This window comes from Rhizobium sp. N324 (assembly GCF_001664485.1).
Classification (GTDB): domain Bacteria; phylum Pseudomonadota; class Alphaproteobacteria; order Rhizobiales; family Rhizobiaceae; genus Rhizobium.
The window spans coordinates 114,480-171,318 of sequence record NZ_CP013634.1 but is presented as its reverse complement, the minus strand read 5'-3'; the positions used below and the strand labels follow the sequence as shown (position 1 = coordinate 171,318).

The window sequence follows — 56,839 nt, the reverse complement described above, 5'->3', positions numbered from 1 at the left end:
GCTACGCGACGTGGTCTCCTTCTACGCCACCCGCGACAGCGATCCCGGCCGCTGGTATCCGAAAAATGCCGACGGCTCGGTGCACAAATATGACGACCTGCAGCAAGCCTATTGGGACAACCTCAACCAGGACCCGCCCTTCGGCCGGAAGCCCGGCGATGCGCCTGTCCTGACCGATCCGGAGATCGACGACATCGTCGCCTTTCTGGGGACGCTGACGGATGCAGATATGATACCCGAGATAGGTGGGCGTTGAAGCATCCCCAGACATAATTCCGATATTATGCACGGACCATCGCCGCAATTGGCTCCAACCTACGCAAGATGAAGGCGACGCGTTCCGCCTGTTGGTCCCACAACACCAAGTGGCGGTTCAAAAGCCGGAAAACTCTAGCATCCGGTGGTCCAACGTTTGGGAGCGGTTCACAAAACCGCCGAGACTCTAATCGCAGTCGGTGAAAATTCAGTGGCAGGTCAATTCCACCGAAAGAGCCAGGCGAGACGTCTCGATATTTATCCTTTCAAGGATCGGACTTCGGTGATCGATCGGCGGGAGAAATGCAGCATTTTCGTAAATCGGCAGGTCAAGCTCACTCGTAGGGATATTTTTTCGCATCCGCTGCAACCCTATACATGAATTGAAGCATGACCATACAGTCGGAGTATTTTCCGTCTCTGCCGGAGACAGGAATCCGCAACTCCTTGCCCCTGTCAGTCAAGATGATTATTTCAACGCTCTCTATTCCCTCTAGAACGGACACCAACTTTACCTCGGAGTAGAGGAATGACTTGTCCTCTCCACCGTCGCCCCAAAATATGCCCTTATCCAATATATATATCTTAGCGTTACTTGGGCCTGGATTAGAGTATATCCCAATCAGGAAGCCAAATTCTTCTCTTTGGTGCCAGATCGGCGATGGCATCGCTTCATAACGCCTCAGATCTGTTAATATTCTTTTTGCCCGAATTCTCGCGTTCATTGGCGTATCACCTTAGAGGTATCGTAAACCGCAGTCCGAAATGTGCCGAAGTCGGCATATGAGCCAACTTCCACACCATCCAGCTCGTCGTCGCCGTCAAAGATGCCGCAGAATCACGTTCTGGGCCTTCTTGTTAAAATCTACAAGCGAAGGATGAAACTTGCATGCCTTAGGCACCCTGAGGACGAGTCTAAGCCCCTCGGACATAGCGCGGAACTTGATTTGATAGGTTGCACGAAGAGTGCGCACGTTCTTCACGAGATATAGCCTATTAAACCTCTCGGCGTCAGCTCTCGCGCCCGCGAGGCGTTTGGTGTTTTGTTTGCATGGGCATCTATCGCTTTCCAACCACGCAACATCACCAATAGCGACATCAACAGCTGATCATTCTTCTTCAAGGAAGTTGACATGTTGGTCTCAACAACGCTTGCGAGTAGGCCATCACTCGCCAGGAGATATCGCTCAACGTGCTGCGGCGCAGATTCTATTTCAGCATCAACCATTATTAAAACCCATACCAATTACGCAACGAAGCAGCGTCCAGCGGTTATCTTCATCAACTCCGTGCAAGATGGAAGCTTCGAATTTCCGCCGGTTGCTTACACCTCGCCATCTGGCGTAATCACACGGCCGAGGCGCTGATCGCCACGGATGAAAATTCGGTCGCAGGTCACCTTCCCTGAACCGCAGACCATGTTGAATGAAACCAATGAACCTTATTCCTGAGCGTCAAATTCGAGCCGTCTACGACGAACAGACAATTCGCGTATACCAGGCCTATAGCGACCCAATCGCCGATGCTGCCCTGCGCCACGGCACATTCGTTTCGCCGCCCTTCAAGATGGAGCGCATGACCTGGATCAAGCCGTCATTCCTATGGATGATGTATCGCGCGGGATGGGGCCTGAAGGACGCCGGACAGGCCCGCATTCTGGCGATCGTATTTCGCGGGAGGGCTTTGAATGGGCCTTGAGGCATAGCTGCCCGAGCGACCCCGATGAATCGATGAGCAAGGACGAATGGCTGCGCTTCAAAGAGGCGACACCTGTGCGCGTCCAATGGGATCCCGAGAGGGACTTGCAGCTTCAGCCACAAACGCATCGCGCCGTTCAAATTGGCTTGGGTGAGCAGGCAGTGGCGCTCTATGTTGGGCAATGGATCAAACACATTACCGACATCACCTCGGAGGCCCGCGACATTCATGCGCTTGTTCTCCAAGGGAAGTTGGACGTGGCGCAAAGCAAGCTACCCCTGGAGCGGCCCTATTGTCTCGAAGACATCTCGCTCAAGTAAATCAAGGATAGCCGCGTCAAGGTCAATGGGAGTGACGTCCGTCAAGCTCATGCAGGCATTCCTAGACCGAATTCGTTTGCCACTTTATCCCCCTGCAGATCAGGTCCCGCACCTCCGCGATCGACCGAAGCATCCCGTGATCGTTGTCGATCAGCGTCTCGGCTGTCGCCGGCATTAGCTTGATCGCCAAATCCGCTGCCGCCGAGTTGCTGTATTCAAGCTGCGCATAGACCGGCTCAGCGACGAGCCGCGCTATTCTTGCTCGTTCAAGGTCGGAGAACTCACCTTGAAGGTCGCGGTCTATGCCGACCGCAAACCATCCCCAATCACCTTCCACGACAAGGCGTCCGGGTGATTGCAGATCCGTTGATCCTATGTCTCCATAGGCTTCAGCAATGCGGCTGAGATCGGGCTCGGCCGTGAACATCATAACTACGGATTTCATGGTTTCACCACCTCGATGAGAAGTCCTGCTCCGCCCCATCGCCAAACCACGCGTTTAAGTCATCAATCTCGCGACGCTGGGTTGGGATCATCGCCGATGGCAAGCCGGCCGAGGTAAGGCTGCGTGGCACGCGGGTTATTTTACTTCCAGTCGACATCGACTCATGATCCCAACAATCGCCTCCGCGACGAGTATGAGTTGATCAGGTCCGCGGTATCGTCCTCACCTTTCTCGCGCGCAATATCGGCGGCCGTTGCACCAGTGCGATCGGTCTTTGTCAGATCCGCATGGTTCTCCAACAATAGCTTTGCAACTTCGGTGTTTCCCCAGGCCGCCGCGCACATCAGCGGGGTCACCCCATCGACAGTCTCGGCGTTCACGTCCGCGCCAAGGGATAGTAGATAGTTTGCAACGGCTGCTTCGCCATTGGCAGATGCTTCGTGCAGTGCCGTCATTTCAACACGACCGGTCGCGTGTACCGATGCACCGTTCCGCACCAGCGTCTCAACCGCTGCAAGCAAACCTTCAGCTGCCGAGACCATGAGCGGTGTTCGACCATGTAGGCCGACTTCGTTCAAGTCGAGTTCCCGGGACTCGATTTCCAGCTGAGCTTGTGAAGCGCCGGCCACGATTCGTTCAATGAAACGCTCAATCTTCGACTGGTCGTTCATGGGAGTATGTTGAAGTTGCTGAGTTGAATTTGGTTCGGTAGCCCTTGATAGGATCGGTGTTGCAGGTGCGACATCGGGTAATCTCCCCGCCTTCAAAATAGAGTTTTCTCGGCAATGTGATCGAGCAGATCGTGACAACGAGCAGATTTAGCGAACCCAAATCCTTGCGATCTTTCATTAGGCGGAAGGTGTTGGACGCCGCCAAAATTTTTGGAAAGAGGACAAGGTCATCTTTTTTGCCATCTGGCAAGGCGCTCGCGCCGCGTCTGCGAAAATTCAAGGATATCGAATATAAAGCTGTCCTCTCCGGGAAAGTCTGTCCTGATCTGGGGGATCTGCTTACCTTCGCGGAGACGACGAATGATATCGAGGCCTCGAACGGTACGTCTTAGGCTAGATTCGTTCCAAAAATCATTGCTAAGAGGATTGCGGAATCTAGGCTCGCGGCGACCGGCTCCAGTCTCGACCATCCGGGAAAAGTCCTCAAACGTCTCATCGGATGTACGGTTGGCCCACCATGCGGTATTTGCGGATTTCATCCCGACTACCGAGTGCTCGGTTGTGTCAAGCGTTACATGGAGTCGCCACCATAACCGTAGCGGAATTGCATTTCTTCGCTCTTCACTCGCTTTTCGATCAGTATCAGAAATCCCTCCGCGCTGGGTGTAGGCAAATGCCTGAGCCTGAGCACGAGCCGAATGTTGTCCGGGGTCGTGCCCGGATGCCTGAGCCGGAACGCCTCGCTTCCCGCAACACCTATGCAGGCGTCTATCTTTTGCCCTAGGAAATCCATATGAAAAGTTATGATCTCTTCGTCTGACCATCCATGGAACGAGAGAGCCTGATCGGCCGTCCATGGCAATGTATCGTTGACGATCATCCGAACGTGATTGTTCGAATAGGGCACTTCCAAAACTAGATCGGCAATGCCCTCAAAGGTAGCGTGGTCGACGTCTGACATGATGGGATCGCGTTGCTACGCGTCAAATGCCGCTGATCAGCAAATAAGGATGGTGTTGGATCACTGACCATACGCGTTCCTCGAACCGGTCAAGGAATGTCAGCAGGGCTTTCCGATGGAATTTATGTTTGCGCGGCATCAGACCGGCGTACAGAACGTACTTGCCGACTATTGCACTCCAGGGCACATTCCCCCTCACGTCACGACGGAGTTCGTCAAGGCGCGCGAGAATATCTAGCCAAGTATCTCGCCCTATCCATGTGGTGCCCCAGTGACGATAGGCGTTCGACCAATCAGGGAAGGAACGGGCTACCAATCCCTCAATGAACAAGAAAGCTTCTTCTCGTATGTTGAATACGGCCGGGTTTAAGCGATCATAGCTGAATTGACCGAGAAAGTCGTGATCGCAAGGAATGAAATCAAAGGTGAGCCCGCCTCGCGGCCCATCTACAAAGCTATAGTCGATTGACATAAGAAAAGCGGGCACCGCGTGCCGCATCTGTGACGATCACCCGCAATAACAGCATGACGGTCCGATATCAACTCTTGCATCAAGCCCGCAGTAAGGGCCCGACACCTATCTTTATCCCTTCGGACGCTTGGATCATATTCCACGGTAATAGTTCCTCGATCTGGCTCTGCCTATGGCCTCTGGCGATGGCGGTGAGCGTTACGGTCAGATAAGCAAGGGGATCGATAGCGTTGAGCTTACAGGTCTCGACGAGCGAAGCGATGGTCGCCCAATTCTCCGCTCCGGCATCGCAACCGGCAAGGCATCGGCCATGGCAAATAGCGAGTGCTGGTCTTTGCCGAAACTGCGGTCTTTGGCGGAACGCACGATAAGGTCGACATTGGCGGGCCTTCGGGTGAAGGCTTCGTAGATATGGCTTTCGTCCCAGCCAGCGATAACTCTCCTTCTCCTCGATCGGACGCGCGCGCTGGGTGCCGCGCTTGCCCTGGTCGCGGCTTAGAAACTGTTCATGGATCGAAGGCCGCCACCGCCGCTGGCGCGGACCACCGTCGTATCCTGAATGGCCAGGATATGCCGATCCGCGCAGCGGCCGGCCGTGCGCAAGGCCGCTTCATCGATCATCGCTTGCGGATCGATTGCTCCAAAATGTGTGAATGCCATAGCCCAGTCTTGGTGGAAGTACCCGCCGAAGAATGACCTCAGGTCAGCATTATCACTTGTCGTCATGGTGCAGATATCCTGTGATGATCCGCCACCACCCGTACCTTCCAGTACAGCTCTTACGCCAGCACCAGGTACGGCAGCCGCGGCGCCACAAGCAAAGCCAGATTGAGCGTCTCCTGCCGTGGATTTACGCGCAGCGAACACACGGCTGAGGTCTGCTGTCGGCCCATGGCAGGTACCGCTTCCTACCTGCCCAGCAGAACTCGCGCGTTCTTTAACGTCTCATCGAGACGTTTGCGGTGTTTGCCTTGACCGATCTTGTTGCGATATTCCGCGATGGGAACTTTAACAATGTCCACGGCGTAAAGCGGCATCTTTCCGCGAGGAACTTCGAACGACATAACAAGTTGGTCGTCGCATAGCAGAGTGAAGAGGTCTTCGCCCTGTTCGGGTATCTCGTTTAGGACATGAAAGACGGAGCCACCTACACCGAGCGATTGAACAAGCTCTAAAAGAGCTGCGTCGCGTTCGAATTTCGCGGGCTGAAGCCTTCTATATTCTTCAAAACGATTTGTGAGGCGGGAGGGCATGAGGACGTCCGGTCCGGTGGGCAGTCTTTCAGTAAACCGTGGCAAGCAGTCCTGCAATCACCCCAGTTGGCGCATTCTTGCAATCTCTATCACAGCGATAGTCTCGAAACGAGCCAACGCTCTTGGTCAATGTACGAGCGAGACAGCGCTTATAGCGTTGCGACAGGTCGATAAGCTCATTCGTGGTCAAAGGCGGTCGTGACGCTCATTTGCTGCTTTGAATGTCTCCAACCTCCGCCTCGTCGACGTTGCCGCTGTAGACATCTAGGTCAAGTTCAAGTCCACGGACGCCGATGGCGCTCAATGCCTGGGGAGAGATACCCAAACCCTCGTTAGAAGTTGATAGAAAAAGTCCAACAAAGATTCTTCCTCGGTAGCGGCCAGCAAAATCTTTCCAGATATCAATGTTTTCGCTGAGGGGAGAGAATAGTGCGAGTATCTGGTGGTCAAGATTCCCCGGCTGTGCGTCCTCCGTCTGGAGAAGCCAAATGCCGGTGTGCGAGACGCGCTCCGTACCTCCGGGCGTAAGCAAGATGCCTCCCTTTCTTGCTCCTTTTGTGGGTTCACCAAGCCCGCGCGAAATTTCGTCTGGATCAAGATCATCACCGACAAAGCTTAGGGAGGCGACAGTTCTGTAAATATCGGCCATGCTTGACCTCCCCCAAATGGTCTCTTTATCTCCATAGCACTTTTTTTCCAGGAGTTCGTTAACCGCGCGTCGTTGTGACCTTGGCCGCAACTAACCCTTCACTGAGAAGGTCGACTATATGTTTAAGCCAGTTGCGCGCGCTCATATCGTCCGCAGTTGGCAAGCAGTAGCCACCTAATTCTTCGAGCAAACCACGCTCGATAACCGCATCGTCCTTTCGCCCAAGTAGCGACAGATCCGAGCAATGATTCGATCGATCTCGTCCCGGCCAGGCCTGCGTCTCAAAAACTGGACAATGACTTCATCAGGCGAGGACGCATCCATCTCCCAGTCTTGGTCGAAGTATCCGGTCAGCAATATCACTTGTCGTCATGGTGTAGGATAACCCATGATGGTTCGTAAGCGCTGTTTTTCTCGCACATTGACCAAGCGCGTCAGGCCGTTCCGAATACCTTCCGCTGTGACCGACATGGTAAGAATGTGCCAATTGCGGACATGTCACAGCTGCGTTAGTCCATAAGCCCGTACGAAGCCCATCCAGGACAGCGCATCATGGCTGATACCGAGTTTGTTCTTTCTCAAGACCGAATGCGCAGCTTTATTGAGGAAGAATTATCAGAGTGCATCATTACGAAAGATGACAATCTGCCTACCTCACGAAGGCCGGACCGCGATTTACTCGAACAACTGAACCTTCAACTGCAACAGCTTTTTATCAAACACCCTTCCTTTGCGACCGATGACTTCAGTTTCAAACCACATGAATACTCCGACGGCTCACGGATTTTCATAGTCGATCAGTTTGCCGGTTCTGGTCACCTGAAAATGCTGACGCTCCCGCTGTCCGGTTCGGGCAACACGGTGTTTCGTGTCATGCTTTCCTACCAAAGCTTCTTTGTGTGTGGTGACGCCCACATTTCTCCTTCAACCGCACTCAAGAAATTCTACTCGTCGGCGGTCGCCTCGGCGAAGAAGGGAACTAAGCGGCTTGAGTTGTGGCCGGGTCGAAGCATGTGGTTTGAGCAAGTTTTGTTGAAATCCCGCGCCGATGTTTTTAAAACTGTAAGAGCGTCATTTCGTCGTTCGTAAGAGCTTAGCTCTTTGTCCGCTTCGGGCCGATACTGTTGAAAAACTCTCCATTGCAGGCGCTTGGGACGCGTGATTCAATCCTGTGAGTGATTTGCAGGGGATCAGGCGAATGATGGGATGTCAGGCGGCTCCGGCGCAGCTCTTCTACGACTTCTGCCTCGATGATCACATCCTTAAGGATAGCCGCGTCAAGGTCGATGGGAGGGACGTCCGTCAAGCTCATGCCGACATTCCTAGAGTCTGTCAGCGCTAAACGGAATCGTGTGGAGATTCCCTTGTCTTCAATTTTGTGATTCAAGATCGTTGCTGGTGTGGAGGCCAGCAATGATGGTGCGACCTCTTTCTCTGGATTTGCGAACGCGCATTGCGACAGCGTTGAATGATGGCATGACGGTTCGCGCCGCAGCGGAGCGGTTCGGCATATCGGCTGCGACAGCGGTACGGATCGGACAGCTCGATCGTTCAGGTAAAGGCCTGATGCCGGCGAAGATCGGCGGCTATGTCAAACCGACACTGAGGGGTGCGGCCGCCGATGCCGTGCGTCAGCGGCTACAAGTCAAGTCCGACTGGACGGTGCGTGCACTGTCGGCGGACCTGAAGGCTGCGGGGATCAACGTGTCTCACGACACCGTCTGGCGCTTCCTGCGCAGCGAGGGCAAGACCTTCAAAAAAAACGCTGGTGGCAAGCGAGCAGGACCGCCCGAAGGTGGCCCGGTTCCGGATGCGATGGAAGACCCATCAGCATCGGCTTGATCCGGACCGTCTTGTCTTCATCGACGAGACCTGGGTCAAGACCAACATGACACGCACCTGCGGATGGTGTCAGCGGGGAGAGCCCCTCATTGCAAAAGTCCCTCATGGTCATTGGAAGACGCTGACCTTCCTGGCCGGCTTACGCCGCGATAGCATCGTTGCCCCCTTCGTCCTCGATGGTCCCATCAATGGCATCGCTTTTACCGCATGGGTTCGGCAATGTCTGGTCCCGACACTCAAAGCCGGTGACATCGTCATCCTCGATAATCTGGGGAGCCACAAGGGAAAGCCGGCCCGCGACTCGATCCGAGACGTCGGTGCACATCTCTTCTTCCTGCCGCCCTACAGCCCCGACCTCAATCCCATCGAGATGATGTTCGCAAAGCTCAAGACACTCGTCAGAAAGGCAGACGAACGAGCCGTCGAAACAACATGGAGACGCATTGGAGAGCTCTTGAAGGCGTTCAGTCCCCAGGAGTGCTCCAACTACCTCAGACATGCAGGGTATGGTTCATAATAAACCTGACAGACTCTAGACCGAACCGACCGCGCCATCAGCGATCACTGGCAAGCTGTAGTTCCAGCTGCCTCCTGGGGACCGGTGATCGTTTTGATGCCCCTAAGCAGGTCGCCGATAGCGCCCTGTCTACTGCCTCTACGTCGGATCTGCTTCCGGCGTCCAACCAGCTTCAATGCGCTCTACCAATATTGTATCATTCCAGATTGCTCGAATCGAAAGCTGACGCTGTTCGGCAGTCAACTGCCCGATCGGCCATTCTTTCTCGCCATCCCACAGCCACCAAACCTCTACTTTTCGCGTAGCCGGATCTACAACACCAGCACGGAATATAGGGAATTTCCTGGCTTCAACTGGCAGCGCCTCATCGCCTGCGATTGATACGATACGTCGATGAACGGCCGCGTTAAGCGGAAAGAAGCACATAAACACCGGTCGGCTGCGCACGAGATCGGCGAAGCTATCAGGCCGGGCATTAAAGAGTTTCCCGAATACGCGCAGCAACGCGCCATATTGCTTGTGCCTATGCGCGTAATGTGCATAGGCCAATCCCTTCGCCGTGTTGATCTCGACGATATCGCCGATCCTCAGCTTCGCCATTGGACGCCAATTTCAATCCAGGAGGGCACCGGCATATCCAGGCCGAAATAATCGTCCACATAGTCAAGACCAGCCGCTTCGAGGCGCCCCATGATTGCTCGGTAGGCTTCTTCCCCGAACAAAGGTCCGAACGTCAGGAGATCCCCGTTTTCCGCAATGAGATCGATTCCCTGCATCACTTCGACAAGGACTTGGCGGGAAAGCTTCTTTTCAATCAGAGCGGCTTTTCTTATTATCAACCCGCATTCATTTGTCGCAGCAATGTAAGCCATTTCAATATCCCCAGGCCATTACACCTTCTGGCATATGCAACTATCGATCGTTAAGCCTTCGAATTTCTGCTTCGCTATACATGCCTTCGTATTCCCATGAGAAATATCTTCGAAGATTTACTATGCAGCCGTACCAGGTATCAGCCTCGCAATTGGCAATTATTGAGAGAATATTCTCCTTGAATTTGCCGTAGCTATATGTATCCATCAAGATAATTTTCGCATTTCCCCTCAGAGTGCTCTTCAGCTCCTCCGTAACAACTATACATTGAAAGGTATCTGCCGCCGCGGAGCCAACTGGTCCAATGTCTAGCGATAGTTGAAATTTCACCCTGGCGAGATCCGGAGCTTCATAACCCTGCTCCTTGAGAAGATCGATTTCCCAGAATGGATCAGGCAAATCGGCCGAGGTAAGGCTGCGTGGCACAAGGGTTATTTTACGTCCAGTCGGCATTGACATTCCATTCCTTGCAAAGCCGCCCTCACGCTCTCAGCGGCAACTATTCCGTCCAAGCGAGGAAACTTTCAATCATTTCATTGAGGTTCATTGGCCCGCCGAATGCCTCAAAGGCTTGATCATTTCTGCGAGCAACAAACCAGTCATGCTGCGATCGTTCAACTCGGATCTCCGGAAACTCCTTGTCCTGAAGGCCCGTTCCCGCGAGATCGGCTTTCATCGACCAACCGGGATTGTCGATGGTATCGATTTTGATTCCATGGTCCTCATGCCATTCGCCCACGCATTGGCGCTCGAACCAGGCGCACAGCCTTGAAATAGAATCCATAGTGATCTGCCCTCCGATCTTTCAGGCTGTCAGGGTGCTATCCGTCGTCGTCAGCTGTTGAGCCGGTGCTGGGGTTCGTCCGATCATTCCGGACGCCCCTCGCTCTAGCCGTCCCTTTTGCGTGTTGCCACACCGCCTCAAACTCTTCTCTCGATATCACCTCCGGTTCAAACACGGGATCGACCGCGATGACCTCCAATAAAGGGCAAGGTTCGATACCCAGCTCGGTGCTGCCCGAACTCTCATCACAATCGGCAAAGTCTGTCGTGCCGTCGGCGTAGGCCTCGACCTTTCGGACCTCCCACCTATCAGGATCCAATTCGCTGTAGAGAAGCACGGGCATGTCCGGCAGCGAATGCAGCCATTTGACCTTTATATATTTCATTGCCCGTGCGCCCTTCCGCTGACGATAATTCTGCCTATAAGCTCGGGTGAGCTTCAGCAACCCATCCGCTACGTGAACCTTCCCGCCCGCATCGACAGCTGCTTTAATGCGTTTTGCTGGATGATGATATTTTGATCCGTGCTTAACGCCATCAAGAAGGCCTGCGCCCGGGGGTCGGCGATCGCGCCGAGTGCCCAAATAGCTTTGACGGCAAGCGCTCGGGCGTCGTCAAACTCCAGATAGCTCGGGACCCAATGAGTGACCTTGTAAAGGGCCTCGACGGCTTCCGGTGCTTTCAGATCGGCCAGAGCAGAGACAACATCCTCATGCTTGAAATGCCAGCCCTCCTGTAGCAACTGCAAAAGCAGGCCCATGCTCTCCTTGGTGAAGCCGAAGCTGAAGCCAACGATCAATGCGCATTCCAGGTCATCGGCAATCTTCGATTCGATCGCCTCGGCTAGAAGTTCATTTGTTAGGATCTTCCCGTCTCGAAAGCGTTCTAAAAATTCCTGTTTGGATATGCATTGCCCGGCGAACTTGGTGCAAGGCACCGCAACGAGCCGCGTGATCAGTTCACGTTCATCTTCTGTCATGTGAGCCGCCCTGTGATCGGGGACCTGTGTAACTCTGCCATAATCGACATATCTCTGAGATCTGCGGGCTAATCGTTGATAGCGGATGGATAACGCTACGAAATCACACAAATCCTCCAGCGCCCCCTCTTGATGTATCACAATTTCCGATATACATCATCCCATCGAGAACGATGGGGATATAATGGAACGTTCGTTTTTGACGATTGCCGCCGGCGAGAATAATGAGGCGATACGGGCGCTTTCGGCGCCGGCGCGGGTTGAGATGCTCAAGCTGCTCTGCGCCAAAGGGCCGACAAATATCAATGATATCGCGCAGGCACTTTCCCTGCCGCAATCGACTGTTGCCACCGGCATCCAGATTTTGGAAGAGGCCGGCCTCGTCGAATCCCGGCTGGCCAAGGCGCGCAAGGGCAACCAGAAGATCTGCTCGGCCGTCTACAGCGAAATCCTGATCAGCTTCGAGGAAAGTGCCGCTCAACGGGCCAACAATATCATCGAAGTCGAGATGCCGGTGGGGCTCTACACCAGCTGCGACGTGCATGCGCCCTGCGGTCTTTGCTCCAGTGAGAGCGTCATCGGCCCCCTCGATGTGCCCGATTATTTCCTTGATCCGCAGCGCATGCAGGCGGGGCTCGTCTGGTTCGGCCGGGGCTATGTCGAGTATAAATTCCCCAACAATGCCAAGGTCTTGAATAAGGACATCCGAGCCATCGAATTTTCGATGGAGCTGTCGTCCGAGGTGCCCGGCACCAATCCGGACTGGCCTTCCGACATCACGCTCTGGGTCAACGGCATGGCGATCGGCACCTGGACCTCGCCCGGCGACTACGGCGACAAGCGCGGCGCCTTCACGCCGGCCTGGTGGAAGCTGGAAGGCTCGCAATATGGGGCGATGAAGACCTGGCGCATCTCGACGCGCGGCACCTTCATCGACGGTGTCGCCGCATCGAATGTCACGCTCGGCGATCTCGCGCTCGGCCAGCACTCGTCCATTCGGCTGCGCGTCGGCATCGCCGAAAATGCCGGCCACACCGGCGGCGTCAATATTTTCGGCCGCGGCTTCGGAAATCACGGCCGCGACATCATCATGCGGCTGCACGTCTGATTAGACAATATCGGAAATACTGATTTAAAAAGCCCGATTTTTTATTGATTCAGCGACGGCTAATTTACAGCAAGCAATTGATATGAAATGAATTTTCTCCAATTGCGCAATAGTATGATTAAATGCGAACCTTGGTTGACACAACGACATTCCTGATATCAAGTTAGAGGCAAGAAAACAAAATTTCTGATACATAAACGGGAGGATCCGTTGAAGACCAATGTCGTTGCCCACCGCGATTTCCGCATCGCGACCATTGATTCCAGGCTTTACAGCTCATTTCTCGAGCATCTCGGCAGAGCGATCTACGGCGGCATCTACGAGCCCGGACATCCGACAGCCGACGAGGACGGTTTCCGCCGCGACGTGCTCGATCTGGTGCGTGATCTCGACACGCCCTACTGCCGTTATCCCGGCGGCAATTTCGTCTCGGCCTATAATTGGGAAGATGGCGTCGGCCCGCGCTCTGAGCGCCCCGTCCGCCTCGACCTTGCCTGGCGCACCCGCGAAGCCAACCAGATCGGCGTCAACGAATTCGTCGACTGGTGCAAGAAGGCGAACACCAAGCCGATGCTCGCCGTCAATCTCGGATCCCGCGGCCTGGATGCCGCCCGCAATTTCCTCGAATATTGCAACCATCCCGGCGGCACCTATTATTCCGATCTGCGCCGCAAACACGGCTGGGCCAATCCGCACGATGTCAAATTGTGGTGCCTCGGCAATGAGATGGACGGACCCTGGCAGGTCGGCCACAAATCGGCCTATGAATATGGCCGGCTGGCAGACGAAACGGCCAAGGCCATGCGCGGCTTCGACAAGTCGCTCGAACTCGTGGTTTGCGGCTCCTCCAATTCCGACATGAAGACCTATCCCGATTGGGAGGCTCAGGTGCTCGAGCAGTGCTACGACAGCGCCGACCATATCTCGCTGCATATGTATTTCGCCAACCGCGAGAAGAATACGCTGAACTATCTCTCCCGCGCGACGAAGCTCGACCGCTACATCACCACGATCGGCGGCGTGATCGACTACATCAAGGCGAAAAAGCGCTCGAAGAAGACGATCGGCATTTCCTTCGACGAATGGAACGTCTGGTACCATTCCAACCAGCAGGACAAGGAAATCCTGGCGCGCGACGAGTGGCCGGATGCGCCGCATCTGCTTGAAGACGTCTATAATTTCGAGGACGTGCTGCAGGTCGGCGGTATCCTGAACACCTTCATCCGCCGTTCCGACCGGGTGCGCATCGCCTGCATCGCCCAGCTCGTCAACGTCATCGCCCCGATCATGACCGACGACGGCGGGGCCGCCTGGCGCCAGACGATTTATTATCCCTTCTATTACGCCTCCCGATATGGCCGTGGAACGGCACTGCAGCTGGTCGTCGATGGCCCGACCTATGACAGCGACGAGGAGAACGACGTTCCCTATCTCGACGTCTCGGCGGTCCATTCCGAGGATGGCAAGACGCTGACCTTCCTTGCCGTCAACCGCCACCCGAACACGGCGCTCGATCTCGATGTGCGACTGGAAGGTTTTGGAGCCGCGAGCGTCGTCGAGCAGGTGGAGATGACCCATAGCGATCTCGAAGCCGTCAACACGGCGCAGCGGCAGGATACGGTCGCCCCCGTCAAAGCCGAGGGCGCCAAGATCGAGGACGGACGGTTGCGGGCGGCGCTGAAGCCGCTGTCCTACAACGTCATTCGGCTGTCGGTGTGACAGCCGCCGCCGGATAAGGCCCACTGGCCCCGGCTCAAGAGATTCGGCTCGACTGCGAGGAGGCAGGCGGGCCGGAAGGATGGTTCGCCAGAGCCCAGGACCTGAAGTCCCGAGCCTTTGCAAACCGACAACCGCGACGTGCCCATGCGTGCCCTTGCGGCCGCCGATCGTCGCTTTCTAGGGAGGAGTTCATGCAACAGTTGAAGAGGCTCGCCTTTGGCGTCGCGCTGGCCGCACTCGGCCTGACGGCGGCGGCCAGGGCCGATGACTACACCTCCTTGCCGCGCAAGGAGACGCTCATCGTCGAAAATCCGGAAGGGACGATCAAAAATCCCGGCTGGTTCAACATCTGGGTCAATGCCGGCGCCGGTGTTTCCACCGGTCTGCAGCAGCTGACCATGGATACGCTCTGGTATATCGACCCCGAACAAGGGCTTGGCGGCTCGACCTGGGATAATTCGCTCGCCGCCGACAAGCCGCAATATAATGCCGACTTCACCGAGATGACCGTGAAACTGCGCAAGGGGCTCTTCTGGAGCGACGGCGTCGAGTTCACGGCAGACGACGTGGTCTATACCGTCAAGACGCAGATGGATCACCCCGGCATGGTCTGGAGTGCGGCCTTCTCGGTGCAGGTGGCAAGCGTCGAGGCGACCGATCCCCAAACCGTGGTGTTCAAGCTGAAGAAGCCCAATTCGCGCTTCCACGCGCTTTTCACCGTGCGCTGGAACGGCGCCTGGATCATGCCCAAGCATGTGTTCGAGAAAGTGGCCGATCCGCTTCGCTACGATTTCGCCAATCCGGTCTCGCTCGGCGCCTACAAGCTCAAGGCCTACGACCCTCAGGGCAAGTGGTATACCTGGGAGAAGCGCGACGACTGGCAGAAGACATCGCTTGCCCGCTTCGGCGAGCCGGCCCCGAAATACGTGACCTATGTCGATCCCGGCCCGCCGGATAAACGCACCATCGCCCAGCTCGAGCACAATCTCGATATCATCCACGACAATACGCCCGAGGGCATGTTCACGCTGAAGGAAAAATCCAAGTCGATCGAGACCTGGTTCCCGGGCTTCCCCTTCGCCCATCCCGATCCGACACTGCCGGCGGTGATCTTCAACACCCAGGATCCGACCTTCAACAATCCCGATGTGCGCTGGGCGCTTGCCCTGCTGATCGACATCAAGGCCGTCGACATGGCGAGCTATCGCGGCACCGCCACGCTCTCGGCACTCGGTGTGCCGCCGACGGCGATCGCCATGAAAGACTATCAGGCGCCGATGCAGGATTGGCTGAAGGATTTCGAGATCGACACCGGCAAGCAGAAGATCAAGCCCTACGACCCGACGATCGGGCAGCAGGTCGCCGATCTCCTGCGCAAGCAGCCGAAATTCAAGGACCAGATCCCGACCGATCCTGAGGCGATCAGCACGGCCTTCGGTTATGGCTGGTGGAAGCCCAATCCGCAGGCAGCCGCCGAGCTGCTTGAAAAGGCCGGCTTCAAGAAGAGCGGCGGCAAATGGATGACCCCGGATGGCCAGCCGTTCAAGATCCGGATGACGGTGGAGGGCGACACGCGCTCCGTCTTCACCCGGGCCGGCACGCTGATTGCACAGCAATGGGCCGCCTTCGGCATCGATGCCAAAGCCGTGCCGACGACCAACCTGTGGCAGGTGGCGCTGCAGCCCGGCGATTTCCAGGTGGCGATTGCCTGGAGCGTCGAGACCTGGGGCGGCGATCCCGATCTGTCGTTCTTCCTCGACAGCTGGCACTCGCAGTTCGTCGCCAAGAAGGGTGAAGTTCAGCCGCCGCGCAACTGGCAGCGCTGGACCAATCCGGAACTCGACAAGATCATCGAGACCATCCGCGGCATCAGCGCCGACGATCCCAAGGGCATCGAGCTCGGCAAGGATTATCTGAAGCTGGTCGCCAAAGAAATGCCGACGATCCCGCTGATGTCCTACAACGTCTTCACCTCGATGGACACGACCTATTGGACCGGTTACCCCACCATCGCAGACCCCTATACCGACCCGGTTCCGAACTGGGCGAATTCCAGGCTGATGATGGTCAAGCTGAAGCCGGCTCAACCGAAATAATCCTCCCAACGCCGGCGCTTTAGCCACGCGCCGGCCCCTTATCGGCGGGCTCTGCCCGCCGATCCTTTCCTTCGATCCCTTCCCGGCGCTGAAGGAAACCAGAGAGGAACCACTGCCTTATGACGCCCTATCTGATCTTTGTGCTGAAGCGGTTCGGTCAGTTTCTGCTCGTCGTCTTTCTTGGCGTCAGCATCACCTTCTTCGTCACCCACCTGACCCCGATCGATCCGGTCGAAGAAAGCATAGGCGCCATCACCCAGATGGGGCAGTCCGATCCGAATGCGATCGAACTGATGCGTCAGTCGCTGCGCGAGCTTTACGGCATGGAGGGCTCGATCTGGCAGCAATATCTGCATTTCTGGCTGCGGCTTGCGACCGGCGATCTCGGCCCCTCGCTGTCGGCCTTTCCGACACCCGTTTCCACGATCATTATGCGGTCCCTGCCCTGGACCATCGGGCTGATGACGGTCTCGACGCTGATCACCTTCGTGCTCGGCAATGCGCTCGGCGCGCTTGCCGGCTATTACCGGAAGAACATGGTGCTAAAGGCCGTCAGCCTCGTCTGCATCGCCCTGCTGCCCATTCCCTACTATATCCTGGCCTTCGTGCTGCTCATTCTGTTCGGCTATCTCTGGCCGGTGCTGCCGATCAACGGCGGCTATGAGATGAACGCCAATCTCAATCTCTCTTTCGCCCTGGTGCTCGATATCCTCGAACATTCGATTCTGCCGGCCCTGTCGCTGATCCTTGTCGGTGCCGGCAGCTGGCTGATCGGCATGCGGGCGCTGGTGTCCAACATCATCACCGATGACTACGTCGTCTTCGCCGAACTCGGCGGGGTGCCGAAGCGGAAGATCCTCCGCTCCTACATCGCCCGCAACGCCATGGTGCCGCAATTCACCGGGCTTGCCATGTCGCTCGGCGCGATCTTCAACGGCACGGTCATCACTGAAATCGTCTTCGGCTATCCCGGCATCGGCAACCTGTTGATTTCGGCGGTGCATGCCGGCGACTACAGCCTGGTGCTCGGCCTCAGCGCCTTGTCGATCGTCGGCGTCGCCGCCGCCGTCTTCATCATCGACATTCTGAGCCCGCTGATCGACCCGCGCATCAAGGTGGAATAGGCCATGTTTACCATCGTCCGCGACCTCGCACGCCAGAACCTGGAATTTCTCTGCGGCCTGCTCCTCTTTGCCGTCATCGTCGGGTTCATCATCCTGTCCTATTTCTCGCCCTACGCGCCGACGGACATCTATCTTCTGCCGCCCGACATGCCGCCCGACGGCGATTATTGGCTCGGCACCACATCGCGCGGCCAGGACGTGTTCTGGCAGCTGACGACGGCGCTGCGCAACACGCTCTATTTCGGCATCGGCGTCGCCTTTCTCTCCCGCATCATATCGCTGGTCGTCGGCCTAGTCGCTGGTTATGCCGGCGGCGCAGTCGACCGGGTGCTGATGGCGATCAACGACAGCGTCATGGTCATCCCGCAATTTCCGCTGCTGATCCTGTTCTATTTCGTGCTGAAGGACAGCATGACCTGGACGACGCTGATCGTCATCATGGCCTCGCTCGGCTGGTCTTATGACGCGCGCCTGATCCGCTCGGTGGCGATCGGCCTGAAGACCAGGCCGTTTACCACCCAGAGCGTCTATTCCGGCATGAGCATGCGCAAGATCCTGGTCGAGGAGCATCTGCCCTATGTGCTGCCGATCGTCTTTGCCACCACCATGAACAACATGATCTGGTCGATCGGCATGGAGATCACCCTTTCGGTGCTCGGCTTCACCGATATCGAGACGCCGACCATGGGCATGATGATCTACTGGGCCAATGCGCATTCGGCGCTGATATCGGGAGTGTGGTGGTGGGTGGCGGCGCCCGTCGCCGTCATCGTCATTCTGTTTCTGGCGCTCTTCCTGCTGTCGATGTCGATGAACGAATACAATGATCCGCGCAGCCGGCTGAACCGGATGGGAAGTTAGCATGGAGAATTTGGTCGAAATCGAGAATCTGAAAGCCTATTACCGCGCCTTCCTTTTTGGCGTCGATCGCGAGGTGCGCGCCGTCGACGATATCAGCCTGACGATCGGCCGCGGCGAGGTCTATGGCGTCGCCGGCGAATCGAGCAGCGGCAAGACGACCCTGATCAAAACCATCGCCGGCGCCATCCGGCCGCCGCTCAGGGTCGTGTCGGGCAGCGTGAAATTCCACTTTGCCGGCGGCACCCAGGATATTTATGCGATGAAGCCGGAGGAGCGCATGGCGCTGCGCTGGAAGCATCTGTCCTATATCATGCAGGGCTCGATGAACGTGCTCAACCCGGTGCGCCGGATCCGCCATTCCTTCACCGATTTCGCCTTCCGCCACATGGCTGTCAGCAAACAGGTGTTCTTCGAAAGGGTCGCCGCCCATTTGCAGCGGCTGAAGCTCGATCCGCATCTGCTCGACGCCTATCCGCACGAACTCTCCGGCGGCATGCGCCAGCGCATGACCATCGCGCTCGCCACCATCCTGACGCCGGAATTCATCATCGCCGATGAACCGACGACCGCGCTCGACGTCATCGTCCAGCGCGACGTGCTGTCGATGATCCGCGAAATCCAGCGCGAGATGGGCTCGTCCTTTCTGTTCGTTACCCATGATATGGGGGTGCACGCCACGGTTTCCGACCGCATCGGCATCGTCTATGCCGGGCGTCTGGTCGAGGAAGCGCCGACCCCCAAACTCTTCAGCAAGCCGCTGCATCCCTATACGCAGCACCTCGTCGGCAGCCTGCCGCGCATCGGCGATGCGACGACGCGGCCGTCGCTGGAGGGGCGCCCGCCGAACCTTGCCATGCCGCCGGAAGGCTGCCGCTTTCACCCGCGCTGTCCGAAACGGATGGAGATCTGCTCGCAAAAGGTGCCGCCGCTCGTCACGGTCGAGCCGGAGCGCCGTGTGGCCTGTTTTGCAGTTACGGGAGATCAGGTTTGACCGCTCTGCTTCACCTCTCGCATGTCACCAAAGTCTATCGCCAGGGCGGCATGCTCGGCCGGCGCCTGATCACCGCGGTCAAGGATGTCAGTTTCGAAGTCGGGGAAGAGCCGGAAATCCTGTCGATCGTCGGCGAATCCGGCTCGGGAAAATCGACGATCGCGGCGATGATCCTGGGGCAGACCGAACCGACGGAAGGGCAGCTGGAATTCTCCGGCCAAGCCGTCTCCATCCATAGCCGCTCCGAACGCAAGGCCTTCATGAAGGAGGTGCAGCCGGTTCTGCAGAACCCGTTCGAAGCCTTCAATCCGCTGAAGCGGGTCGACCGTTATCTGTTCGAGACGGCCCGCAACCTGTCGGGCCCGGGAAAACGGATAGACCGTAAAGAAGCCGAGCGCATGGCCGATGCCGCCCTCGTGCATGTCGGCCTCACCCTCGAGGAAGTCAAAGGCCGCTTCCCCCACGAACTCTCCGGCGGCCAGCTTCAGCGCGTCGCCATCGCCCGCGCGCTGATCCCGCAGCCGCGCCTGCTGGTCGCCGACGAACCGGTCTCGATGGTCGACGCCTCGCTGCGCATGGCGATCGTCAACCTTTTCGGCCGGCTGAAAAACGAACTCGGCCTGTCGATCATCTACATCACCCACGATCTGGCCACCGCCTATTACGTCAGCGATAACATCATCATCATGCGCAAGGGCGAGATCGTCGAACGCGGACCGGCCCGCCCGGTGCTCGATAATCCGCAGCATCCCTATTCGCGGGCGCTGAAGGAGGCGGTGCTGGCGGCGGATTTCAGCCCGGCGATGTGAGCGCCGGTCGCCGAGATCGGCTTGGCCTGGATGCTGTGTCCGATGTGGGGCCGCCGCCGCAGTGCATGACCATGACCGATCTGCGGCCACAAAGTTCGGAAGGCTTGCACTTCCCGCACGAACAGGGTAATACTGAACTATATGGTTCAGTATGTAAGCCCTCCCCTCGATCTCTCGTTTGCGGCGCTGGCCGATGCGACCCGCCGCGGGATCATCGATCAGCTTGGGCGGGGGGACGCGTCGATCACCAGTCTCGCCGACAAGTTCCAGATGACGCTGACCGGCATGAAGAAGCACGTCCAGGTTCTCGAGCGGGCCGGGCTGGTCGTCACGCAGAAGATCGGACGGGTGAGAACCTGCAAGCTGGGGGAACGCGGCCTCAAGGCGGAAGCCGAGTGGATCGAAGCACATCGCAAGCTCTTCGAGGCCCGCTTCGAAGCATTGGACGACATCATCAGCGAGATAAAACGGGAGGGACGCGATGATTGAGCAAGGCAACAGTACAGGTGGTGCGCGGAACCGCACGTCAGTCGAGCGCAGAGGCGATCGCGAACTTCTGGTAACCAGGACATTCGATGCGCCGCCGAGCACGGTTTACAGGGCGTGGAGCCAGCCCGAGCTGTTCCAGCGCTGGTGGATGCCAAAATCGGTGCCCGGCATTTCGCTCGTATCGTGCGAGATGGATGTGCGTACCGGCGGCAAATATCGGCTGGAATTCGGCGCCGGCGGTTCCGACACCATGGCCTTCTATGGCAAGTATCTCGAGGTGGTGCCGAACGAACGCATCGTCTGGACCAACGATGAGGGCGAAGAGGGCGCGATCACGACCGTGACCTTCGAGGACCAGGGCGGGAGGACACTGCTGACTTTCCAGGAAGTCTATCCGTCCAGGGAAGCGCTTGAGGAAGCGCTGCAGGGCTCGGCCGCCGCATTGCCGGAGCAGTTGGAGCAGCTCGGCGAATTGCTCGCCAGCCTAGGCAGGTAGCGCCGGTCGGAAAACTCGCCTCGAGGAGCCAAAAAAGCCCATGGGCATCAGGAACTATCTGATCGAAGGCGGCTCGGGAACGGGTAAGACGTCTGTCGCGACCGAACTGGAGCGACGGGGCTACCATGTCGTCCATGGTGACCGCGTTCTGGCCTATGTCGGCGATCCCGAAACAGGCCAGGCGCTCGCAGGACCACCCGAAGGCGCAGACCGCATCGTTTGGGGATACGCTCACTGGATCTGGCCTGTCGACAAGGTCCGCGCGATCGCTGCCGACACCACCCATCCTGCCACGTTCTTTTGCGGCGGTTCGCGCAATTTCCACAAATTCCTGGACCTGTTCGATCAGGTTTTCGTGCTCGACATCGATGTCGAGACGTTGAACCGACGCCTGGATGGGCGGCCGGATGAGCCGGGCTTCGAGCCGGCCGAGCGGGCCCTGGTGCTCCGCTACCATCGTAGCCGGGAGTATCTTCCTGCCGGCAATAAGATCGACACGGCGAAACCCGTTCCAGCTGTCGTCGACGATATCCTCGCTCAACTCACCTGAACCCCGCAAATTACTTGACTGCGATTATCAAGGATAATACGCGCTTCGCCAGTTTCTGCCATTCGAAGCGTAAGCATGATCCCCGCCGACCTGTTTCCTGAAATCACTCGCGGCGATCAGCGCCCGGCCCTCATCTTCGCCGACGGGCGGACGCTCTCCTACGCCGACCTCAATGCCCGAACGCTGCGCTTTGCCGAGCGGCTGGGAGGCGGGGAAAAGCGGCTTGTGGCGATTTCGGCCGATGTTTCGGAACATGCGATCGTCGCCTATCTCGGCGCGCTGCGCGCCGGCCATGCGGTGGCCATGCTGCCGCCCTGCGATGACAGGCTGTGGCAAGAGTTTCTGTCAGCCTTTCGGCCGGATTTCACCTACCGCCCGGCCGACGGCCGCTGGCGGCTCGTTGGGGAAAACTGGCCTCAGCAAAGCGACGCGCCGCTGCATCCGGATCTCGCCCTGCTGCTGATGACCTCAGGCAGTTCCGGCCTCGCGAAAGCCGTGCGCCTGTCCTATGCCAATCTTGACGCCAATGCGCGTGCGATTGCTCACTATCTCGAACTCTCCCCTGCCGACAGAACCGCGCTCGTCCTGCCGCTTCACTATTCCTACGGCCTTTCCGTCATCCATTCCCATCTCGTCGCCGGTGGCAGCATCTTCATTCCGGGCGTCTCCGTGGTGAGCGAGGATTTTGCAAGATTGCTCGGCGAAAGCGGCTGCACCAATCTTTCGGGCGTGCCCTATTCCTATGAGCTGATGGAAAGGACGCGCTTGCGAAGCCAAGAGCTCAAAGCGCTGCGCTTCATGACGGTGGCCGGCGGACGGCTGGCGCCCGAGCTCATCCGCCTCTACCGCGACCATATGTGCGCGAAGGGCGGCCGCTTCTTCGTCATGTACGGCCAGACCGAGGCAGCCGCCCGCATCGCCTTCGTGCCGCCGGAAAGCCTGGCGGACAATGAGGAGCGGATCGGCATCGCCATTCCCGGCGGCAGCCTCAGCCTCGTCGGCGATGACGGTCATCCGCTCGATCGGCCTGACGTTGCCGGAGAACTCGTCTATGCCGGCCCGAACGTGATGATGGGCTACGGCACTGACCGCGCCGATCTTCAGCGCGGCGCCGAGGTCGCGGCATTGAAGACCGGCGATATCGCCATGCGCGACGAGGACGGTTTCTTCCGGATCGTCGGCCGCAAGAGCCGTTTCGCCAAGGTCGCGGGGCTCCGGATCGGTTTCGACATCATGGAACAGGTTCTGGCCGAGAAGGGGATCGCGGCCGCTGTTGTCGGTGACGATCACGGTCTGCAGGCCTATGTGACCGATCCCGCTTCCGCCGATCGGGCGCTCGGAATGCTCGTCGAGGCGAGCCATCTTCCGGCAAGCCTGGTCTCCGTCAGGCCGCGACAAGAGCTCCCGAGGCTTGCCTCCGGCAAGGTCGATTATGCCGGCCTCCGCGAGGAGATGCTGGCGACGCGCGAGACGAAACGAGCCGCGGCAGTCAGCGTGCTCGATGCCTATGTCAGGGTCTTCTACCCCCGCAATGTCGGTCGCAGCGACAGCTTCGTCTCGCTCGGCGGCGATTCGCTGCGCTTCCTGCAATTGACGATGGAACTCGACAGGCTTGGCATCGCGCTGCCGGAGGGCTGGGAGCAGACGGCGATCGCCGAGCTCGATGTCGGCCCGCACACTGCGCGGACCGATAGCGCCGAGGTCAGGGCGCTGCCGACCGATCTGGTGCTGAGGGCGATCGCCATCCTGCTCGTCGTCACCCATCACGAGATGCTCTGGCCCATTCCCGGCGGATCGGGCGTGATGCTGCTCCTCGTCGGCTTCAGCCTGGCACGCTTCCAGTCGGGCCATTTCCTCGCCGGCAATTTCCGCCATGCGCTGCGGCCGGCAATCAACGTTCTCATCCCCTATTTTCTCATCGTCGCCGCCTATGGGCTCGCCTGGCGCACCGTTCCCTGGGCCTCGGTCACGCTGACCGGCAATTTCGGCTATGCCGAGCCGGAGCGCCACGAGATGCTTCCCTATCTCTACTGGTTCATTGAAGCCTATGCGCAGACGCTTCTGGTTTTCCTGCTGGTTTTTGCCGTGCCTGATGTGCGCAGGCTGGCGCGGGCGCACCCCTTTGCCTTCTCGCTGGCGCTGCTTGGGCTGGCGGTTGCCGCGCGGTTTTCTCTGCCGCTGCTCTTCGATATCGGCAGGCGGCAGATTTTCACCATCTACTGGGGCCTGCATCTCGGCGTGTTCGGCTGGTGCGCGGGCCTTGCCGGCAAGACGGCGCACCGGATCATCCTGACGGCGGTTGCCGCCGCCGTGCTCGGTTATCTCGCCTTCTGGGAAACGCTCTGGATCGGAACGACGATCAAATATCTGACGATCTTCGCAGCGCTTCTCGCCCTTCTCTACCTGCCGCGTATTCATCTGCCCGCGCGGCTGGGGCGTGTCGTGACGCTGATCGCCGTCTCGGCCTTTCCCACCTACCTGCTGCACCGTTTCGTGCCGGAACTGCTGATGCCGCAGGCAGCGGCCGTGCTGCCGGCTCCCCTCTTTCATCTGCTGGCGATATCAGGTGGCCTGGCGCTCGGCGTCATCGCCAACAAAATCGCGACCGACCTTCGCAATCTGCTCGGCGGGATAGCAATGGTCCGTGGCAGGGACGGGCGAACGGTGATGGCGGAGACTGTCTGAACCGTAAGCGAACAGCAGCCGTTCTGCTGCACCGTCTCGGTCATCCACAGCCAGCGGCGCCGCGGTCGAAATCTCGATTGCGGCTACGATTGTATGCGCCAGTACGCCGCGGTCTCCTGTCCGGAGACGCGCGGCGCTGCAGCCGGTATGCCTATTTCCCGTCCGCCTGTCCCGATGGTTTCGTGGCGGCATTCAGCACGCCGTCCTGCAAACCCACCTCGTCGGCAAGAATGGCGGCGGCCTCGTCGAGCAGGACGTCTTTTGCGTTCTTGCGGGCGTTTTCGAGGGCGATATCGGCGCTCAGGCTGCGCTCGCCCGCCTCCAGGCCATCATCGCCGGCGGGGTTGTCGCCATCGCTCGCCTGCGCCCGCTCCTTGAAGCGTTTCTCGCGCGCCGCCGCTTCCTTGCGGCGTTCGGCTTCATTCAGGGAGACGGTGCCTTTCTCGCGCTGCGCCTTCAGGTCGGCAATGTCTTTCACCAGGCGCTGGAAATCCGGATCGCCCTTGACCCGGGCATCGTGGCGGCTTTGCAATGCCGGCAACAAGGCTGTGACATTGCCTTCGGGCGCGTATTTCGCCGGCTTGATCTCCGCCCATGGCAGGGCATTGTCATAGCTGGTCTCGCCGAAGCTTGTCGGATCAGACAGCCCCGGCAGGTTGATATCCGGGGTGACGCCGCGCAGCTGCGTCGTGCCGCCATTGACCCGGAAAAACTGGGCGATCGTCACCTTCAGCTCGCCATATTCGGGCTTGCTGTTGTGAACCATCTGGTCGAGATCGACGACCGTCTGAACCGTGCCCTTGCCGAAGCTGCCTTCGCCGACAATCACGCCGCGGCCGTAATCCTGGATGGCCGCGGCAAAAATCTCCGAGGCCGAGGCCGAGCCGCGATTGATCAGCACACCCATCGGGCCTGCCCAGACAGGCTCTGCCAGATCCGAGCTTTTGACCTCGATCTTGCCGTCGCTGCGACGCTGCTGCACGACCGGGCCCTTGCCGATGAAGAGGCCGGTCAAATCGATCGCCTCGTCCAATGAACCGCCGCCATTGTTGCGCAGGTCCATGAGAACGCTGTCGACCTTTTCATCCTTCAGCTCGCCGAGCAGCTTGGCGACATCGCGGCTGGCGCTCTTGTAATCCTTGTCGCCTTTGCCCTTGGCTTCAAAATCCTCATAGAAGACCGGCAGGGTGATGATGCCGATCTTGCGCTCGGTATCGCCGACTTTCACGGTCTGCACGGTCTTCCTGGCCGCCTGCTTTTCCAGGCTGATCTTATCGCGCACCAGGCTGACGACGCGATGCGTGGCATCGGCGCCGGCATCGGCCGGCAGAATATCGAGGCGCACGACGGAGCCTTTTTTGCCGCGGATCATCTGCACGACCTCATCCAGCCGCGTGCCCACCACTTCCTTGATCGGCCCGTTCTTGCCCTGGCCGACGCCGGTGATGCGGTCACCGACCGCAAGCTTGCCGGAAAGCTCGGCCGGCCCGCCGGGCACCAGCTCACGGATCGTCGTATAATCGTCGCGCTCCTGCAGCACCGCGCCGATGCCGAACAGCGAAAGCTTCATCGACACATCGAAATCGGCCGAAGCGGCCGCGCCGAAATAATCCGTGTGCGGATCGATGGCGTTCGAATAGGCGTCCATGAACGACTGGAAAACGTCGTCGCTCTTGAATTTGTAAGCGCGCTCGAGCGTGTTTTCATAGCGTTTGTCGAGCGTTTCGCGGATGGCCGCATCGGCCTTGCCGCCGAGCTTCAGCCGCAGCCAGTCGCTTTTGACGCGCTTGCGCCACAGCTCATCACTCTCGGCTTGCGATTGCGGCCAGGGCGCCTTCTCGCGCAGCACCGAATAATTGTCCTGCCCGCTGAAATCGAAATCCTGCTTCAGCAGGCTGCGCGCATAGGTCATGCGGTCGACGACACGCTGTTCATAGGCGTTGAAGATCGTAAACGGGATCTTCAAGTCCTTCCGCTCGATCGCATCGTCGATCTCGCTGCGCTCCGCCATGAACTTGTCGATATCGGCCTGCAGGAACAACATGCGGTCCGGATCCAGCGACTTGATGAACCCATCCATGACCCTGGCCGACAAGGCATCGTCGAGCGGAACCGGCTTATAACTATAGCGCGAGAGAAATTGCGCGCTCAACTGAGCCGCTTCCGCCTGTCGCTCCAGCGGCGCCAAAACCGGCGGCGATGCGACTTCAGCGGAGGCGGACTGTACGAGTGCAAGAAATGCACCGAGAAAAACGTAAGCTATGCGCATGCAGCGTTGATCCAATTCTTCATGCCGAGGGTGGATGTGTGAACTAAGTGAGGCAATTGTGGTTTTTTGGCAAGCGGGGAGGAACTTCGTCTGGGCAGCCGCAAAAGCATCCGGGCTGATCGGCCAGGAGGCAGTGCAGCGTATCGGAGCGAAATCGTTCAGCGAGAACGGCTCGTATCAGCCGTCCGGCAGCATAGCTGCGCGCGAGCATGAAGCGGCGCGAAGGTTTCAGTGTGCGGTGCCCGATTTCTCCTTCGCCCTCACAATGGCGTCCGCTTCCTTGCCGTATAGTTCCTCGAAGTGATCGAAGGTCTTGGAAAAATAACCAATGCCCTGCGTCGCCGAGCGCAGCGACCGCGCCAGTTCGTCAAGTGCGCCGCCCGGAACGAGCGCCCGGAAGATGTCCCAACCCTTGGCGGTTTCATCCCGGTCGAAGCCGAGAACCTGGCCGTTGAGGGCGGAGACGATCTGGACGAGGCTGCCCGAATAGACCGACGGAATGTGAATCTCGCTGCGGAAGACCGGCTGCATCAAGACGGTCGATCCTTCGGCAAGCGCCTGACGCACCCCCATTTTCGACGCAGTCCGGAAGGCGTGTTCCGAACTGTCGACGGTATGGTGCTGACCATCTGACAGCGTTACGCCGACATCGATGACCTCGAAGCCCAGCGGTCCTTTCTCCATCGCTTCACGCGCGCCCGCTTCGACGGCGGGGAAGTAATTGCGCGGAACGGCGCCGCCCTTGACGGTTTCGCCAAAGGTGAAGCCCTGGCCGCGCTCGTTGGGGTGAATGCTCAGCTTCACATCCGCGAATTGCCCGGCACCACCGGTCTGTTTGCGATGGCGGTAATGAACCTCCGATGGTTTCGTGATTGTCTCGCGGTAGATCGGGCTGGGCGTTCGGTCGGTCACGGAGATGTGAAAGACATCGGAGAGCGTTCGGCAAAGTTCACGCAGATGTACCGGCCCCTGGGCGCGGACGAGTTGAGCGCCGGTGCCTTCCTCCTGCAAGACTTTCAGGCCGCGATCCGTCTCGGAAAGTTTTGCCAGCGTTTCGGAAAGCTTGTTTTCATCGCGCTCGCTGCCCGGAATCAGTATCCTTTCAAGCATCGGCGTGGGTGGTTCCGTCCACTCGGGCGGGGCGACCACCGCGCCGGAGGTCAAGAGCGAAGGGACGCGCAGATGGTCGGACTTGACAGTCGCGAAGACCTCCCCAGGTGCCGGCAGAACCGCCGAATTGGACCGCCCGTTTGCGAGATTTTGTACGGCGCCGAGGCTGGAGCCGCCCAGTGATGCGCCTTGCCGCAGTCCCTCGCCAAGAGCACGCACGAGCACCGTCTTGCCGACATTCTGGCGATGATAGGCATGGAAGCTCACGGCCGCCAGCTTGCCTTCATCGACAGTTTCCGTCTGCGCGAGACGCTGCCTGAGAATCCCCACCGGCGGCGCCTCGTGGCGCAGCGCTTTCATCAGCCTCATCATGCCGTTGCCGTGACTTGCAGCACCGATCAGGACCGGGATAATTCTGTTTTCCCTGAGAACCCGTGATGAAATCGCATAGAGCGCCTCGCTGGGCGGCTCGCGGTCCTCGATCAGTTCCTCGAGAAGCCAGTCATCAAATTCGGACAGATGTTCCAGGAGCTCGGTGCGCGCTTCGTGCTCGCGTTCGGCAGTGCTTTCGGGGATTGCGATCAGCGCCGAAGTCTGGCCTTCCCGATAGCGCCACGCCCGTTCCGAAATCAGATCGCAACTGCCTACGATCCTGTCCCCCTCCCGGATCGGGATCTGGCGAAGCAAAAGCGTGTGGTTGGCGTAGTCTTGAAGCGCGGCGATCACGTCCCTCAACCGCCCTCTCGGTTCGTCCATCCGGTTGACGAAGAGGATGCAGGGCGTCCCCGAGGCTTCGACGATCCTGAGATAGGGCGCGGCGAGCACAGCCTCCTCGGGTGCCGATGAAACGCACAATATGCAGGCGTCGCTGGCAAGAAGCGCGTGCTGGGCATGCGCCAACGCTTCGTTGGGTCCTGGCGCATCCAGTGCACACCACGCCTCGTTTCCGAAGGTGAACTCCGTGAGGTTCAATCCATAAGGGGAGCTGGATTTTCTCGGCGTCCCCTCCAGCGAGCCGAGCTTTTCCACGACTGTCGATTTTCCGGTCTGCGAGGGTCCAAGCACGGTAAAGCAACGCATCAGCATTCCTCCAACTGCCATAAACACAATTTCAGCCATCATAGGATGCCCTGAACCGCTGCGAGGCGCCAGAGGTGTTCAGTTTGACAACGCTTTGACCTGGACTTGCGTTTGTCGTCGTGTGTTCTGGGCGGCCGGAAGCATTTCTCGCCCGCTCTATGCAATGCTGGATGGATGATGAAAAGCGCGGTCATCGGGCCAAGCTACTTTAACAATCATGACCGGGTGAAAACTTTTTAGGATAACTGGAGTTGGTTGCCTTGAACGTATACGAACTCACGACCTGCAGTTTTTTTAAGAACTCATCACATTGAATTCCCGTGGCAATGTCCTTTACCATGTATTCTGAGAACATTACTCGATGAAACCCATCAGGCTATCACCATACATCTAGCAACAGATTCCATTGCCGATCTGCATTGAAGGCGACCTGATGATCAATGTCATCCACTGGAGACCACGCGCTAAAGAACTCGTCGACAAGTCCATCCGTGGCTAAGGCTCCGAGGGACGCGGGGCCTGTGTACTTCCGAACGAAATACGCAACCCGGCTGTAATCCTCATCATCGATGAGAGATGCGGTGACGCCATCGTATTGCATGGTATGCCACATGTCATCGATATCGAGCAGACCGAACTTTCTTTGAGGATGATACCTGTTTACCCGACTTTCGAGGCAGGCGAGATTGATTTGCGCCAAATCCGTCAGAAGGCGGGCGATATCTATCGCCTCTTCAACTGATACAATGTCATCGCCGAATATGCGCAAAGCCGTTGACGGAAATCTGTAGGAGAACAATTCCCGTTGGTCTTTAGCGGCGAGCAGCCTCGGTTTCACCGTATCTTCGTGACGCTGACCGAGCCGTTTTAGCTTGTCGCCAGTCAGGTTGAGTATATTGCTGTGCGTCATTTCAATTGTCTTTTCACCCCGCCAATCAAGGCACGGAAGGGTCAGAAGAAATGCGCGACTGCAGTTTAAGATAGTGTAGTATCGGAGATATGGCAGCGTCACCTGTAAGTTTCGCTCTTCGGCATATTCAGCAGAGTTGGCAAGCACCGTAGAGCCCAACACGTATTTCAATGCAAGATAGCTTCGAATAAACCATTCGGTATTGTTAGCGTCTTCAAAAACACGCGCGATGGGATTAAATAAATCACGCGTTCGGCTGATATAATTTTGAATCTCACTATCGGAGCAACGAGTTGGAAGCTCCTTGTAGTTATAAGTGAAATCCGAGCCGGTCAGAGAAACGATTTCGTCAGAGTCCATTCAATCGATCCGAGTAGTAATGTTCGCACGATTTTTGCGAGTATCCAATCTATGATGCGGTTGGCAATGGGCGTCAAAGCTGCATACTTTCTGGTCAGATACAAGCCGTTGATCGATATGATGCAGTTCCTCGACACCTGATCAAGACGACCGGTATGGCTGCCAGTGCCCCCGCCGACCAGTGCGACGGTGACATCCCGAGGCTGACCACTAATGCCGACATGACAAACGCTGCGAGTGCTGAAGACACCTGCTTCGCCCATGTCGACCAGCCGAGAAGCTTAGCCACGGCGACGAACGAGCGCCAGCGTGCCGTCTACCTACGGCCTCCGACCCAACTCTCAGGCGAGAAAAAACCGTCGAAATTTCCGACAGTCTCTCTACTCACCTACATTCAACGGGCTTCGGTTGAAAACAAGGACAGCTCTAGGACTAGAAGATCATGAACGCTCGCAAGAGAATTCAGCTCCCGCCGATCCGGTTCGAAAACATCTTTACTGTCGTCTGCCATAAGTTCCGCTCTGGCCGAGGCTTCTCTCAGAAGAGCCGCTATCCCCTCAACGCTCGGACCTTGCGCGTCAGAGCTAGCCTGCTTTTCCCAGTGATTAATCGCGTCACCGGTCATTCCGGATAAGGGACAACCTTGACCGAAAACGGCGTTTACCACCGATAAGAACTCGCGCTCTATTTTAATCCGAGATTCGAAGCGGGTCCGTCTTGTTTGATTATCCACTCGTTCCCTCTCCCGATAACCTCTCGCTCAATGCTTCCAACCATGGCCAAACGCGGGAGTGCACATCAATAACGAACGCCGCGTCAACACCGTCCGGTGGCGGCGCACCCCGCTGTCCCGCCATCCGGCAAAACATCGCCTGCTCAAACTCGACCTGGGACAACGGACAGCGCGGTACCCCTCCAAGATTGAAAATGGAATACCTGGAAAAATCAGGTGCGTCACAGAGGTCCCAAGAAGCAGACATGGCAATATTGCGGAGACACACGTAGATCAGGCCGGCCTCATAGATCGCATTGCCTTGGTTGAGAGCGATCTGTGCGGGTATCTCGCGCATAACCTTGATGAACGATGCGACGTCCCTCTCCGTATCTCTGTAAGGCGATGGCGTGCCAAGTTTGGCCAAGAACCCTTGAGTATCGAAAAGCGGACGCGTCTCGCGATGGAGATGCCAGGCAAAAAGCTCACCATTAGCGAACATTTCACGCAGTCGGTTCTCGCCGTACCATGAGATCGAAGATTTCATACGACGGAGCGTTGCCGGCACGGTTGCCAGTACAACGTTCTCGGGGACCTTACCTTTGGCGTTTTCGACCACGGCAAGAATGTCGAGATCGCTGAGATGGTCCGCCTGACCTCTGCCAACAGATCCAAAAACATATGATGCGAGCAAAGTTCCGCCGGTCATCTGTGGGAGATCGACTTGTAGAGAACTGATATGAAGAGCCCGATGTAAATGTACCTCATCGCCACGATCGCGAAATCGACCGCCGTGAAGCCAGCGAACGTCGGGTTGGGATTGAGATCAAGGAAAAGCCTGAAAACATAGTCGAGCGAGGCCAGCCCCTTGTCTGTTTCGCTCCAAGTAACGCGCGGCAAGAGGCTCCAGAAATTTACGAGAGCCAGAAAACAAAGTATCACGAAGCAGCTCGATGCAAGCCGCCAAGGCCGTTCTCCGTGGCCCCATATAAGTCCACCCAACCACAGCCCTACCAGGTTCGCGCAGGCACGCACCTTGGAAAGCATATTTGGATACTTGTTTCTGTAGTAGCTGTCGTAACCCCTGAGGGCATACCTGTAGTGACGTTGTGCAGCCTCGATTTCCTGTAGGGTCAGGAGACCCAGGCTCGCGAAGTCGCCAGCTTCAACTGCGTTGGCCTTGAGGTTCTGCAAGGATTCCCGTCGAATGTTCGGCTGATCCGGCAGCGATGCGATGATCTCGGCTGTATCGATCAGGCAAGTGCTGAAGCGCGCGAAACTGAAGTCGCATTTGTAGAAGTTGGCGCTTTTGAAATTACAATCGAAAAACTTGGTGCCGGAGAAACGACAATTGCGGAACACGGCATCGCGAAAGTAGCCACCGTCAATGATGGAATAGCTGAAGTCGCAGTTCTCGAACGTCGTCTTGAGGGCGTTTAAGTCGCATATCTCCGATGCCTTCCACGAGGCATTGCGCACAGTCTTGCGCGCTACTGTAGCTCGTTGAATGGCCGGCATGTCCGGTATTTTGTCCATGAGCGGGCGTTTGTCCGAAGTGTCGCCACTTACTAAGTTATCCATAACCACTCACCGCAATCCGAGCCGACATGCTCCCCACTATGAGGACACCCGTCCTACTTGCCACCTATAGCCCGCTGTCGGCGTGCATATATGGCGTATCATTTTTTCATCAACAGATCACAAGTAGACCTACCCCGGAAAATATTTATGCAAAACATCAGAAAAACTCAAACCTAAAGTTGAACGAATGAGAAAATCCGAGCAGATTGATTCGGAATTTGCAGGTACTTGAAGGGTGTAGACTTATCTTGGCAGATAGTGCGAAGTTTTCAGCCGCGGTGTCGTTTATCGGTTACGTGTACCAATGTGAGTCCCCTTGTTCCGGGCTCTGGATACGGATAACTCCGCTGATGGCGTTATCGAAGACCTGAGAACCAAAATCTAAAACCGACTAAGCTTCTCTGGTGCGGCCAGCGGCGCTTTAGAACAATTTTACGAAAGCGCTTCTCTATGACAGATGATAGCAGCCATGCAGCCGGTCCAGCCGCCCTTGGCTTTTACTATCAGTCGTTCTTTGCGTTGAAGACCCTGGTTGCATTAACAGGAGACGATGGAGCCGTTGCTATTGAAAGCGCGGACGACGTTGAGCTGAAGGACAACGGGCAGCGCCTTTTGTTCCAGCTCAAACACTCTCTCTTGTCTTCCCCCACGGCGATAACAATCAGTTCGAAGGGGCTTTGGCGGACGCTCAAGGTCTGGATCGACATCCTTCCCCGGCTGACGTTATCGGAGACGCAATTCCACCTCGTCACGGTCGCTCCTATCGCAGCAGGAAGCGTCTTAGAGGCTCTCAACACGCCCGAGGCTGACCGGAAACCGCTCGTCGCCGCGCTCGTCAATGAGGCAGAGCGTGTTGTCGCCGAGCGGGAAGCAGCAGCCCAAGCAGACAAGCCGCGGCCACACAAGGACCGGATAGCAGGATGCCAAGCCTTCCTGAACCTGACGCCCGAGGCAAGACTGAACTTATTGCGCCAAGCTCGAACACAGGCAGGCAGTCTGCCGATCAATGAGATGGAAGGCGCGATCGCGCAACTCCTGACGCTGATCAAGCCGGACGATCGCGGAAAGGTTGCGCGACGCCTTATCGAATGGTGGGATCGGCAGGTCGTCTATTCCCTCTGCGGGAAGAGACCTCAATTCATCTTGCGCGGCGAATTGCAAGAGCATATTACCGAACTGATCGGTGATATTGAGCAGGACAGGCTTACGGCAGATTTCGAGACGATGGCCTATCCAGCCGATTATCAGCCAGACGGCATGCTCACCCGGCAAATCAGTTTGGTCGACGGCAAAAGTCATGATCTGGTTAAGGCAATTCGCGAAGAATGGAAGGCGCGTCAGCAGCGTTCGCGATGGGTGAACGAACGACCCGGAATGGCGACCAAGATTGCCTCCTATGATCATGTTCTCAAGGAACATTGGTCAGATAAGCATGTAGAAATCGTCGAAATCTGTGAGGCGCTTGAGGAGGTCGAAAAGCGCAACAAAGGTCTTGGGCTTCTGCGGTGGGCACACAACGACGCGCCGACGACAATTCGACCGATCGTTGCCGGGTTCGAGGCCCCCTACTATATTCGAGGGAGTTATCAGGTGCTGGCGATCGACCGGGAGGTTGGCTGGCACCCCGAATACCTGGCCCTTTTGGCTGACGACGCATGAAGATCGCGCATGACCTTTATGCAGAGACAAATCCCGCCTTTGGCGCATACCTGCTCGTCTCCTTCGTGCGTGGGTTCGTCGAAGTCAATCCAAACGGCCCGGAACTGCCAGTCGCCTACCTGGCGTTGCCGCTCACGATCTCAGGCGATTTGCATCCGAGTTTCGATCGAACGAATCGCAAGACAGGTCTTCAGGAATGGCTTGAGCGTAGCCCGCAGATCCAGGTCAATCTGGCTGAAAGATTAAACAGCTCTATGGATTTTGTCGCAGGCGCGATCCGGCTGGGCTGTTTCTCGCACGCGGTTAGACTGTCTGAGGGCGCGCGTCTGGTTGTGGGTACTCCAGGTCTGAAAAAGGATCTCACCTCCGGGCTTTCGGATGACCTCACTCGATCTGTGCGTTATGCCGACCGCCTCGGGTATTGGAGCGCGACTGCGGGCTCGACAAAAACAATCTATGACACGATGGGACTGACCCTTTGATCCGCTGGAACATCGCCTCGATCTTCTTCCTCGGCCTTGATGGCCGGCATCGTCCTGTCACCTTTGAACCAGGCGTCAACATCATAACTGGCGCGTCCGGCACAGGTAAGTCGGCTCTCATCAAGGCGATCGACTATTGTTTGGGGTCAAGCCGGTGCGAACTGCCCGCATATGTCCGAAAGCGCAGCATTGCAGTCGGTATCAAGTGGACTGCTGGCGAGGACGAGATGATTGTCGGTCGGCTGATTCCAGCAATGGGCCAGGTCACAAGTCATCAGATGTTCGCGAGCTCAGGACGCCATCTGCCTCTGCCGACGACGGTGGACAAATTCGAGGGGCCGACGACCCTCGACGCAGCCAAAGCCTTCCTCGAGCGCGCATTCGGCATTGGCGACCTGGCCGGGGAGCCTGACGCCTGGGGAAAGACGCGCGGCCGCGCCACTGTTCGCCACGTCACTCCGTACATGTTCGTCACCAAGGAGGTGATCTACAGCGAACAGGTACTTCTGCATGGACTTGAACGCGCAGACAAGGCACCCGACATCGTCGCGACGATACCGTATTTTTTGCGCGCAACCGACGAGGCTAGCGCCCTAAATGAGCGGCGGCTCCGCCAACTACAGCGAACCTTGGAATTGGAGGAGCGTCGAGCACGCACCCGTGCGACTGCGGCCAGTGCGTTTCGTGACCGCGCGTTCAGTCTTTTGGCGGAGGCAGAGCGATTGGAGATGGCCGAACCCACGCCAGCTGATACTCCAGATGCCGAATTATTGGAAAGGCTGAATGCATTGAATCAAGATACGGCCAAGGCAAAGGTCGTTCCAAGTGAAGGTCAACTTACGGAACTGCACCGGGAAAGAAAGGCATTGTTGGCCGAACTTAGTGAGGTTAGGCGCCAAGCTGCCGCAGCGCAGAGTGTCATAGAGGAAGTTTCGGGGTTCGAGGGCACAGTCCGCAAACAACGTGAGAAGCTAATGCTGGCTTCCCATCTTAAACTCGATGGTGTCGGGCATGTTTGCCCGGTCTGCGAGCAGCCGTCCGACGTTGGCGTCAACACCGTCGAAGCCTTGCGAGCAACCCTGTTCAAGGTGAGCAGCGAAAGTGCCGCTGTCGACCGAGTAAAGCCCAAACTCATTGAATTCGATGGCGCACTGCAGACCAAGCGCGCGGAGATTAATAAGGGTCTCAAGAGCGTTGACGACAAAATCAGGACTTGGCTGCGGCAGTCGGACGACGCCAGGATGTTCGCGAGTCTCGCTCATCTGCGCGCTCATCTCTTGGGACGCGTATCATTTTTCGTTGAAACGATGAATGATGAAAGCCGACCCGATGGACGTGACCTGACTGTTTTAAAATCGCAGATTCGAGAACTTGAAGGTCTGGTAGACCGCGACGCTCGTCTCGTCAGGTTGCGCCGTGCCGAACGCAAAATCTCGCAATATGCCACCGAGGCCTTCTCAAACCTTCCAACAATCGAGCCGTGCGTGGGATCTGAGCTATATTTCTCATCGGCAGAACCAGAAGTCGCGGTGATCGAGTCCGACAGCAGCATCGTACTGCAGATGGCAGATGTTGGCTCTGACCAGAACTATCTCGCCATCCATATCGCACTTTCCTTCGCCCTCCAGCATTTCCTTGGCGAGGCCGGCTCGCCGGTTCCAGGTGTGCTGGTATTTGATCAGATCAGTCGCCCCTATTTTCCTGCAAAGGGCGAAGAGCCGCGCGACGAACGCACGATTACGGCTACAGGCGACGATGAAGAGGACGAAGACATCATTGCCATGCGACGCCACGTCTATTTCTTGTTCGCCGAAACCGCTCGGCGGGCCGGCCTGCAAGTTATTCTAATCGAGCACGCGTTTTTCGCCGATGATCCCCGTTATGTCGCGGCGACACGGGAACGGTGGACCCGAGCCTCCGGACGCGGTTTAGTCCCGAGCAATTGGCCCGTGCGTGCCGCCGACTAGAGGTAGTCGCATCGCTCCCCGCTGGCGGCTCCATTCAGCGATGGGTCGCAGTTGTTCGAGAACGAAGTGTCTGACGCAGATCGCAGAGAGATTAACGGCGCCCGAATAGTAAGCGGACGGGCTTGGGGAAGGTCGACTTCTCCGATAGATGACAGCTCCCACAAAGTTTGAGTTGACCGCCTCCGACGACAAGGCAACACTCGCACCAGCATCAAGGCAGGAGGAAAATCGATGGATGACCCAGATCGCTGGCGCCAGATGGCAAGCGCACCGAAGGACTGCAGCCGGGTCCTGGTGACGATCCGGGCGTCCGAGCAGGGGCCGGCGGAGGTTGATCTCACCTATTGGTCGCATGGCGATCAATTCGCGGGAGAGGCTGGCGCGCCTCGGATTCCTCGCCCGGGCACATCATCGAATATGCCGAGCCGGAGCTGAAGTGTTGGATGCCGATGCCGTCGGCCAATCGCGCCTCGCTGCCTTCGCCCTGGGAAGGCGATGACGACGAGCAGCTGGATGGGTCGGGGATTTAGAGTTTCCGGCAATTGATGCCGACAGGCTTCTCCATACAAAAGCCCCGCGGTCGTTGCCACACCGCGGGGCTCCTTGATGCCTAACCTGGGAGAAAAAGGTCAGGCGGCTTGAACTTTACGACTGGTGCGGGCCCATTCCGGCAGCCAGTCGCCGTGGCTGGCGAGCAGGTCGTCGACCAGCGACCAGATCTGGTCGAGGTCGAGTTCGGCTGCCGTGTGCGGGTCCATCATCGCGGCGTGGTAGATGTGCTCGCGATTTTCGGTCATCAGCGCCTGCACCGTCAGTTCCTGCACGTTGATATTGGTGCGGATCAGCGCGGTCAGCTGCGGCGGCAGGTCGCCGATGAAGGTCGGCTGGATGCCGGAGGCGTCGACCAGGCAGGGCACTTCGGCGGCGCAATTTTCCGGCAGCGAGGTGATGCAGCCATTGTTGCGGACATTGCCGTAGATCACCGAGGGTTCGCCGGTCCAGACCGAGTTGATGATCGAGGAGGCATATTCCTTCGATGGTGTCACCTCGATCTTGTCGGCGCTGCGATAGGCTTCCGCCTGGCCCTTCCAGCGCTCGATCTGCTCGATGCAGCGCTTCGGATATTCGTCGAGCGGAATGCCGAATTTCTCGATCAGGTCGTCGCGGCCCTCCTTGATGAAATAGGGCGTGTATTCGGCGAAATGCTCCGAGCTTTCGGTAACGAAATAGCCGAGCCGCGTCAGCATCTCGTAGCGCACCTTGTTCGGGCAGCGCGGGTTCCAGCCGGGCTTCGGCGCCCTGCCCTCGCGATAGCCGCGCACCAGATCGGGATAGAGGTTGCGGTAAGAGCCGTCGGCCTGGCGATGCTCGAATTTGAGATAGAAGGCCATGTGGTTGATGCCGGCGGCGCGGTAGCGGATTTCCTCGTAGGGAATGTCGAGATCGTGGGCGAGTTCCATCGCCGTGCCCTGCACCGAGTGGCAGAGGCCGACCTGGCGAATGGTCGGGTACTTCTCCGCGATCGCCCAGGTGTTGATCGCCATCGGGTTGACGTATTGCAGCATGATCGCCTCGGGGCAGACGGCGAGCATGTCCTCGCAGACCTTCCAGAGATGCGGCACGGTGCGAAGCCCGCGCATGATGCCGCCGACGCCGAGCGTATCGGCGATCGTCTGGCGCAGGCCGTATTTCTTCGGCACTTCGAAATCGGTGACGGTGCAGGGCTCGTAGCCGCCGATCTGGAAGGCGACGACGACAAAATCGGCGCCGGCAAGCGCCTTGCGCTGGTCGGAATAGGTCTCGGCCCTGGCCTTGACGCCGAGCGTCGAGATCAGCTTGTTGACGACGATGGCGCTTTCCTCGAGCCGCTGCGGGTTGAGATCCATCAGGGCGATCGTCGCGCCCGACAGCGCCGGGCGCTGCAGCACGTCGCCGATGATGTTCTTCATGAAGACGGTGGAGCCTGCTCCGATGAATGTGATTTTGGGATTTGCTGCCATTATAACCTCCGGCATTCGATAGTCATGCTACCTCGAAAGCGGCTTTGACGAGCCGTTCGGTGTAGGCGGTCTTGGGATGGGTGAGAACTTCGTTGACGGGCCCCTCTTCGACGATCTTGCCATGCTGCATGACGATGACGCGGTGGCAGAGCGCCCGGACGACCTTGAGATCGTGGGAGATGAAAAGGTAGCTCAGACCGCGCTCGTCCTGCAACTTGCGCAGGAGTTCGATAATCTGGGCCTGGACGGAGAGGTCGAGCGCCGATGTCGGCTCGTCGAGCAGGATGAATTCCGGCTCCAGCGCGATGGCGCGGGCAATGGCGATGCGCTGGCGCTGGCCGCCGGAAAATTCATGCGGGAAACGCGACAGAATATTGCCGGGCATGCCGGCCGAGATCAGCGCCTCGCACACCCGGTCCTGCCGCTCGCCCTTGGAGGCGCCCAGCCGGTTGACGACGAGGCCCTCCTCGATGATCTGGCCGATCGTCATGCGCGGGTTGAGCGAGGAGAACGGGTCCTGGAACACCACCTGCATGCGGGCCCGCAGCGGCCGCATCTCGGCGCGGGAAAGCCCGTGGATCGGCTGATGGTCGAAATGGATCTCGCCGCTATCGGGCGTATTCAGCCGCAGGATCGCCTGGCCGAAGGTCGTCTTGCCGGAACCGGATTCGCCGACGAGGCCGAGCGTCTCGTGCCGGCGCAGCGTCAAATCGAGACTGTCGACGGCGACAAGCTCGCGCATCGCCGGCTTCAGGAAGGTGCCGTGGCGCAGCATGAAGGCGACCCGCACGCCCTTGGCATCGAGAATGACATCCGATCCCTCCGGCAGCGGATTGGCCTCGCCGCGCGGCTCGGAGGCGAGCAGATGCCTGGTATAGGCGTGCTGCGGATTGGCAAACAGCGCCTCGGTGGTGTTGTGCTCGCGCACCTCGCCATGCTGCATCACATAGACGTAATCGGAAAACTGCCGCACCACCGTCAGGTCGTGGGTGATGAGGATGACGGCCATCCCCATTTCCTTCTGCAGGTTGCGGATCAGGTTGAGGATCTGCGCCTGCACGGTGACATCGAGCGCCGTCGTCGGCTCGTCGGCGATCAGCACGTCGGGATCGTTGGCGAGCGCCATGGCGATCATCACGCGCTGGCGCTGGCCGCCGGAAAGCTGATGCGGATATTGCCGGATGCGTGCGGCGGGATCGGGAATCTGCACATGTTCGAGCAGTTCCAGCGCCCGCTTTTCCGCATCCCTGCGGCTCATGCGGCGGTGCACACGGATCGCCTCGACGATCTGGCTGCCGATCGTATAGATCGGGTTCAGCGAGCTCATCGGCTCCTGGAAGATCATCGAGATGCGGTCGCCGCGCAGCTTGCGGCGCTCCCGCTCGGAAAATTTCAGGATATTGCTGCCGTCATAGGAAACCGTCGATTTGCCGGAGACGACGGCGCGCTTCGACAGAAGCCCCATCACCGTTCTTGCAGTCACCGATTTGCCGGAGCCGGATTCGCCGACGATGGCGATGGTCTCGCCGCGATAGAGCTGGAAGGAGACGTCCTTGACGGCTTCGACCATGCCGTCCTCGACCTTGAAATTCACCGCCACATTGCGGGCGTCGATGATCGGGGTTTCCGAGCGGCCGTCATGGTCGTGGCGGACAAGCGGGGCGAAGGAATTGACCAGGGAAAGCGCCATATCAATCACCTCAATAAGGATCGACCGCGTCGCGCAGTCCGTCGCCCAGCGCATTGAAGGCGAAGACGGTGACGAGCACGAAGCCGACGGGGGAGAGAATCCAGGGATAGGAGCCGATGACCGAATAGGTCGCGGTATCCTGCAGCATCAGCCCCCAGGAGATCAGCGGCGGCTTGACGGCAAAGCCGAGGAAACCGAGGAAGGATTCGAGCAGCACGACGCTCGGGATGGCGAGCGTCACCGCAACGATGACATGGCTCATCACATTCGGGAAGATATGCTGGATGATGATGCGCCGGTCGGTGGCGCCGACCGCCATCGCCGCCCGGACGTAATCGATGCGGGCGAGCGCCAGGGTCTTGCCGCGCACCTCGCGCGACATCTGCGCCCAGCCGAGCGCCGACATGACGACGATGACGAAGGCGAGGAAGACGTTGGTCGGCGCCGTCACCGGGATCAGCGAGGTCAATGCGAGATAGAGCGGCAGCTGCGGAAAGGCGAGCACCAGCTCGACGAAGCGCTGCAGCCAGATATCGAAGGTGCCGCCGAAATAGCCCGAAACCATGCCGACCGTCGTGCCGATCAGCGTGACGATGAAGACGACGGTGAGCGCGATCATCAGCGAGATGCGCGAACCGATAATGGCGCGCGACAGCACGTCGCGGCCGAACTTGTCGGTGCCGAGGAAATGCACCGGCTGGCCGTCGGTCGACCCGAAGAAGTGGCGGTCGGCCGGGATCAGGCCGAAAAGCTCGTATTCGGCGCCCTTGACGAAGAAGCCGAGCAGCCGCGGATTGTCGTAATCCATGCCGACGATCGGCTGGAAGGTGACCGGATCGAGCTCCTCGGAATCCGACAGCGCATAGACGCGCGGCTGGAAGACGAAATTGCCGTCCTTGTCGTGGAAGCTCATCACCTGCGGCGGGGCGAAACCGACATCGGTCGCCTTAGGGTCCATCGGCGCGACGAAATCGGCAAAGATCGCCATAAGGAGCAGCAGCCCGACGAGGATGAGCCCGGCCATACCGGTCCAGGAGCGCCTGAGCCGGCGCCAGACCAGGGCGATATAGCTCTCATGCCCGCGCGATGGCTTGCCGACCGAGGTTTCGGTCGTCGTCGGCGGTGGCGGCGAGGAGTCGAAAGCCAGCATCTCAGGCTCCTTCAAATTGGCGGACACGCGGATCGAGCAGCGCCAGCAGCATGTCGGCGATGATGTTGCCGACGATCAGCGTCGCCGACAGCACCAGCATGAAGGTGGCGGTGACATAGACGTCGCCGATCGCCATCGAGCCGACGATCGCCGGGCCGACGGTCGGCAGCGCGAAGATGATGGCGGTCTCGATCTCGCCGGTCAGCATGTAGGGCAGCACGACGCCCTGATACATCACCAGCGGGTGCAGCGCATTCGGCACCGCATGGCGCATTACCACCGCACCGCCGGAAAGCCCCTTGGCCTTGGCCGTCTCGACATATTGGGCATTCAGCGTATCGAGCAGATTGCCGCGCATCACCCGCATATTGTAGGCGAGCCCGCCGAAGGTGGCGATCGCCACGACCGGCCAGACATGGTGGACGAGGTCGACGAATTTCGCCCAGGACCAGGGCGCCCCGCCATATTGCGGCGAGAAGAAGCTGCCGATCTCCGACACGTTGAACTGGAAGACCAGGAGATAGACGATGATCAGCGCCATCAGGAAGCGCGGCACCGTCATGCCGAGGAAGGACACCGCCGAAAGCGTGCTGTCGATCCAGCTGTACTGGCGTGTCGCCGCCCAGATGCCGAAGCCGATGCCGAGCACCGAAGCGAAGATATGGCAGACCAGCGCCAAGAGCAGCGTGCGCGGCAGCCGCTCGGCAACGACATCGGCGACCGGCTTGTTGTAGAACATGCTGTAGCCGAAATCGCCGCGGGTGACGATGCCGCCGATCCAGTTGACGTATTGCACGACCATCGGCTTGTCCAGGCCGTGCTCGACCCGGTAGGCCTGGGCCTGGGCGTCGGCCTGGGCGTAGGAGGCGCCGCCCTGATTGATCAGCTGCGATCTTATATAATCGGCGTAGTCGCCGGGCGGAGCCTGGATGATCGCGAAGGTCACCACGCTCAGGATGAAGAGGACGGGGATCGCGGAGGCTATGCGCACGAGCAGGAATCGTAACATCGGACGGTCCGCTTTTCCTTGCCGCCAGTCGCTCCTTGTCGGCGCGGCCGGCTCGTTGGTCATATCCGGCCGCGCGCCACGCGCGGCCGGAAGCTCATTTCAGCTGGGAGGGAGTTCTCCGGCGCGCCGCATCGGATGCGACGCGCTCAACTCTTTGTCCTGAGGACACCGATCAGTTGATCGGGCCCTTGTCGCCGGGCTTGCCGGGCAGCTGCTCGGGGAACAGCTCGTATTTGCCCTGCTTGTCGGCCGCCACCCACAGGCGTTCGCGGATGACCGAATCTTCAGCCCAGTTGAACATGAAGATCGGCGTGCCCTGCGGTACGTTGGAGAACCGCTTGTTGATGATCAGCGCACCCGGATATTCGGTCAGGCCCACCGTGTTGACGTGCTCGGTCGAGATCTTCTGATATTGCTTCATCAGATCGACGCGCTCGTCGTTGCTCTGGCTGGTCGTGAACTTGTTGACGACGTCGACGAGTTCGTTTTCGAAGGGCATCAGATCGAGCTTGTCGTCCTTGCCGGCGCGATGCTGCCAGCTGGTGCGCGGGCCGACCGGGGCAAGCTGCTCGGTGTTCTGCACCACCGACGACAGTTCCGTCGTGTTGCGCTGGATCAGCCAGTCGAAGCGGCCGGCATAATGGGCGTCGTCACGCTTGGCGCCATCGAGCGCATTGAGGACGATCTTCAGCCCGAGCTTCTCCATCTGGCCGACGACACCTTCGGCAAGGCTCTTGTCGGTCGTGTACTGATTGTTGATCAGCATGACGATTTCGACATTCTTGCCGCCGGCCGTGCCGGCCGGGAAGTTGACGATGCCGTCGCCGTCTGTATCCTTCAGCCCGGCCTTGGCGAGTTCCGCCTTAGCGCCCTTGAGATCGAAGGGATAGTAAACGGTGGAGTTGCGGTCGTAGAAGCTGGTGCCTGAGGAAAGCCCGCCCGGATAGATCGCCGTGAACGGCCCCTTGACCAGCGAGTCGCCGATCGCCTTGCGGTCGAGCGCCATGGTGACGGCCTTGCGGAAGTCCTCATTGCGGTTCAGCTCGCGGATCGCCTGGCCGCGCTCATCCGGGCTGCCCCAGCCGTTGGCGGAGAAGTTCATGCGCAGGTTATAGCCGATGAGGCGCGGGCCGAAGGCCAGACGTGCCGGCGCCGTCTTCTCGGCGGCGCGCTTCAGCGACGCGACGAAGTTTTCCGGCTGCTCGAGGTTGGAAATATCGGCGGAGCCCGCCACCGCCTGCACGTCGCGGTCGGCCCAGGTCGAGAGCTTGTAATGCAGCTCATTGAGATAAGGCAGCTGATTGCCCTTCTCGTCGACCTTCCAGTAATAGGGGTTGCGGCGGAGCACGATGATATCGTCGGAACGATATTCCACCGGCACCCAGGCGCCCATCACCGGCATGTTCATGTATTCCGGCGGGAAGGCGTTCTTGAACTGGTCGTAAGTGTTCTTAGAATATTTCGGATGCTGGGGCTTGAGGATATGCGATGGACCCGGGCAGAAGTTCGGGTAGGACATCGTATAGAGATATTGCTTCGGGAAGGCCTCCTTGAAGGTCCATTCGACGGTGTAGTCGTCGATCTTCTTCAGCGTCGTGCCGACGCCGAAAGCCTCCGGCGAGGCGCCGCCGCCGAGCGGCGAGACGTTCGGATCGACGACTTCGTCGTCCCAGTAGAACATGATGTCGTCGGCGTTGAACGGCGCACCATCAGACCACTTGGCGCCTTCGACCAGGTGCATGGTCAGCTTGTGGCCGTCTGGGGACCAATCCCAGCTCTTGGCGAGGTTCGGCAGCGGCTCGGTGTCCTGGGCCTTCACCTGGAACAGCGGCGCGGTGCGCGTCAGGCATTCGGACAGGCCGATATCGATGCCGCCCCAGCCCTGCGTCTGGCCGGCACCGTAGTTCCAGCCTTCCGGCCGGCCGCCGATGACGTGGCGCATCGTATCGCCGTAGACGCCGATGCCATCGGGCATGTTGCCGGTTTTGAAGACCATCGGCTCCTTCGGCAGACGATCCTTCACGGGGGGCAGCTTGCCGGAAGAAACGAAATTCTTCGTGACCCAGTCGGGCTCGTGATATTCGGGCAGCGCCTTGAACTCCAGGATGGAGTCGCGCGCGACATAGTTGATCTTGCCTTCAGCCGGGAAATCCGGCGGCACCGGCGGCACGGTTGCCTCGGCGGCATAGGCATTCACCGCCAAAACCGAGACGCCGAGCGCCAGTCCGGCCAGAATGCTTGCGTTGCGGAAATTCATGATCGTTTCTCCCTTTTGTTCCGGAGCGCGGGTCACGCGGCTCTCTTCTCCTCGAACGCTATGAAGGCGGGCCCGGTGTCATGGATTTCCCTCCCGGAAACCCATGACGACCAGCCTTCACGAAATGTCAGACGGCCTGTTTCAGCGCCGCCTTTTCCGCGCGCAGCTCTTCGATCGAGCGGACGCTGCGGCGTGCGGCTCCCGCCCAGTCGCGGGTCTGCACCTTGGATTTCGACAGCCGCTCCTTGGCGGCCGGCACGGCATCGGCATATTGCGGCAGCCAGCGGGCCTGGGCAACGACCATCTCGTCGACCATCTGCCAGACTTCCTCGGGCGTCGAGACGGCGCCGACCAGCGGATCGTGCAGCACGGCGAGCTTCAGAAGGTCGATGTCGCCTGTGACTGCCGCATGCACCGACATGCGCTGGACATTGATCGAGGCGATGCAGGTGGCCGCGCAGGCCTCCGGCAGGGTGACGCCGGAGACCATGTTGATGCCGAAGCGGTCGACGAAGCCGGGCGATTCGATGATCGCATCGGCCGGCAGGTTGGTGATGACGCCGTTGTTCTTGACGTTGAAATGGCCGCGATAGACCCGGTTCGTCTCAAGCCCCTCGAGAATATGGCTAGCATGTTCGTTCGAGCGCTTGGCCGGATCGATCGGCCTGGAGGCGGATTCCAGGAATTGCGGGAATTCCGTCTCGAACCAGTTGCGGGTCTCGGTGGAATGGCGGAGGTAGCCGCCGGTCTCGCCGTGGATCCAGTCGGACATGTCGATCCAGCGGGTGATTTCCTCCGGCCGCTTGCGATACCAGGGCAGGTATTCCGAAAGGTGGCCGTTGCTCTCGGTGGAATAGACGCCGAAACGCTTCAGCACGTCGATGCGCAGCTTTTCCTGCTGCGAATAGACCGGATGCGCCTCGAAGGCCGCCACCAGCTCGTCCTTGCCGATCCTGCGGCCGTTGAGGCGCAGGTCGATGAACCAGGTCTGATGGTTGATGCCGGAGCAGATATAGTCGAGCTCGCCAAGCGACTTGGCGCCGAGCACCTCGGCGATCTGTTCGGCGCCGTGCTGGACGCCGTGGCAGAGACCGACCGTATCGACCTTGCCATATTCGATCGCCGCCCAGGTGTTCATCGCCATCGGGTTGGCATAGTTGAGGAATTTGGCACCCGGCTCGGCGACCTCTCTGATATCCTTGCAGAAGTCGAGAATGACGGGGATGTTGCGCTGGCCGTAGAGAATGCCGCCGGCGCAGATCGTATCGCCGACGCACTGGTCGATGCCGTATTTCAGCGGGATCCTGATATCGTCGGCATAGGCCTCGAGACCGCCGACGCGCACGCAACTGATGATGTAGCGCGCGCCGGAAAGCGCCTGGCGCCGGTCGGTCGTCGCCGTCACCTTGGTCGGCAGCCCGTTCGCCTCGACGATCCGGTCGAGGATCGCCTTGATCATCTCCAGATTATGCTCGCTGAGATCGGTCAGCGCGAATTCGACGTCGCGAAACTCCGGAACACACAAAATATCGGTGAACAGCTTCTTGGTGAACCCAACGCTGCCCGCACCGATGATAGCGATTTTGAAACTCATGATCTTCACCTCGGCCCATTCGAATGCTACAGGAAAGACGGATATGGAGGATCAGCCCGCATGCCGGAACATGTGGTTGAAAAAGCCGAAAAACTGCCTGTTTTCCTCCCGGCCGCTCGATCGGCCGTGGTCTCTTCCCTGTTTGTCGAGCGGGATTATGCCCGAAATCGGCAGGCCGACCAGAGAAGGATTATGCTTTCAGGGGTAATTTTGTGCTGCAGAATTTGATTGCCAACGGACAGTCGATGAGGACGGTTTCGCTGCCCCGCGGCCGGCAGCGATTGCATGCCATGCCGACCAGCTCCGGCTATGAAGTGCGCGAGAACGAGCCCTATGACTGGGACGGAAGAAGACGCGGCCAGACGCCCTTCACCGTGCTGCAGCACACGATCAGCGGCTCGGGCCGGTTGCGCTATCAGAACCGCAATTATCGGCTTCAGGGCGGCGACACGCTGCTGGTGCTCGTGCCGCACAATCATCGCTACTGGTTGGAGAAGGGCGAGCGCTGGGAATATTTCTGGATTTCGATGAATGGCGAGGAGACGCTGCGCATCCACCAGCTGGTGCTGTCGACCGCCGGGCCGGTGCTGAAACTGCAGCCTTCGACTATCGATCATCTCGCCGATTGCAGCCTGCGCCTCGTCACCGGGGCGACCTCGCCGGGAGCGGCCTCGGCGATTGCCTATGAAGCGGCGATGGCGCTTTATGACGACGTCTTCGGCTCGCCGGCCTTTGCCGCCGAGCTCAGCCCGATGCAGCCGGTGATCGACCATATCAACGCCAATCTCGAAAAGCCGCTGCCGGTCAGCGAACTCGCCGGCATCGTCGGCCTCAGCCGTGCGCATTTCTCCCGCAGCTTCGCCGAGAGCGAGGGCATGCCGCCAGCCGAGTTCGTGCTGCAGCAGCGGCTGCAGCGCGCCGTCAAGCTGCTGACCAAGGCGGATTTCCTGCCGGTCAAGGAAGTCGCCATCATGTGCGGCTTCGAGGATCCGAACTATTTCTCCAAAGTCTTCCGCCGGGTCTACGGCACCAACCCGACGGAATTCCGCACCACCGGCATGTATGCCAGCATCGGCAAGCTGAAATAGCCGCCGGCCGGGGTTTCTCAGGCCCGCACCTCGAACACCATGTTGAACGGGGTTTCCGTGGCGCGGCGGAAATGGGTGAAGCCGGCGTCGAGCGCCACCTTGCGAAGCTTCATTTCTCCCGCCTGGGCGCCGAGCCCGAGCCCCACCTCCTGGGAGAGCGACGCCGGCGTGCAGATCATCGTCGAGGCGCCGTAATAGACGCGGCCGACGGGGTTGAGATTGTCCTTGAGATGGTCATGGGCAAAGGGCTCGACGATCAGCCAGGTGCCGTTCGGCCCAAGCGTTTCCCTGACATGCTGGCCGGCGCCGACCGGATCGCCCATATCGTGCAGGCAGTCGAACATGGCGACCATGTCATAGCCGCGGCCTGGAAATTCCGCCGCCCGGCTCTGCTCGAACGTCACACGATCGCCGACACCTGCCTCTTTCGCAGCCGCCTTGGCCTTTTCGATCGACGGGCCGTGATAGTCGAAGCCGGTAAAGTGGGAGGCGGGATAGGCCTGCGCCATCAGGATGGTCGAGGCGCCATGGCCGCAGCCGACATCGGCGACCTTGGCGCCGGCCTTGAGCTTGTCTTCCACCCCGGCCAGCGCCGGGATCCATTCGGCGACGAGATGGCTGTTATAGCCCGGACGGAAGAAGCGCTCGGTGCCCCGGAACAGGCAGGTGCTGTGCTCATGCCAGCCGAGCCCCTGGCCGGTGCGGAAGGCATCAGTGACCTTTGGCTCGTCCATCCACATGGATTGCACGACCTCGAAGGCGCCGACAAAGAAGGCCGGGCTATTTTCCTCGGCAAATACCATCGCCTGCTCCGGCGTCAGGCTGAAACGATCGGTCTTTTCGTCATAGACGATATAATCAGCCGCCGCCTGGGCGCTGAGCCACTCCCGGAGGTAACGCTCCTTCACCCCGGTTTTTGCGGAAAGCTGCTGGACGTTCATCGGCGTCCCATCGGCCATCGCCTTGAAAATTCCCACCTTGTCGCCCAGCACGACCAAGGCGCCCGACATGGCGGCGCCGACATCGCCGACCAGCCGGCCGACCAGTGCATCGAGTTTCTGCATATCCGGCTCACGCATTGTTTCCTCCCGAGTGCGTGATTAAGGGACTGCAAAATTAGGCTTTAATAATATGCAGTCAATCAACCTTGCCTTTCAGGGGATGAATCTGAAGTATTAGGGGTCGAAAGAATGCGGGGGTGGAGTAACACTCGGGGTAGCTGTCAGACGCAACCGGAGCGCTGTGCAGGCGGTTTGCAAAACCCCTCCCCAACCCCTCCCCACAAGGGGGAGGGGCGAAGCCGCGGCATCCGCCTGCAAAAAACATCAGCCTTTCTGCAAATGAAACGTTGAAGTAAAAAGCGTCGGGAGCGGCATATAAGCCCCTCCCCCTTGTGGGGAGGGGTTGGGGAGGGGTCTTGGCCGATCGTGAACCTGACAGCCGTCCTTGCCATCCACGCTCTCATCACCGCTTGTGCAAGATTGCATCTTTTATATAATCTATCCCAGGACACTTTCGACGCAAGGCTATCATGACGGACCTGTCTTCCGCCCAATGCCGCGCCGCGCGCGCCCTGCTGGCCTGGTCGCAGGACGATCTCTCCTCGGCCGCCAACGTCGCCAAGGCGACGATCGCCAATTTCGAGGCGGGCAAACGCTCGCCCTATGACCGAACCCTTCAGGATATGAAGCAGGCGCTCGAAGCAGGCGGCGTCGTTTTCATCCCGGAAAACGGTGGAGGGGCCGGCGTGCGCCTTGCCAAACGCGCAAATTCGATCGACACCAACGAGACCGAAACGGTTCAATATGAAGAATATCTCGAAAACGACGCGCCGCCGGGCGCGGGTGGCTGACTGATGACAAAGAAAGAAAAGCTGGAACACTCGGAACTGGCCGGAGAATTCAGCGATGACGGGATCACCGTGCTCGTCGATATCTTCCGCACATCCGGCAGCAATGAGGACTGGACGATGGAAGTCGTCACCCAGGCCGAGGATCTGATCCGCTGGGACGAACCGTTTGCCACCGACCGGGAAGCGTTCGACGAATTCCTCGCCACTGTCGCCCGCGATGGCATTCGATCCTTTCTCGACGATGAAGAACCGTCCGTTCACTGAGGAATCGTCGTGAAAAGCATCAATGATCTCGTCGCCTCGGCGAAAACCGTCTGCGACCGATATCGGGCCGGGCGAATGGAACGCGAGACCGTGCGCGAATGGGTCCTCGGCCTTGGCGCCTATCCAGGCCCGCATGGAGATCGCGTCCGCGAAGCCGTGGAATGGTTCCGCCTGCACAATCGCGAGCCTGTTTCCGACGACATCGTGCTGGTGGATATCGACCGGCTGAAGGCGATTTCGGCGCCGTGATCCCGGCGCCTGGCGAGCCCCGCTGGCGCAATCACGCCGGTCCTCGGCGGCGTAGGACTAATGACGCTCACGAGGCTGATGCATAATATCCGCGTCGCAAGTCGAGGGCGGCTGGCAAATTTTAGTTCGTCCGATCAGTAAAAGGAACAGCACGTGGCAGCATTTCCGGAAAAGGCAAAGGTCGTCATCATCGGCCTCGGCGGTATCGTCGGCGCCTCCATCGCGCATCATCTCGTCGAGCGCGGATGGGACGATATCGTCGGCATCGACAAGTCGGGCATCCCGACCGATATCGGCTCGACGGCCCATGCCTCGGACTTCTGTTACACCACCAGCCACGACTATCTCTCGGTCTGGACGACGCAGTATTCGATCGATTTCTACGAGAAGATGGGCCATTACGCCCGCATCGGCGGTCTCGAAGTGGCGCGCACCGGCGACGACGCCTGGATGGAGGAAATCAAGCGCAAGCTGTCCTCGGCCCGCGCGTTCGGCACCCGCGCCCATTATGTCAGCCCTTCCGAGATCAAGGAAAAGTTCCCGCTGATCGAGGAAGATCAGGTGATGGGCGGCCTTTACGATCCGGATGCCGGCCTTGTCATTCCGCGCTCGCAGACCGTTGCCGGCAAGCTGGTCGATGCCGCCGAAAAGGCCGGCAAGCTGCAGGTGTTCGGCAATACTCCGGCCAAGTCGCTGATCGTCGAAGGCGGCCGCATCAAGGGCGTCGTCACCCATCGCGGCACTATTATGGCCGACCACGTCATCGTCTGCGCCGGCCTCTGGGGCCGCCTGATCGCCGAGATGGTCGGCGAAGACCTGCCGGTCATGCCGGTCGATCACCCGCTCACCTTCTTCGGTCCCTATAACGAGTTCGAAGGCACCGGCAAGGAAATCGGCTTCCCGCTGCTGCGCGACCAGGGCAACTCCGCCTATATGCGCGATACCGGCGACCCGTCGACGACCGAGGGCGGCCAGATCGAGTGGGGCTATTACGAAGCCAACAATCCGCGCATGTGCCATCCGCGCGAGCTTCTCGAAAAACACGAAGCCCGCCTTTCGCCCTCGCAGCGCGACCTCGAGATGGAACAGATCATCGAGCCGCTCGAGCGCGCTATGGAACTGACGCCGATCCTCGGCGAACTCGGCTATAACGAGGGTCACTCCTTCAACGGCCTGCTGCAGGTTTCCGCCGGTGGCGGCGCGTCCTGCGGCGAGAGCCAGAAGGTCAGGGGTCTCTGGTATTGCGTTGCCATCTGGGTCAAGGACGGCCCGGGCTACGGCAAGCTGATCGCCGACTGGATGACCGACGGCCGTACCGAAGTCGATCACAACAGCATCGACTACGCCCGCTTCTATCCGCATCAGCTGACGGAAGAATTCATCGAAGGCCGCTGCTACGAAGCCGCTCAGAAGATCTATTTCCCGGCCGTTCACACCCGCGAACCCTATCTATCCGGCCGCAACGCCAAGCGCTCGCCCTTCTACGAGCGCGAAAAGGAGCTGGGCGGCTACTTCATGGAACTCGGCGGCTGGGAGCGTGCGCACGGCTACGCCGCCAACGAGCACCTGCTGGAGAAATACGCCGATCGCGTGCCGGTTCGCGAAAACGAATGGGACAACCGCCATTTCTGGCGCGTTTCGAATGCCGAGCATCTGGCGATGAGCGAGGATTGCGGCATCGTCAATCTCAGCCACTTCCACATGGTCGATATCGAGGGCCCTGACCATGTCGAACTGATGGAATGGCTGTGCGCTGCCAAGGTCGGCGGCGATGCCAACATCGGCAAGGGCGTCTACACCCACTTCCTCGACGACGAAGGCATGGTCCGCGCCGACTTCACCGTCTTCCGCATGGCCGACCGCTGCCGTCTCGTCAACGGCGCCGATGCCGGCCCGCGCGACCTGCACTATATGAAGCGCGTCGCCGAAGACCGCGGCCTCGACGTCACCATCACCGACGTCTCGGAAAAATTCGTGACGGTCGGCATCTGGGGTCCGAACGCCCGCGACACGCTGAAGAAGGTCGTGGCCGATCCGGCCGGGCTCGATCAGGAAAACTTCGCCTTCGCGGCGATCAAGCCGATCGAAATCGCCGGCAAGACGGTCACCGCCTTCCGCATCTCCTATGTCGGCGAGCAGGGCTGGGAACTGCACATGAAGTATGAAGACGGCCTCGCCGTCTGGGATGCGCTGCGCTCGACCGGCGTGATGGCCTTCGGCGTGGAAACCTATGCGAACTCGCGCCGCATGGAAAAGAGCCTGCGCCTGCAGAACGCCGACCTGCTGACCCAGTACAACCTGATCGAAGCCGATCTCGCCCGTCCGAAGGTCAAGGAAGCCGATTTCCGCGGCAAGGCAAAACATCTGGAATACAAGGCGCGTGAGCATCAGCCGGCCATGCTCTGCACGCTTGTGATGACCGAGAATACCGACAAATCGGGCGTCAAGCGGTATCCGCTCGGCAACCTGCCGGTCGTCGATCCCGCCACCGGCGAAGTTCTGGTCGACGAACTCGGCCGCCGCTCCTACACGACCTCGATTGCCTACGGCCCGACTGTGGGAAAGAACATCGCTCTGGCCTATTTGCCCTGGTCGCATTGCCAGGTCGGACGCAAGCTGAATGTCGAATACTTTGCCGAGACCTATCCGGTGGAAGTCGTCGGCGTCGGCTACAAGCCGATCTACGACCCGGAAAACCTGAAGCCGCGCACCTAAGCGCTGAAATCCCTGTGGCGCCCCATGCGGGCGCCACAGTCGTTCTAAGCCTATGTTCTAGTCACCGTCGTTTTCGAGGCCATCGCCCGGAGCTCTGCTCGGGACGAAGCGTTTCGAGATCAGCCAGCAGCCGAGCGCCCAGAGCGCGCCCGCGCACCATCCGGCGAAGACGTCGGTGGGATAGTGAACGCCGAGATAGATCCGGCTCAGGCCGATGATGACGGCTAGGAAAACGCCGGCGGCCATGACGAAGATCCGCGTCGAGCGGTAACGCTGCGTGCGGGCCAGCAGTGCCCCGAGCGTTAGATAGGTCACGGCCGAGACCATGGCGTGGCCAGAGGGAAAGCTGAGATCGCTGACCTCGACGAGATGCGGGACGATGTCTGGACGCGGCCTGGCGACGAGAATTTTCAGCAATGTGCTTGCCAGCCAGCCTGATAGTACCGAGGAAAAGACGAAGATCGCGATCGGCCAGCGCCGGTCGAGCAAGAGATAGACGGTGACGAGAACGGTCATCAGCGAGAGAACGGTGATGCCACCGAGACTGGTGATGTCGTCGACGGCATGCGTCAGCCAGGTGGGACCGATCGGCACGGAGAGATCGTTCGCTCGCCGCAGCGCCAGCAGGATCGTCTCGTCGAAACGAAAGGTTTCGCCTTCGAGCACCTCGCTCGTCAGCCGCTGCAGCACGAACAGCCCGCCGGCGATCGATGCCAAGGTGATCAATGTCAGCGGCTCGTATGCGCCGAGTCTCGCCCAAAATCCGCGTCGTTGAACCTCGCTCATGCCTGCTGTCGAGCTCCTTTCACATCATGTCCGTCCCCCGCCAGATCGGCAACATCAGCCGCAAATTCAAGACCGTGCGGCATTCGGAGACAGTCCCGAGCGCAGCTGCCGCTCCTCCCGCCGGCTCGGTAGCAAAAGCTCAACCTTCTTTTGCTATCGCTGGAGCGATTGACCTGGAGAGGTTTCGGCGATGAAAATTCTGACCGCGATGGTTCTGATGGCAGCCGTCCTGCCGCCGGTCTCGGCCTTCGGCGAGACCGAATGGATGGGCGGCGCAAGGCAATGGTCGGTCGGCTTTGCCAGCGAACACCCTGCCTACTGCCGGCTGCTGTGGGATAGCGAACTGGGCAAGACCATGGAATTCCGCCAGAGCGGCACCGAAACCTTCTGGCTGGTCTCGAAGAACACATGGGACATTCCGGCCGACACCAAGACCGAGGTGACGCTGACCGATCGGGCGGCAACGAAGGTAGTCGCCGCCGAATTCTTCGACAAGAACACGCTCCGTCTCTGGCCCAAAGGCAGCAAGGGCAGCGCCGGGCTGAAGAAGATCATCAAGAATTCCTTTGCTGGAACGCCTGACGTGCAATTGACCTTTGCCGGCGACGAAGGCGACTGGACGCTGCCGCTTTCGCGGGTGGACCAGCTCTATCCGACCTTCGCCCAGTGCCTCAAACGCCTCGAGGCAAGCGAACCGGCCAAGCAGGATTCGGCAACCAGCAAACCTTTCTGACGACTCGCTTAGACAGCCGGCGGCGCTGTCTCGCGGATCAGGCTGCGCATGGTCTCGATATCGCTATTGAGCGGCCGCTCGTCGCCGTAATGAGAGACACGCTGCCGCACGGCCTGGTAAACGACATCCGTGCCTGCCGCCCGCGGCGCCGTCGCCGCCAGGAAATCATGCGCCTGGGCCGCGGCCATCAGCTCGATCGCCAGAATATATTCGGCATTGTCGATGACGGCGAGCAACTTGCCGGCGGCCGCCGTCGGATGGGCGAGGAAATCCTCCTGCAGGCCAGAGGTCAGGCCGCCGTCCATGGCGGCGGGCGCGGCAAGCCGGCGGTTGTCGTTGCTCAGCGCGGCTGCGGTATATTGGGCGATCATGAAGCCGGAATGGCTGCCGGCATCGCTCGCCAGAAACGGCGGCAGGCCGCTCACCAGCGGATTGACCAGCCGGTCCATGCGCCGTTCGCTGATCGCGCCGATCTGCGCCAGCGCAATCGCCAGGCTATCGGCCGCCTGCCCGAGCGCCGGCGCCACCGCATGCGCCTCGGAGGAGACGATCGGGCGCTCCGGCGTGCCTGATACAGCCGGATTGTCCGTCACCGAAGCAAGTTCCTGGTCGGCGATGCGGGCGGAATAGTCGAAAACGTCGCGGGCGGCGCCATGGGCATGCGGCACCGAGCGAAGGCTGAGGGCATCCTGGGTGCGCCGGCCGAAGGCAGCGGCGACGAGACCGCTGCCCTGCAGGCGGGCGCGCAAGCTGGCTCCGACCTTTTCGATCCCGGCGGACGGACGCAGCGCCAGCACCGCCGCGTCGAAGGCGACGATCTGGCAGCCTGCCGCCTCAAGCGTCAGCGCCGCGATGGCATCGGCCCAGTCGAGCAGCCGTTCGGCGCGCAAAAGTGCTGCGGCGGTCAGCCCGGTGGCGCAGGCCGTTCCATTGACGAGGCTCAGGCCCTCCTTGGCGCCGAGCACCAATGGCTGCAGGCCGATAGCCGCCAGCGCCTCGCGGCCGCTCATGCGCCGACCGGCCACAGTGGCACTGCCTTCGCCGATCAGGACGAGCGCGGTGTGAGCATTGTGGGTGAGATAACCGGCCGAGCCTTTCGACGGCACGTCGGGAATGCAGTCATGCTCCAGCAAGGCTGCGAGATACTGGACGATCTCGCGCCGCACGCCGGAATGGCCATGGGCGAAATTGGCGATCTGGGCGGCGATGATGGCGCGCACTTCGCGCCCGGCCAGCAGCGGCCCGACGCCGCAGGCATGACTGAGCACGATGCTGCGCGACAACAGGCTCTGCGAGGCCCGATCGACGACGGTATCGGCCAGCGCTCCGACGCCGGTGTTGACGCCGTAAGCGCGCACGCCGGTTTCGACGATGCTGGCGACGATGCGGCTTGCCTGCTCGACCCGCGCCCAGGCGGCCGGCGACAGCGCAAGCGCCTCCCCTGCCCCGACGCGCGCGACATCGCGCCAGGTCAGCACTTTATCGATCGTGATCGTCATTGGCCGCTTCCGAAATGGCCGATGAACTGGCGGAAGGCGGGGGTCGCGCCTGTGGTGAACATCTCGTCCGGCTTGCCGCTGCTTTCGACCAGCCCTTCGCGCATGAAGACGACGCGGTTGGAGACGTTGCGGGCAAAGCTCATCTCATGGGTGACGACGAGCATGGTCATGCCTTCCTTCGCGAGCGCCCGCATGACGCGCAGCACCTCGCCGACGAGTTCCGGATCGAGGGCTGAGGTCGGCTCGTCGAAGAGCATGACCTTCGGCTTCATCGCCAAAGCGCGGGCGATCGCGGCGCGCTGCTGCTGGCCGCCGGAGAGATGGGCGGGATAGGCGTGGCGCTTATCCGCGATGCCAACCTTTTCGAGCAGCGCTTCGGCCTCGGCGATGCAGTCGGCGCGCGGCCGCTTCAGCACATGGATCGGCCCTTCGATGACGTTCTGCAGGATGGTCATATGGGACCAGAGATTGAAGGACTGGAACACCATGCCGAGTTCGGATCTTATATGGTCCACCTGCTTCTGGCTGGCCGGTTTGCTGCGCCCGTTCTTGTGCACCATCTCGATGTGCTCGCCATCGACCCAGATCTCGCCGTCACTGGCGGTTTCGAGCATGTTGATGCAGCGCAGAAAGGTCGATTTGCCGGAGCCGGAGGCGCCGAGCAGCGAAATCACATCGCCGTCCTCAGCATCGAGGGAAATGCCGCGCAGCACCTCATGCGTGCCGAAGCTCTTGCGGATATTGCGGACCGAAAGTCGGGTTACGCCTGGCATGGTTGCTCCAATCGGTTCAGGTTCGACCTAGAGCATGATGCCGAAAAGTGTGAGCGGTTTTCGGACGACATCATGCTCTAACCGTTTAATTTAGAACAGGATTCAGATTTTAGGCCGACCCGGCCTAAAATCATCCTGTTCTAGGCCTTCAGCGGCTGCGGGGCCGCGCGGCGGTGTCGGGACAGCGAATATTCGAGCAGGGCCATGCCCTGCAGGATGATGAAATTCAGCACGAGATAGATGATCGCCGCGCAAAGGAAGACTTCCATCGTGCGGTATGTCTGCGAGATCAGCCGCTGGGCGACACCGGTGACCTCCCAGACGGTGACGAGGCTTGCGAGCGCCGTCGATTTCATCATCAGCACGATCTCGGTGGAATAGGCCGGCAGCGCGTGACGGAAGGC

56 protein-coding genes and 3 pseudogenes (2 of these 59 only partly in view) are annotated in these 56,839 nt (G+C 59.4%); 25 read left to right on the top strand and 34 right to left on the bottom strand.

Annotation, left to right across the window (positions count from 1 at the left end):
• Positions 1-256, top strand: the end of a protein-coding gene (locus AMK05_RS28405; RefSeq protein ID WP_064843226.1) for a cytochrome-c peroxidase. Its footprint begins 1,037 nt before the window's first position; 256 of the gene's 1,293 nt are visible here — the last part of the coding sequence; the start codon falls outside the window, past its left edge; its stop codon occupies positions 254-256.
• A gap of 334 nt (positions 257-590) precedes the next feature.
• On the opposite strand, the gene AMK05_RS28400 is transcribed toward AMK05_RS28405, so the two are convergent.
• Together AMK05_RS28400 and AMK05_RS34970 are read right to left on the bottom strand one after the other, a co-directional pair.
• A complete protein-coding gene (locus AMK05_RS28400; protein ID WP_143535775.1) occupies positions 591-980 on the bottom strand; it encodes a hypothetical protein in 390 nt (129 codons plus the stop codon).
• A gap of 254 nt (positions 981-1,234) precedes the next feature.
• A complete protein-coding gene (locus AMK05_RS34970; protein ID WP_143535774.1) occupies positions 1,235-1,483 on the bottom strand; it encodes a hypothetical protein in 249 nt (82 codons plus the stop codon).
• A gap of 206 nt (positions 1,484-1,689) precedes the next feature.
• Between AMK05_RS34970 and AMK05_RS28395 the strand changes: the two are divergent.
• Positions 1,690-2,273 (top strand): annotated as a pseudogene (locus AMK05_RS28395) (DUF4291 domain-containing protein).
• A gap of 61 nt (positions 2,274-2,334) precedes the next feature.
• Here AMK05_RS28395 and AMK05_RS28390 read toward each other — a convergent pair.
• From AMK05_RS28390 to AMK05_RS28365, 8 genes and pseudogenes are all read right to left on the bottom strand, one after another.
• Positions 2,335-2,718, bottom strand: coding sequence for a hypothetical protein (locus tag AMK05_RS28390; protein ID WP_145924779.1), 384 nt, complete (start codon positions 2,716-2,718; stop codon positions 2,335-2,337).
• 161 nt (positions 2,719-2,879) lie between these two features.
• On the bottom strand, positions 2,880-3,389 hold the full coding sequence (locus AMK05_RS28385) for an ankyrin repeat domain-containing protein (protein ID WP_064843219.1): 510 nt from the start codon (positions 3,387-3,389) through the stop codon (positions 2,880-2,882).
• Between the two features lie 571 nt (positions 3,390-3,960).
• Positions 3,961-4,350: a hypothetical protein gene (locus AMK05_RS28380; RefSeq protein WP_064843217.1), complete on the bottom strand. Its 390-nt coding sequence runs from the start codon at positions 4,348-4,350 to the stop codon at positions 3,961-3,963.
• A 22-nt stretch (positions 4,351-4,372) separates the two neighbouring features.
• On the bottom strand, positions 4,373-4,849 hold the full coding sequence (locus AMK05_RS28375) for a hypothetical protein (protein WP_064843214.1): 477 nt from the start codon (positions 4,847-4,849) through the stop codon (positions 4,373-4,375).
• A 52-nt stretch (positions 4,850-4,901) separates the two neighbouring features.
• Positions 4,902-5,120, bottom strand: a pseudogene (locus AMK05_RS34160) (transposase domain-containing protein); the annotation flags it as partial.
• A 197-nt stretch (positions 5,121-5,317) separates the two neighbouring features.
• Positions 5,318-5,548, bottom strand: a complete 231-nt coding sequence (locus AMK05_RS34960; protein ID WP_143535772.1) for a hypothetical protein — start codon at positions 5,546-5,548, stop codon at positions 5,318-5,320.
• 182 nt (positions 5,549-5,730) lie between these two features.
• Positions 5,731-6,075 carry a hypothetical protein gene (locus tag AMK05_RS28370; RefSeq protein WP_064843212.1) on the bottom strand — a complete coding sequence of 115 codons (345 nt, stop codon included), beginning with the start codon at positions 6,073-6,075 and terminating at the stop codon, positions 5,731-5,733.
• A 205-nt stretch (positions 6,076-6,280) separates the two neighbouring features.
• Positions 6,281-6,724: a DUF4279 domain-containing protein gene (locus tag AMK05_RS28365; protein WP_064843209.1), complete on the bottom strand. Its 444-nt coding sequence runs from the start codon at positions 6,722-6,724 to the stop codon at positions 6,281-6,283.
• A gap of 552 nt (positions 6,725-7,276) precedes the next feature.
• Here AMK05_RS28365 and AMK05_RS28360 point away from each other — a divergent pair.
• The gene (locus AMK05_RS28360; protein ID WP_064843207.1) at positions 7,277-7,813 is read left to right on the top strand and encodes a hypothetical protein; all 537 of its coding nucleotides are present in this window, start codon (positions 7,277-7,279) and stop codon (positions 7,811-7,813) included.
• Between the two features lie 4 nt (positions 7,814-7,817).
• On the opposite strand, the gene AMK05_RS28355 is transcribed toward AMK05_RS28360, so the two are convergent.
• On the bottom strand, positions 7,818-8,036 hold the full coding sequence (locus tag AMK05_RS28355; protein ID WP_064843204.1) for a hypothetical protein: 219 nt from the start codon (positions 8,034-8,036) through the stop codon (positions 7,818-7,820).
• Positions 8,037-8,140: 104 nt separating this feature from the next.
• Here AMK05_RS28355 and AMK05_RS34155 point away from each other — a divergent pair.
• A protein-coding gene (locus tag AMK05_RS34155; RefSeq protein ID WP_171899878.1) for an IS630 family transposase occupies positions 8,141-9,083 on the top strand; the annotation gives its coding sequence in 2 pieces (ribosomal slippage) (positions 8,141-8,479 and positions 8,481-9,083; 942 coding nt in all).
• 138 nt (positions 9,084-9,221) lie between these two features.
• On the opposite strand, the gene AMK05_RS28340 is transcribed toward AMK05_RS34155, so the two are convergent.
• The 6 genes from AMK05_RS28340 to AMK05_RS28315 all read right to left on the bottom strand — a co-directional run bounded on the left by AMK05_RS28340 (position 9,222) and on the right by AMK05_RS28315 (position 11,718).
• Complete coding sequence (locus AMK05_RS28340; RefSeq protein WP_064843197.1) at positions 9,222-9,683, bottom strand: hypothetical protein; 462 nt, start codon at positions 9,681-9,683, stop codon at positions 9,222-9,224.
• Positions 9,671-9,955: a hypothetical protein gene (locus AMK05_RS28335; RefSeq protein ID WP_049732966.1), complete on the bottom strand. Its 285-nt coding sequence runs from the start codon at positions 9,953-9,955 to the stop codon at positions 9,671-9,673. Before AMK05_RS28335 ends, AMK05_RS28340 begins: the two co-directional genes overlap by 13 nt.
• A 40-nt stretch (positions 9,956-9,995) precedes the next feature.
• A complete protein-coding gene (locus AMK05_RS28330) occupies positions 9,996-10,409 on the bottom strand; it encodes an Imm8 family immunity protein (RefSeq protein ID WP_171899870.1) in 414 nt (137 codons plus the stop codon).
• A gap of 46 nt (positions 10,410-10,455) precedes the next feature.
• Positions 10,456-10,740, bottom strand: a complete 285-nt coding sequence (locus AMK05_RS28325) for an immunity 53 family protein (protein ID WP_064843193.1) — start codon at positions 10,738-10,740, stop codon at positions 10,456-10,458.
• A gap of 37 nt (positions 10,741-10,777) precedes the next feature.
• Positions 10,778-11,125, bottom strand: a complete 348-nt coding sequence (locus AMK05_RS28320; RefSeq protein WP_064843191.1) for a DUF6881 domain-containing protein — start codon at positions 11,123-11,125, stop codon at positions 10,778-10,780.
• A 68-nt stretch (positions 11,126-11,193) separates the two neighbouring features.
• On the bottom strand, positions 11,194-11,718 hold the full coding sequence (locus AMK05_RS28315; protein WP_064843189.1) for a HEAT repeat domain-containing protein: 525 nt from the start codon (positions 11,716-11,718) through the stop codon (positions 11,194-11,196).
• Between the two features lie 184 nt (positions 11,719-11,902).
• Here AMK05_RS28315 and AMK05_RS28310 point away from each other — a divergent pair, with 184 nt between their 5' ends.
• The 11 genes from AMK05_RS28310 to AMK05_RS28260 all read left to right on the top strand — a co-directional run bounded on the left by AMK05_RS28310 (position 11,903) and on the right by AMK05_RS28260 (position 24,646).
• A complete protein-coding gene (locus AMK05_RS28310) occupies positions 11,903-12,826 on the top strand; it encodes an ArsR/SmtB family transcription factor (protein WP_064843185.1) in 924 nt (307 codons plus the stop codon).
• Positions 12,827-13,036: 210 nt separating this feature from the next.
• Complete coding sequence (arfA, locus tag AMK05_RS28305; RefSeq protein ID WP_064843183.1) at positions 13,037-14,545, top strand: arabinosylfuranosidase ArfA; 1,509 nt, start codon at positions 13,037-13,039, stop codon at positions 14,543-14,545.
• Positions 14,546-14,736: 191 nt separating this feature from the next.
• The gene (locus tag AMK05_RS28300; protein WP_064843181.1) at positions 14,737-16,641 is read left to right on the top strand and encodes an ABC transporter substrate-binding protein; all 1,905 of its coding nucleotides are present in this window, start codon (positions 14,737-14,739) and stop codon (positions 16,639-16,641) included.
• 119 nt (positions 16,642-16,760) lie between these two features.
• On the top strand, positions 16,761-17,765 hold the full coding sequence (locus AMK05_RS28295) for an ABC transporter permease (RefSeq protein WP_064843179.1): 1,005 nt from the start codon (positions 16,761-16,763) through the stop codon (positions 17,763-17,765).
• A gap of 3 nt (positions 17,766-17,768) precedes the next feature.
• Complete coding sequence (locus tag AMK05_RS28290; protein WP_064843177.1) at positions 17,769-18,626, top strand: ABC transporter permease; 858 nt, start codon at positions 17,769-17,771, stop codon at positions 18,624-18,626.
• A 1-nt stretch (position 18,627) separates the two neighbouring features.
• Positions 18,628-19,617: an ABC transporter ATP-binding protein gene (locus AMK05_RS28285; RefSeq protein ID WP_064843175.1), complete on the top strand. Its 990-nt coding sequence runs from the start codon at positions 18,628-18,630 to the stop codon at positions 19,615-19,617.
• Positions 19,614-20,426 (top strand): ABC transporter ATP-binding protein, encoded by an 813-nt coding sequence (locus tag AMK05_RS28280; protein ID WP_064843173.1) that lies wholly within the window; start codon positions 19,614-19,616, stop codon positions 20,424-20,426. The genes AMK05_RS28285 and AMK05_RS28280 overlap by 4 nt, the downstream gene beginning before the upstream one ends.
• Positions 20,427-20,567: 141 nt before the next feature.
• On the top strand, positions 20,568-20,915 hold the full coding sequence (locus AMK05_RS28275) for an ArsR/SmtB family transcription factor (RefSeq protein WP_064843171.1): 348 nt from the start codon (positions 20,568-20,570) through the stop codon (positions 20,913-20,915).
• Entirely contained in the window at positions 20,908-21,411 is a 504-nt protein-coding gene (locus AMK05_RS28270; protein WP_064843169.1) for an SRPBCC family protein, read from the top strand. The genes AMK05_RS28275 and AMK05_RS28270 overlap by 8 nt, the downstream gene beginning before the upstream one ends.
• A gap of 40 nt (positions 21,412-21,451) precedes the next feature.
• Positions 21,452-21,961, top strand: coding sequence for a hypothetical protein (locus AMK05_RS28265; RefSeq protein WP_064843166.1), 510 nt, complete (start codon positions 21,452-21,454; stop codon positions 21,959-21,961).
• 75 nt (positions 21,962-22,036) lie between these two features.
• The gene (locus tag AMK05_RS28260) at positions 22,037-24,646 is read left to right on the top strand and encodes an AMP-binding protein (RefSeq protein WP_064843164.1); all 2,610 of its coding nucleotides are present in this window, start codon (positions 22,037-22,039) and stop codon (positions 24,644-24,646) included.
• 151 nt (positions 24,647-24,797) lie between these two features.
• Here the strand turns inward: AMK05_RS28260 and AMK05_RS28255 are convergent, their stop codons facing one another.
• The 6 genes from AMK05_RS28255 to AMK05_RS28230 form a co-directional block, all read right to left on the bottom strand.
• Positions 24,798-26,915, bottom strand: a complete 2,118-nt coding sequence (locus AMK05_RS28255; protein WP_064843162.1) for a carboxy terminal-processing peptidase — start codon at positions 26,913-26,915, stop codon at positions 24,798-24,800.
• 228 nt (positions 26,916-27,143) lie between these two features.
• Positions 27,144-29,105, bottom strand: a complete 1,962-nt coding sequence (locus tag AMK05_RS28250) for an elongation factor G (RefSeq protein ID WP_064843831.1) — start codon at positions 29,103-29,105, stop codon at positions 27,144-27,146.
• A gap of 379 nt (positions 29,106-29,484) precedes the next feature.
• On the bottom strand, positions 29,485-30,375 hold the full coding sequence (locus AMK05_RS35850) for a hypothetical protein (protein ID WP_237352273.1): 891 nt from the start codon (positions 30,373-30,375) through the stop codon (positions 29,485-29,487).
• The gene (locus tag AMK05_RS34955) at positions 30,348-30,638 is read right to left on the bottom strand and encodes a hypothetical protein (protein WP_145924778.1); all 291 of its coding nucleotides are present in this window, start codon (positions 30,636-30,638) and stop codon (positions 30,348-30,350) included. Before AMK05_RS34955 ends, AMK05_RS35850 begins: the two co-directional genes overlap by 28 nt.
• Positions 30,639-31,100: 462 nt before the next feature.
• The gene (locus tag AMK05_RS28235; protein ID WP_064843158.1) at positions 31,101-31,796 is read right to left on the bottom strand and encodes a nucleotidyltransferase domain-containing protein; all 696 of its coding nucleotides are present in this window, start codon (positions 31,794-31,796) and stop codon (positions 31,101-31,103) included.
• Positions 31,793-32,668 (bottom strand): pentapeptide repeat-containing protein, encoded by an 876-nt coding sequence (locus AMK05_RS28230; protein WP_064843153.1) that lies wholly within the window; start codon positions 32,666-32,668, stop codon positions 31,793-31,795. The genes AMK05_RS28235 and AMK05_RS28230 overlap by 4 nt, the downstream gene beginning before the upstream one ends.
• 450 nt (positions 32,669-33,118) lie before the next feature.
• Between AMK05_RS28230 and AMK05_RS28225 the strand changes: the two genes are divergently transcribed.
• The 4 genes and pseudogenes from AMK05_RS28225 (at position 33,119) to AMK05_RS28210 (ending at position 37,306) form a co-directional block, all read left to right on the top strand.
• Positions 33,119-34,327 carry an ABC-three component system protein gene (locus tag AMK05_RS28225; RefSeq protein ID WP_064843151.1) on the top strand — a complete coding sequence of 403 codons (1,209 nt, stop codon included), beginning with the start codon at positions 33,119-33,121 and terminating at the stop codon, positions 34,325-34,327.
• On the top strand, positions 34,324-34,809 hold the full coding sequence (locus AMK05_RS28220; RefSeq protein WP_064843148.1) for a three component ABC system middle component: 486 nt from the start codon (positions 34,324-34,326) through the stop codon (positions 34,807-34,809). The genes AMK05_RS28225 and AMK05_RS28220 overlap by 4 nt, the downstream gene beginning before the upstream one ends.
• Positions 34,806-36,776, top strand: a complete 1,971-nt coding sequence (locus AMK05_RS28215; RefSeq protein WP_064843146.1) for a DUF3732 domain-containing protein — start codon at positions 34,806-34,808, stop codon at positions 36,774-36,776. Before AMK05_RS28220 ends, AMK05_RS28215 begins: the two co-directional genes overlap by 4 nt.
• Before the next feature lie 231 nt (positions 36,777-37,007).
• Positions 37,008-37,306 (top strand): annotated as a pseudogene (locus AMK05_RS28210) (hypothetical protein).
• A gap of 99 nt (positions 37,307-37,405) precedes the next feature.
• On the opposite strand, the gene AMK05_RS28205 reads toward AMK05_RS28210, so the two are convergent.
• From AMK05_RS28205 to AMK05_RS28180, 6 genes are all read right to left on the bottom strand, one after another.
• Positions 37,406-38,776 (bottom strand): alpha-glucosidase/alpha-galactosidase, encoded by a 1,371-nt coding sequence (locus AMK05_RS28205; protein WP_064843144.1) that lies wholly within the window; start codon positions 38,774-38,776, stop codon positions 37,406-37,408.
• 22 nt (positions 38,777-38,798) lie between these two features.
• Positions 38,799-40,466, bottom strand: coding sequence for an ABC transporter ATP-binding protein (locus AMK05_RS28200; protein WP_064843142.1), 1,668 nt, complete (start codon positions 40,464-40,466; stop codon positions 38,799-38,801).
• 10 nt (positions 40,467-40,476) lie between these two features.
• Positions 40,477-41,616, bottom strand: coding sequence for an ABC transporter permease (locus tag AMK05_RS28195; protein WP_064843140.1), 1,140 nt, complete (start codon positions 41,614-41,616; stop codon positions 40,477-40,479).
• A gap of 1 nt (position 41,617) precedes the next feature.
• Positions 41,618-42,625: an ABC transporter permease gene (locus tag AMK05_RS28190; protein WP_064843138.1), complete on the bottom strand. Its 1,008-nt coding sequence runs from the start codon at positions 42,623-42,625 to the stop codon at positions 41,618-41,620.
• Between the two features lie 172 nt (positions 42,626-42,797).
• A complete protein-coding gene (locus AMK05_RS28185; RefSeq protein ID WP_064843829.1) occupies positions 42,798-44,885 on the bottom strand; it encodes an ABC transporter substrate-binding protein in 2,088 nt (695 codons plus the stop codon).
• A 124-nt stretch (positions 44,886-45,009) separates the two neighbouring features.
• Positions 45,010-46,476, bottom strand: coding sequence for an alpha-glucosidase/alpha-galactosidase (locus AMK05_RS28180; protein WP_064843136.1), 1,467 nt, complete (start codon positions 46,474-46,476; stop codon positions 45,010-45,012).
• A gap of 245 nt (positions 46,477-46,721) precedes the next feature.
• On the opposite strand from AMK05_RS28180, the gene AMK05_RS28175 reads away from it, so the two are divergent.
• Positions 46,722-47,564 (top strand): AraC family transcriptional regulator, encoded by an 843-nt coding sequence (locus AMK05_RS28175; protein WP_064843828.1) that lies wholly within the window; start codon positions 46,722-46,724, stop codon positions 47,562-47,564.
• A gap of 17 nt (positions 47,565-47,581) precedes the next feature.
• Here the strand turns inward: AMK05_RS28175 and AMK05_RS28170 are convergent, their stop codons facing one another.
• Positions 47,582-48,643: a class I SAM-dependent methyltransferase gene (locus AMK05_RS28170; RefSeq protein WP_064843134.1), complete on the bottom strand. Its 1,062-nt coding sequence runs from the start codon at positions 48,641-48,643 to the stop codon at positions 47,582-47,584.
• 452 nt (positions 48,644-49,095) lie between these two features.
• Between AMK05_RS28170 and AMK05_RS28165 the strand changes: the two genes are divergently transcribed.
• The 4 genes from AMK05_RS28165 (at position 49,096) to AMK05_RS28150 (ending at position 52,644) form a co-directional block, all read left to right on the top strand.
• A complete protein-coding gene (locus tag AMK05_RS28165) occupies positions 49,096-49,416 on the top strand; it encodes a helix-turn-helix transcriptional regulator (protein ID WP_064843132.1) in 321 nt (106 codons plus the stop codon).
• 3 nt (positions 49,417-49,419) lie between these two features.
• Positions 49,420-49,680 (top strand): hypothetical protein, encoded by a 261-nt coding sequence (locus tag AMK05_RS28160; protein ID WP_064843129.1) that lies wholly within the window; start codon positions 49,420-49,422, stop codon positions 49,678-49,680.
• 9 nt (positions 49,681-49,689) lie between these two features.
• Entirely contained in the window at positions 49,690-49,929 is a 240-nt protein-coding gene (locus AMK05_RS28155; protein WP_064843127.1) for a hypothetical protein, read from the top strand.
• 153 nt (positions 49,930-50,082) lie between these two features.
• Positions 50,083-52,644, top strand: a complete 2,562-nt coding sequence (locus AMK05_RS28150) for a GcvT family protein (RefSeq protein WP_064843124.1) — start codon at positions 50,083-50,085, stop codon at positions 52,642-52,644.
• Positions 52,645-52,701: 57 nt separating this feature from the next.
• On the opposite strand, the gene AMK05_RS28145 is transcribed toward AMK05_RS28150, so the two are convergent.
• Positions 52,702-53,430 (bottom strand): phosphatase PAP2 family protein, encoded by a 729-nt coding sequence (locus AMK05_RS28145; protein ID WP_064843122.1) that lies wholly within the window; start codon positions 53,428-53,430, stop codon positions 52,702-52,704.
• 190 nt (positions 53,431-53,620) lie between these two features.
• Here AMK05_RS28145 and AMK05_RS28140 point away from each other — a divergent pair, with 190 nt between their 5' ends.
• A complete protein-coding gene (locus tag AMK05_RS28140) occupies positions 53,621-54,163 on the top strand; it encodes a hypothetical protein (RefSeq protein ID WP_064843119.1) in 543 nt (180 codons plus the stop codon).
• A gap of 8 nt (positions 54,164-54,171) precedes the next feature.
• On the opposite strand, the gene AMK05_RS28135 is transcribed toward AMK05_RS28140, so the two are convergent.
• The 3 genes from AMK05_RS28135 to AMK05_RS28125 form a co-directional block, all read right to left on the bottom strand.
• Positions 54,172-55,662, bottom strand: coding sequence for an HAL/PAL/TAL family ammonia-lyase (locus AMK05_RS28135; protein ID WP_064843117.1), 1,491 nt, complete (start codon positions 55,660-55,662; stop codon positions 54,172-54,174).
• A complete protein-coding gene (locus AMK05_RS28130; protein WP_064843115.1) occupies positions 55,659-56,435 on the bottom strand; it encodes an ABC transporter ATP-binding protein in 777 nt (258 codons plus the stop codon). The genes AMK05_RS28135 and AMK05_RS28130 overlap by 4 nt, the downstream gene beginning before the upstream one ends.
• A gap of 140 nt (positions 56,436-56,575) precedes the next feature.
• On the bottom strand, positions 56,576-56,839 hold the 3' end of the coding sequence (locus AMK05_RS28125; RefSeq protein ID WP_040111352.1) for an ABC transporter permease. 441 nt of this gene lie beyond the right edge of the window; the window shows 264 of its 705 coding nt (coding positions 442-705); the start codon falls outside the window, past its right edge — the gene reads right to left on this strand; the stop codon is at positions 56,576-56,578.

Coding starts and splice junctions, on each gene's coding strand:
- AMK05_RS28400 (WP_143535775.1), bottom strand. CDS start 980: ATGAACGCGAGAATTCGGGCAAAAAGAATATTAACAGATCTGAGGCGT.
- AMK05_RS34970 (WP_143535774.1), bottom strand. CDS start 1,483: ATGGTTGATGCTGAAATAGAATCTGCGCCGCAGCACGTTGAGCGATAT.
- AMK05_RS28390 (WP_145924779.1), bottom strand. CDS start 2,718: ATGAAATCCGTAGTTATGATGTTCACGGCCGAGCCCGATCTCAGCCGC.
- AMK05_RS28385 (WP_064843219.1), bottom strand. CDS start 3,389: ATGAACGACCAGTCGAAGATTGAGCGTTTCATTGAACGAATCGTGGCC.
- AMK05_RS28380 (WP_064843217.1), bottom strand. CDS start 4,350: ATGTCAGACGTCGACCACGCTACCTTTGAGGGCATTGCCGATCTAGTT.
- AMK05_RS28375 (WP_064843214.1), bottom strand. CDS start 4,849: ATGCGGCACGCGGTGCCCGCTTTTCTTATGTCAATCGACTATAGCTTT.
- AMK05_RS34960 (WP_143535772.1), bottom strand. CDS start 5,548: ATGACGACAAGTGATAATGCTGACCTGAGGTCATTCTTCGGCGGGTAC.
- AMK05_RS28370 (WP_064843212.1), bottom strand. CDS start 6,075: ATGCCCTCCCGCCTCACAAATCGTTTTGAAGAATATAGAAGGCTTCAG.
- AMK05_RS28365 (WP_064843209.1), bottom strand. CDS start 6,724: ATGGCCGATATTTACAGAACTGTCGCCTCCCTAAGCTTTGTCGGTGAT.
- AMK05_RS28360 (WP_064843207.1), top strand. CDS start 7,277: ATGGCTGATACCGAGTTTGTTCTTTCTCAAGACCGAATGCGCAGCTTT.
- AMK05_RS28355 (WP_064843204.1), bottom strand. CDS start 8,036: ATGAGCTTGACGGACGTCCCTCCCATCGACCTTGACGCGGCTATCCTT.
- AMK05_RS28340 (WP_064843197.1), bottom strand. CDS start 9,683: ATGGCGAAGCTGAGGATCGGCGATATCGTCGAGATCAACACGGCGAAG.
- AMK05_RS28335 (WP_049732966.1), bottom strand. CDS start 9,955: ATGGCTTACATTGCTGCGACAAATGAATGCGGGTTGATAATAAGAAAA.
- AMK05_RS28330 (WP_171899870.1), bottom strand. CDS start 10,409: ATGCCGACTGGACGTAAAATAACCCTTGTGCCACGCAGCCTTACCTCG.
- AMK05_RS28325 (WP_064843193.1), bottom strand. CDS start 10,740: ATGGATTCTATTTCAAGGCTGTGCGCCTGGTTCGAGCGCCAATGCGTG.
- AMK05_RS28320 (WP_064843191.1), bottom strand. CDS start 11,125: ATGAAATATATAAAGGTCAAATGGCTGCATTCGCTGCCGGACATGCCC.
- AMK05_RS28315 (WP_064843189.1), bottom strand. CDS start 11,718: ATGACAGAAGATGAACGTGAACTGATCACGCGGCTCGTTGCGGTGCCT.
- AMK05_RS28310 (WP_064843185.1), top strand. CDS start 11,903: ATGGAACGTTCGTTTTTGACGATTGCCGCCGGCGAGAATAATGAGGCG.
- AMK05_RS28300 (WP_064843181.1), top strand. CDS start 14,737: ATGCAACAGTTGAAGAGGCTCGCCTTTGGCGTCGCGCTGGCCGCACTC.
- AMK05_RS28295 (WP_064843179.1), top strand. CDS start 16,761: ATGACGCCCTATCTGATCTTTGTGCTGAAGCGGTTCGGTCAGTTTCTG.
- AMK05_RS28290 (WP_064843177.1), top strand. CDS start 17,769: ATGTTTACCATCGTCCGCGACCTCGCACGCCAGAACCTGGAATTTCTC.
- AMK05_RS28285 (WP_064843175.1), top strand. CDS start 18,628: ATGGAGAATTTGGTCGAAATCGAGAATCTGAAAGCCTATTACCGCGCC.
- AMK05_RS28275 (WP_064843171.1), top strand. CDS start 20,568: ATGGTTCAGTATGTAAGCCCTCCCCTCGATCTCTCGTTTGCGGCGCTG.
- AMK05_RS28270 (WP_064843169.1), top strand. CDS start 20,908: ATGATTGAGCAAGGCAACAGTACAGGTGGTGCGCGGAACCGCACGTCA.
- AMK05_RS28265 (WP_064843166.1), top strand. CDS start 21,452: ATGGGCATCAGGAACTATCTGATCGAAGGCGGCTCGGGAACGGGTAAG.
- AMK05_RS28260 (WP_064843164.1), top strand. CDS start 22,037: ATGATCCCCGCCGACCTGTTTCCTGAAATCACTCGCGGCGATCAGCGC.
- AMK05_RS28255 (WP_064843162.1), bottom strand. CDS start 26,915: ATGCGCATAGCTTACGTTTTTCTCGGTGCATTTCTTGCACTCGTACAG.
- AMK05_RS28250 (WP_064843831.1), bottom strand. CDS start 29,105: ATGCGTTGCTTTACCGTGCTTGGACCCTCGCAGACCGGAAAATCGACA.
- AMK05_RS35850 (WP_237352273.1), bottom strand. CDS start 30,375: ATGGACTCTGACGAAATCGTTTCTCTGACCGGCTCGGATTTCACTTAT.
- AMK05_RS34955 (WP_145924778.1), bottom strand. CDS start 30,638: ATGGGCGAAGCAGGTGTCTTCAGCACTCGCAGCGTTTGTCATGTCGGC.
- AMK05_RS28235 (WP_064843158.1), bottom strand. CDS start 31,796: ATGACCGGCGGAACTTTGCTCGCATCATATGTTTTTGGATCTGTTGGC.
- AMK05_RS28230 (WP_064843153.1), bottom strand. CDS start 32,668: ATGGATAACTTAGTAAGTGGCGACACTTCGGACAAACGCCCGCTCATG.
- AMK05_RS28225 (WP_064843151.1), top strand. CDS start 33,119: ATGACAGATGATAGCAGCCATGCAGCCGGTCCAGCCGCCCTTGGCTTT.
- AMK05_RS28220 (WP_064843148.1), top strand. CDS start 34,324: ATGAAGATCGCGCATGACCTTTATGCAGAGACAAATCCCGCCTTTGGC.
- AMK05_RS28205 (WP_064843144.1), bottom strand. CDS start 38,776: ATGGCAGCAAATCCCAAAATCACATTCATCGGAGCAGGCTCCACCGTC.
- AMK05_RS28200 (WP_064843142.1), bottom strand. CDS start 40,466: ATGGCGCTTTCCCTGGTCAATTCCTTCGCCCCGCTTGTCCGCCACGAC.
- AMK05_RS28195 (WP_064843140.1), bottom strand. CDS start 41,616: ATGCTGGCTTTCGACTCCTCGCCGCCACCGCCGACGACGACCGAAACC.
- AMK05_RS28190 (WP_064843138.1), bottom strand. CDS start 42,625: ATGTTACGATTCCTGCTCGTGCGCATAGCCTCCGCGATCCCCGTCCTC.
- AMK05_RS28180 (WP_064843136.1), bottom strand. CDS start 46,476: ATGAGTTTCAAAATCGCTATCATCGGTGCGGGCAGCGTTGGGTTCACC.
- AMK05_RS28175 (WP_064843828.1), top strand. CDS start 46,722: ATGAGGACGGTTTCGCTGCCCCGCGGCCGGCAGCGATTGCATGCCATG.
- AMK05_RS28170 (WP_064843134.1), bottom strand. CDS start 48,643: ATGCGTGAGCCGGATATGCAGAAACTCGATGCACTGGTCGGCCGGCTG.
- AMK05_RS28165 (WP_064843132.1), top strand. CDS start 49,096: ATGACGGACCTGTCTTCCGCCCAATGCCGCGCCGCGCGCGCCCTGCTG.
- AMK05_RS28160 (WP_064843129.1), top strand. CDS start 49,420: ATGACAAAGAAAGAAAAGCTGGAACACTCGGAACTGGCCGGAGAATTC.
- AMK05_RS28145 (WP_064843122.1), bottom strand. CDS start 53,430: ATGAGCGAGGTTCAACGACGCGGATTTTGGGCGAGACTCGGCGCATAC.
- AMK05_RS28140 (WP_064843119.1), top strand. CDS start 53,621: ATGAAAATTCTGACCGCGATGGTTCTGATGGCAGCCGTCCTGCCGCCG.
- AMK05_RS28135 (WP_064843117.1), bottom strand. CDS start 55,662: ATGACGATCACGATCGATAAAGTGCTGACCTGGCGCGATGTCGCGCGC.
- AMK05_RS28130 (WP_064843115.1), bottom strand. CDS start 56,435: ATGCCAGGCGTAACCCGACTTTCGGTCCGCAATATCCGCAAGAGCTTC.